The sequence below is a fragment of the Streptomyces sp. NPDC059668 genome (assembly GCF_042734135.1).
Lineage (GTDB): Bacteria > Actinomycetota > Actinomycetes > Streptomycetales > Streptomycetaceae > Streptomyces.
In genome coordinates this window covers 26,862-73,161 of record NZ_JBHWEL010000046.1, presented here as the reverse complement: position 1 = coordinate 73,161, position 46,300 = coordinate 26,862, and the positions used below count along the sequence as shown (strand labels likewise).

34 protein-coding genes and 1 pseudogene are annotated in these 46,300 nt (G+C 72.1%); 22 read left to right on the top strand and 13 right to left on the bottom strand.

Going from position 1 to position 46,300, the window contains the following annotated elements:
• Nucleotides 1–142 precede the first annotated feature (142 nt).
• Nucleotides 143–2,056, top strand: a complete 1,914-nt coding sequence (locus ACFV2J_RS27890) for a hypothetical protein (protein ID WP_385441210.1) — start codon at nucleotides 143–145, stop codon at nucleotides 2,054–2,056.
• 37 nt (nucleotides 2,057–2,093) lie between these two features.
• Nucleotides 2,094–2,795, top strand: coding sequence for a hypothetical protein (locus ACFV2J_RS27885; RefSeq protein WP_385097647.1), 702 nt, complete (start codon nucleotides 2,094–2,096; stop codon nucleotides 2,793–2,795).
• A 187-nt stretch (nucleotides 2,796–2,982) separates the two neighbouring features.
• Here the strand turns inward: ACFV2J_RS27885 and ACFV2J_RS27880 are convergent, their stop codons facing one another.
• The 4 genes from ACFV2J_RS27880 to ACFV2J_RS27865 all read right to left on the bottom strand — a co-directional run bounded on the left by ACFV2J_RS27880 (nucleotide 2,983) and on the right by ACFV2J_RS27865 (nucleotide 9,599).
• Nucleotides 2,983–3,711 (bottom strand): class I SAM-dependent methyltransferase, encoded by a 729-nt coding sequence (locus ACFV2J_RS27880; RefSeq protein WP_385084046.1) that lies wholly within the window; start codon nucleotides 3,709–3,711, stop codon nucleotides 2,983–2,985.
• 184 nt (nucleotides 3,712–3,895) lie between these two features.
• Nucleotides 3,896–6,412, bottom strand: a complete 2,517-nt coding sequence (locus tag ACFV2J_RS27875; protein ID WP_385441206.1) for a SpoIIE family protein phosphatase — start codon at nucleotides 6,410–6,412, stop codon at nucleotides 3,896–3,898.
• 154 nt (nucleotides 6,413–6,566) lie between these two features.
• Entirely contained in the window at nucleotides 6,567–8,972 is a 2,406-nt protein-coding gene (locus tag ACFV2J_RS27870) for an MFS transporter (RefSeq protein ID WP_385441204.1), read from the bottom strand.
• 183 nt (nucleotides 8,973–9,155) lie between these two features.
• Entirely contained in the window at nucleotides 9,156–9,599 is a 444-nt protein-coding gene (locus ACFV2J_RS27865) for an SRPBCC family protein (protein ID WP_385084041.1), read from the bottom strand.
• A gap of 253 nt (nucleotides 9,600–9,852) precedes the next feature.
• On the opposite strand from ACFV2J_RS27865, the gene ACFV2J_RS27860 reads away from it, so the two are divergent.
• The 4 genes and pseudogenes from ACFV2J_RS27860 to ACFV2J_RS27845 form a co-directional block, all read left to right on the top strand.
• Nucleotides 9,853–10,899, top strand: coding sequence for an Rv2578c family radical SAM protein (locus ACFV2J_RS27860; RefSeq protein WP_385084040.1), 1,047 nt, complete (start codon nucleotides 9,853–9,855; stop codon nucleotides 10,897–10,899).
• Nucleotides 10,900–11,122: 223 nt separating this feature from the next.
• On the top strand, nucleotides 11,123–12,706 hold the full coding sequence (locus ACFV2J_RS27855; RefSeq protein WP_385084039.1) for an alpha/beta hydrolase: 1,584 nt from the start codon (nucleotides 11,123–11,125) through the stop codon (nucleotides 12,704–12,706).
• Nucleotides 12,707–12,761: 55 nt separating this feature from the next.
• The gene (locus ACFV2J_RS27850) at nucleotides 12,762–13,160 is read left to right on the top strand and encodes a RidA family protein (RefSeq protein ID WP_385084038.1); all 399 of its coding nucleotides are present in this window, start codon (nucleotides 12,762–12,764) and stop codon (nucleotides 13,158–13,160) included.
• Nucleotides 13,157–13,672 (top strand): annotated as a pseudogene (locus tag ACFV2J_RS27845) (GNAT family N-acetyltransferase); the annotation flags it as partial. The gene ACFV2J_RS27850 and the pseudogene ACFV2J_RS27845, both read left to right, overlap by 4 nt.
• A gap of 110 nt (nucleotides 13,673–13,782) precedes the next feature.
• Here ACFV2J_RS27845 and ACFV2J_RS27840 read toward each other — a convergent pair.
• The 3 genes from ACFV2J_RS27840 to ACFV2J_RS27830 all read right to left on the bottom strand — a co-directional run bounded on the left by ACFV2J_RS27840 (nucleotide 13,783) and on the right by ACFV2J_RS27830 (nucleotide 17,513).
• Nucleotides 13,783–15,483 (bottom strand): methyltransferase, encoded by a 1,701-nt coding sequence (locus ACFV2J_RS27840; protein ID WP_385084037.1) that lies wholly within the window; start codon nucleotides 15,481–15,483, stop codon nucleotides 13,783–13,785.
• 76 nt (nucleotides 15,484–15,559) lie between these two features.
• Nucleotides 15,560–16,723 carry a 4-hydroxybenzoate 3-monooxygenase gene (locus ACFV2J_RS27835; protein ID WP_385084048.1) on the bottom strand — a complete coding sequence of 388 codons (1,164 nt, stop codon included), beginning with the start codon at nucleotides 16,721–16,723 and terminating at the stop codon, nucleotides 15,560–15,562.
• A gap of 220 nt (nucleotides 16,724–16,943) precedes the next feature.
• Nucleotides 16,944–17,513 (bottom strand): adenylosuccinate lyase, encoded by a 570-nt coding sequence (locus ACFV2J_RS27830; protein WP_385084036.1) that lies wholly within the window; start codon nucleotides 17,511–17,513, stop codon nucleotides 16,944–16,946.
• Nucleotides 17,514–17,889: 376 nt separating this feature from the next.
• On the opposite strand from ACFV2J_RS27830, the gene ACFV2J_RS27825 reads away from it, so the two are divergent.
• The 9 genes from ACFV2J_RS27825 (at nucleotide 17,890) to pssA (ending at nucleotide 29,269) form a co-directional block, all read left to right on the top strand.
• The gene (locus tag ACFV2J_RS27825) at nucleotides 17,890–19,695 is read left to right on the top strand and encodes a 3-hydroxyacyl-CoA dehydrogenase family protein (protein ID WP_385084035.1); all 1,806 of its coding nucleotides are present in this window, start codon (nucleotides 17,890–17,892) and stop codon (nucleotides 19,693–19,695) included.
• Nucleotides 19,696–19,831: 136 nt separating this feature from the next.
• A complete protein-coding gene (locus tag ACFV2J_RS27820; protein ID WP_385084034.1) occupies nucleotides 19,832–20,644 on the top strand; it encodes a TetR family transcriptional regulator in 813 nt (270 codons plus the stop codon).
• Between the two features lie 863 nt (nucleotides 20,645–21,507).
• On the top strand, nucleotides 21,508–22,845 hold the full coding sequence (ccrA, locus tag ACFV2J_RS27815; protein WP_385084033.1) for a crotonyl-CoA carboxylase/reductase: 1,338 nt from the start codon (nucleotides 21,508–21,510) through the stop codon (nucleotides 22,843–22,845).
• Nucleotides 22,846–22,854: 9 nt separating this feature from the next.
• A complete protein-coding gene (locus ACFV2J_RS27810; protein WP_385084032.1) occupies nucleotides 22,855–24,888 on the top strand; it encodes a protein meaA in 2,034 nt (677 codons plus the stop codon).
• Nucleotides 24,885–25,850 (top strand): CoA ester lyase, encoded by a 966-nt coding sequence (locus ACFV2J_RS27805; protein ID WP_148013027.1) that lies wholly within the window; start codon nucleotides 24,885–24,887, stop codon nucleotides 25,848–25,850. The genes ACFV2J_RS27810 and ACFV2J_RS27805 overlap by 4 nt, the downstream gene beginning before the upstream one ends.
• 5 nt (nucleotides 25,851–25,855) lie before the next feature.
• Nucleotides 25,856–26,383 carry a MaoC family dehydratase gene (locus ACFV2J_RS27800; protein WP_385084031.1) on the top strand — a complete coding sequence of 176 codons (528 nt, stop codon included), beginning with the start codon at nucleotides 25,856–25,858 and terminating at the stop codon, nucleotides 26,381–26,383.
• Nucleotides 26,384–26,385: 2 nt separating this feature from the next.
• Nucleotides 26,386–27,591, top strand: coding sequence for an acyl-CoA dehydrogenase family protein (locus tag ACFV2J_RS27795; protein ID WP_385084030.1), 1,206 nt, complete (start codon nucleotides 26,386–26,388; stop codon nucleotides 27,589–27,591).
• 180 nt (nucleotides 27,592–27,771) lie between these two features.
• Entirely contained in the window at nucleotides 27,772–28,428 is a 657-nt protein-coding gene (locus ACFV2J_RS27790) for a phosphatidylserine decarboxylase (protein ID WP_168530910.1), read from the top strand.
• Nucleotides 28,429–28,450: 22 nt separating this feature from the next.
• Nucleotides 28,451–29,269 (top strand): CDP-diacylglycerol--serine O-phosphatidyltransferase, encoded by an 819-nt coding sequence (pssA, locus tag ACFV2J_RS27785; protein ID WP_385084047.1) that lies wholly within the window; start codon nucleotides 28,451–28,453, stop codon nucleotides 29,267–29,269.
• Nucleotides 29,270–29,384: 115 nt separating this feature from the next.
• Here pssA and ACFV2J_RS27780 read toward each other — a convergent pair whose 3' ends face one another.
• The 5 genes from ACFV2J_RS27780 to ACFV2J_RS27760 all read right to left on the bottom strand — a co-directional run bounded on the left by ACFV2J_RS27780 (nucleotide 29,385) and on the right by ACFV2J_RS27760 (nucleotide 34,332).
• Nucleotides 29,385–30,665: an ABC transporter substrate-binding protein gene (locus ACFV2J_RS27780; protein WP_385088683.1), complete on the bottom strand. Its 1,281-nt coding sequence runs from the start codon at nucleotides 30,663–30,665 to the stop codon at nucleotides 29,385–29,387.
• 2 nt (nucleotides 30,666–30,667) lie between these two features.
• Nucleotides 30,668–31,789, bottom strand: a complete 1,122-nt coding sequence (locus ACFV2J_RS27775; protein WP_385088681.1) for a branched-chain amino acid ABC transporter permease — start codon at nucleotides 31,787–31,789, stop codon at nucleotides 30,668–30,670.
• A complete protein-coding gene (locus ACFV2J_RS27770; protein WP_385088679.1) occupies nucleotides 31,782–32,672 on the bottom strand; it encodes a branched-chain amino acid ABC transporter permease in 891 nt (296 codons plus the stop codon). Before ACFV2J_RS27770 ends, ACFV2J_RS27775 begins: the two co-directional genes overlap by 8 nt.
• Nucleotides 32,669–33,439, bottom strand: a complete 771-nt coding sequence (locus ACFV2J_RS27765) for an ABC transporter ATP-binding protein (protein ID WP_385088685.1) — start codon at nucleotides 33,437–33,439, stop codon at nucleotides 32,669–32,671. The genes ACFV2J_RS27770 and ACFV2J_RS27765 overlap by 4 nt, the downstream gene beginning before the upstream one ends.
• Nucleotides 33,440–33,525: 86 nt before the next feature.
• A complete protein-coding gene (locus tag ACFV2J_RS27760) occupies nucleotides 33,526–34,332 on the bottom strand; it encodes an ABC transporter ATP-binding protein (protein WP_385088677.1) in 807 nt (268 codons plus the stop codon).
• Nucleotides 34,333–34,547: 215 nt separating this feature from the next.
• Here ACFV2J_RS27760 and ACFV2J_RS27755 point away from each other — a divergent pair, with 215 nt between their 5' ends.
• Nucleotides 34,548–35,759 carry a PucR family transcriptional regulator gene (locus tag ACFV2J_RS27755; protein WP_385088675.1) on the top strand — a complete coding sequence of 404 codons (1,212 nt, stop codon included), beginning with the start codon at nucleotides 34,548–34,550 and terminating at the stop codon, nucleotides 35,757–35,759.
• A 149-nt stretch (nucleotides 35,760–35,908) separates the two neighbouring features.
• On the opposite strand, the gene ACFV2J_RS27750 is transcribed toward ACFV2J_RS27755, so the two are convergent.
• Entirely contained in the window at nucleotides 35,909–37,081 is a 1,173-nt protein-coding gene (locus ACFV2J_RS27750; protein ID WP_385088674.1) for a glycerate kinase, read from the bottom strand.
• Between the two features lie 144 nt (nucleotides 37,082–37,225).
• Between ACFV2J_RS27750 and ACFV2J_RS27745 the strand changes: the two genes are divergently transcribed.
• From ACFV2J_RS27745 to ACFV2J_RS27720, 6 genes are all read left to right on the top strand, one after another.
• Entirely contained in the window at nucleotides 37,226–38,311 is a 1,086-nt protein-coding gene (locus ACFV2J_RS27745) for an ADP-ribosylglycohydrolase family protein (RefSeq protein WP_385441191.1), read from the top strand.
• A 136-nt stretch (nucleotides 38,312–38,447) separates the two neighbouring features.
• The gene (locus ACFV2J_RS27740) at nucleotides 38,448–38,939 is read left to right on the top strand and encodes an NUDIX domain-containing protein (protein WP_385088672.1); all 492 of its coding nucleotides are present in this window, start codon (nucleotides 38,448–38,450) and stop codon (nucleotides 38,937–38,939) included.
• Nucleotides 38,940–39,068: 129 nt separating this feature from the next.
• Nucleotides 39,069–39,455 (top strand): CU044_2847 family protein, encoded by a 387-nt coding sequence (locus ACFV2J_RS27735; protein WP_385088298.1) that lies wholly within the window; start codon nucleotides 39,069–39,071, stop codon nucleotides 39,453–39,455.
• Nucleotides 39,452–41,674: a trypsin-like peptidase domain-containing protein gene (locus ACFV2J_RS27730; RefSeq protein ID WP_385441188.1), complete on the top strand. Its 2,223-nt coding sequence runs from the start codon at nucleotides 39,452–39,454 to the stop codon at nucleotides 41,672–41,674. The genes ACFV2J_RS27735 and ACFV2J_RS27730 overlap by 4 nt, the downstream gene beginning before the upstream one ends.
• Nucleotides 41,671–42,624: an AAA family ATPase gene (locus ACFV2J_RS27725; protein ID WP_385088302.1), complete on the top strand. Its 954-nt coding sequence runs from the start codon at nucleotides 41,671–41,673 to the stop codon at nucleotides 42,622–42,624. Before ACFV2J_RS27730 ends, ACFV2J_RS27725 begins: the two co-directional genes overlap by 4 nt.
• Before the next feature lie 136 nt (nucleotides 42,625–42,760).
• Nucleotides 42,761–46,093 carry an SAV_2336 N-terminal domain-related protein gene (locus ACFV2J_RS27720; RefSeq protein WP_385088303.1) on the top strand — a complete coding sequence of 1,111 codons (3,333 nt, stop codon included), beginning with the start codon at nucleotides 42,761–42,763 and terminating at the stop codon, nucleotides 46,091–46,093.
• The last annotated feature ends 207 nt before the right edge of the window (nucleotides 46,094–46,300 follow it).

Below are 46,300 nucleotides of genomic sequence, written 5' to 3'. Positions count from 1 at the left end.
TGTGGTGTTTTTTCTAACACCCCGCCCACCCCCCACCCCCCCGCGCGCCCCCCGCCCCCGCCCCCCCCCGCGCCGGGGGGGGGGGGGGGCCCGCGGGGGGGGGGGGGGGGCCCCCCCCCCCCTTGGGGGGGAAGGACCACACATGACGGCACTGGGGGACGGGCCCGCGTTGCTGTACGACACCGGGTCGCCGGTGCCGGGGCCGGGGGGGATCCCGGTCACCTACGAGCAGTTCGCCACGGGGACACTGCCGGTCGTCGGCGCCGGAGTCGAGGTACTGCCGGTACCCCGACTCAGCTCCGGGCTGAAACTGCACGGGGAGTACCAGGGATCGGGTTTCACCGACCCGAAGTACATCGCACGCCGCGGAGACGGCCAGGTGGTGCAGCTGTCCCGGCTGCTGTACCTGGTCGCCTCCGCGATCGACGGCGTGCACGACATCGAGACCATCTCGCACCGCGTGAGCGCCCGCTACGGGCGGGAGCTCAGCGCGGAGAACGTGCGCTACCTGATCGAGGAGAAGCTCGACCCGCTGGGCGTCACGGTGCCGGAGGGGCAGGACGAGGAGGAGATCACCGCGCCGCGGTCCGATCTGCTGCTCGCCCTGAAGGGGCACCGGATCATCTTCAACGAGCGCCGGGCGGCCCGCATCGCCCGCTCGCTGGCCTGGCTGCACCGGCCCACCGTGGTCGTGCTGATGCTGGCGGCGGCCGTGGCCATGGACGTCTGGCTGTTCGGCTTCTTCGGCGCGGTCGAACCCGTGCTTCAGGTCCTCGACCAGCCGGTCCTGATGCTCGTGGTGTTCGGACTCACCGTGGCCTCACTCGTCTTCCACGAGTTCGGTCACGCCTCGGCCTGCAGATACGGAGGCGCGCGGCCGGGATGCATCGGCTGCGGGCTCTTCCTCATCTGGCCGTCCATGTACACCGACGTCACGGACATCTACCGGATCGGACGGGCCGGACGGCTCCGCACCGACCTGGGCGGGGTGTACTTCAACCTCGTCTTCATGCTCGCCATGACGGGCGCGTACTTCGCCACCGGCCAGCAGTTCTTCCTGGCCACGGTGTATCTCGGGCACTTCGAGATCCTGGAGCAGCTGATGCCGGCCGTCCGGCTGGACGGCTACTACATCCTCGGCGACCTGGCCGGCGTCCCGGATCTCTACGGCAAGATCAAACCGATCCTGCTCAGCACGGTGCCCGGACGGCGCGGCAAGGCGGCCCGGGCCGAGGTCGTCGGGCTCAAGAAGTCGTCCCGCACCATCATCACCACGTGGGTCCTCACGATGGTGCCGCTGCTGATCGGTGAACTCGGGTACGCGCTGTGGAACCTGCCGCGGATCGTCGCCACGATGGTCCGCTCGCTCACCGCGCAGGTCGTGGGCACCGGTGACGCCTTCGTCAACGGCGAGATCGCCGCGGGCCTGATCGGCGTGATCGGCTGCTTCATGCTGCTGTGCCCGATGGCCGGCGTGGTCTATCTGTCGGTCAAGATGGGCGGCCGGGTCTTCCGCGCCGCCAAACGCTCGACCGACGACAAGCCCCGGCTACGGGTGGCGCTGTGCGCGCTGGCCCTGGTCGGTCTGGGCACGCTGAGCTACGCGTGGGTCTCCGGGGTGACGCCCGAGCCGCTGCCGAAGCGGCCGCCGATCGCCCCGATCCTCCAGCCCGGCGTCTCCACGGCGCAGCCGCCCGCCCGGCAGGCGACCGCGCCCGGACCGGAGGCGTCCCCGTCCGGCACCGCCGCGGCCCTGCCGTCCGGCACCGCGTCCCCCGGTGCCTCGGGCGCCGCCTCGGCGAGTGCCTCCGCCTCGCCCAGCGCGGACGCCGGGCCCTCCGCGTCGACCAGCGCGGGCCCGTCCAAGAAGCCGACCGAGCCCACCGGCGGCCAGAACACGACGGGTTCGGCCCCGGCGGGTTCGCCGGCCGGCCCCTCCGAGGGACCCGCCGAACCGTCGCCGTCCGACGCCCCGTCCTCGACGGCGCCGACCACGGAGCCACCCACCCCGACCGACAGCCAGAGCGCGACCGAACCGCCCCCGGCCACACCATGACCGGCCGCACACTGCACCGACACCACAGGAGAACCATGTGAGCACGCATGCCAACGCCCATCGAAAGCCGAATCCCATCGGCACGACGCTCGGCCGAAGGGCCATGCGCATAGGCCTGTTCGCGGCCGGCGCGGCCGGTATCGCCACCGCCGTACCGGCCCAGGCCGCCACGGCCGCGGCGGGCGGCATGGGCCGTAACGCCGCCGTCGCCGAGGACCACACCTTCAGCCACGCCGACCGGTCCCACCCGACCCAGGTCAAGGACTCGTTCACGGTGCGGCAGTTCGGCACGGTGAAGTCCGCGGGCATCCGCAACCAGGCCAACGCGGTCTCCGTCGGCTGCTCGGTCGACGCGCACTGCCGGTCGGTGGCCCTGTCCTTCCAGATCGTCACCCTCGCGGGCCAGCACACGCGCCTGAACGCGGTGAACCTCAGCGACGCCGCGAACCAGCACTGCGACGGATGCCAGACCCTCGCCGGCGCCTACCAGTTCGTGGTCTCCACCGCGCGTCCGATCACTCTGGACAGTGCGACGAAGAGCCGGCTCGCCGACATCCACCGCAGGCTCGACGAGCTGAGCCGCTCCGGTATCCCGGCCGTCGACCTCAAGACGAAGGTCGACGCGCTGGCCGCCGAGGTCACCGGAGTCCTGCACGACGCGGTGGCCAACGCGCCCAAGGCCGCCGACCAGCCGGCGGTGGCGGTGCACCGCCACATGGACGGCTGGCCCGGCCACTGAACCAGGCCACCGCACAGGGCCGTCGGCGGACGCCGATGACGGACGTCGTCGCGCGGCGCGACGGGCCGGCGCGGACGCCGGGTCGTTGAGCAGGGCCGCCGGCCGAGGCCGACGCGCCGTCGACCAGGGCCACTGAGAGGGGTACGGCGTCACCGACCGGCCGGTGACGCCGTACCCGTGCCGCGGATCACCCCGCGGTGCGGCCCGCCACCAGCCACCGCGAGGGCAGTTCGATCCGGGTGCCGAGCGCGGTGTACTCCGCGGTGACCAGCGGGAGTTCACCACTCGCGAGGACCGTGAGGCCGGCCGCTCCGAGGTGGTCGGGGACGGCCGCGTCGGAGACCTCGCCGGGGGCGATGCCGTGCCGGAAGACGGGTGCCAGCTTGGCGGGAGGGCCGTCTGCGCCCTGCGCCAGCCCCATCAGGACGGGGCGGGCGGCCTCGGAGAGTTCGACGAGGAAGACCCGGCCCCGCTCCCCCACCAGGGTGGCGATACCGTCCACCAGTGGCTGGCGGTCGTCCGGTTCGCACTGGTGGAGCACGCCCCTCATGTAGACGTTGGCGTCGCCGAGTTCCGCGTGCAGGTGCTGCACCTCGCTCTTCTCCGACGCGTCGAGCAGCCGGTACGTCGCCTGCCCCGCGGGGTCGGCCTGCCGGGCGTGGTCGAGGGCCGCGGCCGAGATGTCGGTGCCGACGACCTGCGGGAAACGGTCGGCGAGGAATCGGGTCTGGGTGCCGTTGCCGCAGCCCAGATCGACGAGAGGCAGCCCGTGGAACGTCACGTACGGTTCGAAGAGGGCGAGATGGACGCCCGCGGTCAGGGCGGGCTCCGCGTCCCAGAAGACGGCTCCCTGTTCGTCGGGGGCCTCGCGCCAGAAGCCCTCCCAGGCCTCCCTGTACCGACCCGTCACGCTCATGCCCGCTCCCCAGGTAGCACCGCCGCCCGCCGAGCATGACGGGCGAGATCGGTCTATCGCGCCTGGAGTGCGGCGACAAGCATGCGGCGCATTCCTTCACCGGTCATTTCGATCCGTGTACGCCGTCGCGCGCCCTCTGCGCCCCCATGAGCCCCGGGAGTGCGCACGCGAGCCCCGGGGTGGATCAGCGCCGGGGCAGCGTCAGTTCGAACCACACGGTCTTGCCGCCGCTGGTGCGGCTCGTGCCCCACTCCCGGGCCAGCGTGCTGACGACGCGCAGACCGCGTCCGTACTCGTCGCCGGGGCCGGCGCTGAGCAGCGTCGGCAGCGTGTGGTCGTCGTCGGCCACCTCGCACAGCAGGGTGTCGCCGCGCACGAGGCGCAGTTCGATCCGGCGGCCGCGCGCGTGCCGTACGGCGTTCGCCACCAGCTCGCCGACCATCAGTTCGGCGGGGTCGGCCAACTGGTGCAGACCCCACTCGTGCAACTGCTCCCGGACGGCGGCACGGGCCCGGCCCGCCTCGGCCGGATCGGACGCGAGCCGCCATTCGGCGATGTCCTCGGCTTCGATGCCGTTGAGCCGGGCCATCAGCAGGGCCACGTCGTCCTTGCGGCCGCCACGGGTGTTGAGGGCCCGGATGATCGTGTCGCAGGCGTCGTCCATGGACGCGGCCGGGTGGGCCGCGGACTCACAGAGCGTGGCGAGTCCGACGCCGATGTCCTCGCCGCGCACCTCGACCAGGCCGTCGGTGCACATCACGAGGCGGTCGCCGGGCGCCACCGGTACGCGTACGGTCTCGAAGGGGACCCCGCCGACCCCGATGGGCGCGCCGGTCGGCAGGTCGAGCAGATCGCTGTGGCCGTTCGCGGCGCGGACCAGGACGGGCGGGATGTGACCCGCGTTGGCGATGTGCAGCTCGCCGGCGATGGGGTCGTAGATCACGTACAGACAGGTCGCGAGGTAGTGCTCGCCGAGCCGCTGGGCCAGGTCGTCGAGATTGCGCAGGAGTTGGGCGGGCGGCAGGTCGAGCGCCGCCATCGTCTGCACGGCGGTGCGCAACTGACCCATCATCGCGGCCGAGTTGAGGCCGTGGCCCATCACGTCGCCGACGACGAGGGCGGTGCGGGAGCCGGGCAGTTTCACCGAGTCGAACCAGTCACCGCCGACGCGGCCGAGGAGCGTGCCGGGCAGATAGCGGGTCGCGATGTCGCAGCCGGCCATGCGGGGCGCTATCTGCGGCAGCATGCTGTCCTGGAGGGTCTCGGCGACGCTCTCCTGGTAGGTGTACATGCGGGCGTTGTCGAGTACGAGGCCCGCCCTGGAGGCGAGTTCGGCGCCGGTGACCCGGTCCATGTCGTTGAACTCGGCGCGCTCCGGGTGACGCAGCAGGACCATGAAGCCGAGCACCACGTTGCGGGCCTTCAAGGGCACGACCAGCATGGAGCGGTGCGTGATGAGCGGCCTGATGTCGCGCTTCTCGAACTGCGCGGCGATCATGTGGCCCATCCGCTCGCTGATGCGCGGCACGAGGACGGGCTCCCCGGTGGTCATGCACTGGAAGAACGGGGTGTGCGCGGGGAACGGCATGGCCTCGCCGACGGGCACGACGTCGTCCCAGCGGCCCGGCTCGTCCGTGTGCTCCAGCGCCACTCGGTGCCACATCGTGGTGGTGTCGGGCACCCCGTCGGGGAACCCCTCACCGGCGACGACCTGTTCGCGCAGATAGGTGCCCGCCACGTCCGTGAAGCGCGGCACGACGGCCCGGCTCACCTCCAGGACGGTCCGCGCCAGGTCGAGGGAGGTGCCGATGCGTCCGCTGACCTCGTTGAGGAACTCCAGGCGCTCGCGCACGGCGGCGTACTCGAGGTCCTCGCCCTCGTCGTCCGCGCCGTGGATGTCCGCTGCGTCCCACGAGTCACCCGGGAGCGGAGGCCCGCCGGCCGCGGCCCCGGCGGCCCGCTCGCGGCGGGCCTTGCGCCCGGCCCGCCGGGGCACCCCCCAGTCGGGAGTGACGGGCACCCGGTCGTTCTGGCTGAACTCCATGACGGGATAGCCGAGTTCGAGGATCTGCGCGACGATGCGGGCGCCTTCGTCCACACTCATGCTGGGCAGGATCTCGGGCAGTCTGCGGGCCAGTTCCTCGGCGCCGGGGAAGTCGGTGTGCAGCGCGAAGGCCGGTGCGATGCGCTCGACGGCCACCCTGTCGTCGGTGTGGCGCATCGCGCCCGCGTCGGCGGCCAGTACCAGCAGCCGCTCGCGCCCCGGGCCCACCAGCGGGTACGCCCACCACAACACGTCGACCCGGTCGTCGTCGCGGTCGGCCGCGCGCTCCCGTCCGGGCACCGTGAGCCGGGCGCGCCCGGCGGCCGGGTAGGAGAGCCGCCCGTCGAGCGAGGACTCCAGGTCGGGGCCGAGCCCGTCGTACGCCGCGTACGCCCCGTACAGCGCCGTCTCGTCCTCCTCCGGGAGCACACCGGAGACGGGGAGCAGGTCGACGGCGGGGTGGCCCACCGCGTCCTCCTTGGGAACGCCGAACAGACGTCGGGCGCCGGAGCTCCAGTGGGACACCAGGCCGTCACGGTCCACGGCGACCACCGCCAGCGGTACCCGCCCGGCGTCGGCGTACTCCGCGACGCCGTTCCCAGCGGTGCGACTGAGAGGTGTGCCCACTTCGGTGCCACGCGAAGTGCCGCTCTCCATGGCCCAGGCCCCTCTCCCCGCGGCTCGGCAAGATCTGTGCCGCACCCACCACCGTACGACTGCGGCGCGTCGCCGTGTGCGGCAATAGGGGAATTGACCTTTCCGGGGACCGCTCCGGCGCACCACCCGTCCCCGGTGCGGCGGATGGGCCGGGTCAGTCCTCGTGGCCGAGCTGCAGATCGCGCTCCGTACGTCCCCCACCGGCCACTTGGAGCACGGTGGCCACCGGTGGGTAACCGGCCGCGATGACGGTGTACTCGCCGGAGGACAGGTCGACGAAGCGGAAGGTGCCGTCGGCGCCGGTGGTGAGGGTGTCCACGACGTTGCCCGCGGCGTCCAGGAGCGTCACGCGCGCGTCCTCCACGGGCCGTCCGCCGCCCGCCCGTACGGTGCCGCGCAGCACGGCGCCGCCGGCGAGTTCGACGTCCTGGCGGGTCTCGCGGGAGGCCTGCACGCTGACCGGGAGCGCGGCCGGCCGGAACGCGGGCGCGCTGCCGGCGAGGGTGTACTCGCCCGCGACCAACTCCGAGATGACGTAGCCCCCTTCGCGTCCGCTGCGGGTGGTGGCCACCACCTCGCCGTGGACGTTGGTCAGCGTGACCGTGGCGTCGCGCACCGGGGTGCCGTCCGCGGTCAGCACGCTCCCGGCCAGCCGGCCGGCGCCACCGAGCACGACGTCCAGTTCCACGGGACGCTCACCGATCGTCACCGAGACCGCCTGCGGCTGGTGGCCGCCCGCCGCGGCGATCAGGACGTACGACCCCGATCCGGGCGTGGACAGCGCGTACCGCCCGTCCTCGCCGCTGGCGCCTCGCCCGATCTGCCGGCCGGCGATGTCGATGAGGGTGAGCGCGGCGCGCGGCACGACGGTTCCGTCGGGGTGCTGCACGGTGCCGCAGACGGGGATCCCGGCGACGTGCGTGGTGCGGGCCGGGGGGACCTGGGTGAGGGGGAGGGGATCGGTGTCGGCGGCGGGGGCGTTGTGGGACACCAGCGGTTTCTCCTTGAGGAAGCAGGCGATGAGGAGGCCGAGGACGAGCACCGGCACGAGGTAGAGGAAGATCCGCGGCATGGCGTCCGCGTACGCCGCGATGTAGGCGTCGCGCAGCGGGGCGGGCATCGCGTGGACGAGCTGCGGGGTCAGGGACTCGGGGTCCGGGAGGGTGGTCCCGGCGCGCGCCGGGACGCGTTCGGCGAGCGAGTCCGCGAGCCGGCGGGCGAACAGCGTGCCGAAGATCGCGGCGCCGACGCTGCCGCCGATCTGCCGGAAGTAGTTGTTGGCGCTGGTCGCGGTGCCGAGGTCGGCGGGGGGCACGGAGTTCTGGACGGCGAGGACCAGCACGGGCATCACCATGCCGATGCCGGTGCCGAGGACGGCCATCCAGACGCTGTACGTCAGCCGGGAGGTGTCGACCTCCAGACGGGAGAGCAGCCACATGCCGAGCGCCGACAGGGTGCCGCCCAGCACCGGATAGACCTTGTAGCGGCCGGTGCGGCTGATGAGCTGGCCGGAGACGACCGAGGCCCCGACGATGCCGCCCATCATCGGGAGCATGAGCAGACCGGACTCGGTGGCGCTGGCCCCGTCGACCATCTGGAGGAAGGTCGGCAGATAGCTCGCGGCCCCGAAGAGGGCGACGCCGATCACCAGGCCCACCAGCGCGGTGACGTTGAAGACGCCGTCCCTGAACAGCCGGGGCGGGATGAGGGGTTCGGGGGCGAAGCGCTCGACGACGAAGAACAGGACGGTCGCGGCGAGGGCGCCCGCGCCGAGCCCGAGGATCACCCGGGACCCCCAGGCGTACTCGGTACCGCCCCAACTGGTCAGCAGGACCAGGCAGGTCGAGGCGGCGGCGAGCAGCAGGATGCCGAGTACGTCGACGCGTCCCCGGCGGGCGGGCTTCGGCAGTTTCAGGACGACGGTGACGACGGCCAGGGTGAGCAGGCCGAAGGGCACGTTGACGTAGAAGCACCAGCGCCAGGAGAGGTGGTCGGTGAAGTAGCCGCCGAGGAGGGGGCCGGCGACCGAGGCGAGGCCGAACGCGGCGCCGATCAGGCCCATGAAGCGGCCGCGTTCACGGGGCGGCACGATGTCCGCGATGATCGCCTGCACGCCGATCATGAGGCCGCCCGCGCCGACGCCCTGGACCGCGCGGAAGGCGATCAGCTGGTCCATGGTCTGCGCGCGTCCGGCGAGCGCCGAGCCGATCACGAAGGTCGCGATCGCGAACTGGAAGACGCCCTTGCGGCCGAAGAGGTCGCCGACCTTGCCGTAGACCGGGAGTCCGATGGTGGAGGTGAGCAGGTAGGCGGTGATCGCCCAGGACATCCGGTCCAGGCCGTGCAGCTCGCCGACGATCTTCGGGAGGGCGGTGGCGACGATCATCTGGTCGAGCGCGGCGAGCAGCAGCGCGAGCATGAGCCCGAGGAAGACCAGCCGTACCTGGCGCGGACCCAGCCGGTCGGGGCCGGTGGGGCCCGTGGGGCCGGCCGCCTCCGGAACGACGGGCTGCGGGGGTGCGGCAGCCGGTTCGTCCTCTAGCAGAGTGATGCCGCCCACGTGCCGTTCCCCTCGTCGCACCTACCGCACAATTCCCGCTTATCGCGACAACTGCGAGCAAGCGCGACGAGTTACGGCGTACCGTCGCGTGGAGAGGAGATGCACTCGAACCGGTGAGGGCGGCAACGCGCCCTGGGCGGTTGCTTCTTGGGCCCGCGGGCCGTCGAAGGCCTCTCCCGGGGGCTACTTCTCCGTCTCGGCGGCGAGCTTCTCCAGGACCAGGTCGTAGATCCGGCCGAGACCCTTGGGCGCGAAGGTCTTCTCGAAGAAGCCCCCGACGCCGCCCGCGCCGTTCCAGACGGTGCTGACGACGACCCGCGACTTGCCCTCCCCGGCCGGGGTGACCCGCCAGGTGGTGACCATGGAGGAGTTGCGGTCCTTCTCGACGAGCTCGCCGTCGGTGGGCTCGGTGACCTCGAGCAGGCAGTCGCGGACGCGCTTGCTGGTGGCCTGGAGCTTCCAGTGGACGAGGGTGCCCTCGCCGTCGCCGCCCTCGCGCACCTCGTACTCGCTGAAGTGCTCGGGCAGCAGCTTCGAGCGGGTGCCCGCGTAGTCGGCCAGGGCGTCGAACACCGCCTCCGCGTCCGCCGCGATGACCCGCTCCGTCGTGGCCTCGACCTGCGCCATGGCACTTCCTCCAGCACTTGGTGACTCGGGGTGTGCGGCAAGCCAACCACCACGCGGCCCGCCCCCTCAAATCGGGGTGCCCGCGGGGCGCGGGAGGGGCCCACGACAGGGGCGCGGAAGGGGTGCGCGAAGAGGGCGCGGTGGGGGTCCGCGGCGAGGCCGGACGGGGTTTCCCACGGGGCCCGGGAAATCGGGTCGCACGATCAAGGGAACATGTGTTCTATTCTGTGGCCAGTGCTACCGAGGAGGCCTCATGCGCTGGGAGAACCTCACGGCGGACCCCGCCGGGGACCGCGCCCGCAACGCCGCGCTGTTCGGCGCGGACGCGGTGACCACCCGCACGTTCGACACCCCGGAGTTCCGCGGCGTCACGTTCCACGAGATCCGGGCCCGCTCGATCGTGAACCGGGTGCCGGGGGCCTCCCGCATGCCCTTCGAATGGACGGTCAACCCGTACCGGGGCTGCACGCACGCCTGCGTGTACTGCTTCGCGCGCAGGACGCACAGTTATCTGGACCTCGACACGGGGCTCGACTTCGACTCCCAGATCGTCGTCAAGGTCAACGCGCCGGACCTGCTCCGCCGCCACCTGGGCTCCCACCGCTGGCACGGCGAGCACATCGCGATGGGCACCAACGTCGACTGCTACCAGCGGGCCGAGGGCCGCTACCGGCTGATGCCGGGCATCATCGCCGCCCTGCGCGACCACGCGAACCCCTTCTCGATCCTGACGAAGGGCACGCTCATCCTGCGCGACCTCGACCTCCTGAAGCAGGCCTCCGAGGTCACCGACGTCGGCATCTCCGTGTCGGTGGGCTTCACCGACCCCGAACTGTGGCGCACCGTGGAACCGGGCACCCCGGCGCCCGAACGCCGCCTGGACGTCGTCCGCACCCTGACGGACCACGGCATCGGCTGCGGGGTCCTGATGGCCCCCGTGATCCCCTTCCTGGGCGACCACCCGGCCCAACTGCGCGCCACCGTGCGGGCGATCGCGGCCTCGGGGGCGACCTCCGTGACCCCGCTGGTGCTGCATCTGCGGCCCGGCGCCCGCGAGTGGTTCATGGCCTGGCTGGAGCACCACCACCCCTACCTCGTACGCCGTTACGAGCGGCTGTACGCGGAGGGCGCGTACGCCCCCAAGTGGTACCAGCGCCGGATCACCCGTCAGGTCCACGAACTCGCCCAGGAGTACGGCATCGGTCCCGCGCACGGAGGCGCGCCGCGGCGGATCGCCGCCCCCGAACCGGCCGTACCGGAACCGGCCGCGCCCGGACCGACACAGCTCACGCTGCTCTGACCGGTACCGCGACGGGCGGGCGTCGGCCGTCGCGGAACTGGCGTTCGAACTCCCGCCTTTCGCGACCGCGCCGTCCGAAACCTCTCTGACGTCATCCGAGCGCATCCCGCGACCCAATCGGGTCAACTCTTGCCAGAACGGGTTCTTTTGGTACCCCACCCCGGGACGATGCGGCGAAGGCCGTGGCGTGCACGGCTCAAAATCCTCCGTCCTGGGAGGCCTTGTGAAGAAACGCGCAGCTGCTCTGTGCGGGGCTGCCGCCGTGGTGGCCGGGATGATCACGTCGATCCCCGCCGACGCGAGCGCCGGTTCCGCGACCGCACCGCGCACCGTCCGGACCGCGAAGCCCACCTGGAAGAAGTGCGGCACCAGCACCTACCCGGCACTCCAGTGCGCATCCGTGAAGGTGCCGCTGGACCACTCGAAGCCGGACGGCCGGCTCATCACGCTGGCGCTCTCGCGCGTCCCGCACACCGCGAAGAAGTACCAGGGACCGCTCCTGGTGAACCCCGGCGGTCCCGGCGGCAGCGGGATCACGATGGCCGGGTTCGTCGCCTCCACGCTGCCCAAGGCGGTGGCGGCGCAGTACGACGTCATCGGCTTCGACCCGCGGGGCGTGGGCGCGAGCCGGCCCGCGCTGGACTGCCGGCCCGGCCACTTCGCCCCGGTCCGGCCGGACACCGTGCCCAGCACCCCCGCCATCGAGAGGGCCAACCTCGACCGCGCCCGGTCCTTCGCGCAGGGGTGCGGCGAGAAGTACGCGAGCCTGCTGCCGTACATCGACACGATCAGCGCGGTCCGCGACATGGACTCGATCCGTGACGCGCTCGGCGCCAAGAAGATCAACTACTTCGGGTACTCCTACGGCACCTACCTCGGCGCCGTCTACGCCAAGCTCTACCCGCAGCGCGTACGCCGGCTGGTGCTGGACTCCGTCGTCGACCCCACCGGTGTCTGGTACGAGGACAACATCGGGCAGGACTACGCCTTCAACGACCGCCACCTGGCCTTCCTGGCCTGGGTCGCCAAGCACGACGCGACGTACCGGCTCGGCACCGACCCCGCCAGGGTCGAGGCCAAGTGGTACGCGATGCGCAGGGCGCTCGCGAAGCAGCCCGCCGACAAGAAGGTGGGCGCCTCCGAGCTGGAGGACACCTTCATCCCGGGCGGCTACTACAACGGCTACTGGCCCCGTCTCGCCGAGGCGTTCGCGGCGTACACGAACAAGAAGGAGACGGCCCCGCTCCTCGCGGCCTACAAGAAGATCGGCGCCAAGGACGCCAAGGACGGCAACGGTTACAGCATCTACACCGCGGTGCAGTGCCGTGACGTGTCGTGGCCGCGCGACTGGAACCAGTGGCGCAAGGACAACTGGGCCGCCTACGGCAAGGCGCCCTTCATGGTCTGGAACAACGCCTGGTACAACGCGCCGTGCGCGTTCTGGCCGACGAGCACGCTGCGGCCGGTGGACATCTCCAACGCGGCGCTGCCGCCGACGCTGGTCTTCCAGGCGACCGACGACGCGGCCACCCCGTACCAGGGCGGTGTGACGGTCCATCACCAGCTGCTCGGCTCCAGCCTGGTGGTCGAGCAGGGCGGCGGCAACCACGGCATCACGCTGAGCGGCAACGCCTGCCTGGACAAGTACCTGGCGGCCTATCTCACCGACGGCAAGGTGCCGCACGGGAGCGGTGAGGCCGACGCGGTGTGCGAGAAGCTGCCCGACCCGGAGCCGCTGAGCACGAGGGCGGCGTCCGTCACCTCGCAGGGCGCGACGCTGCACGGGCTGCTCGGCCCCCGCGGCTGAGCACACCCGGACGTCCGTCGGGGGCGTTGTCACACCCATGGTCCACCATGGACGCATGAGTGAACCGACCCGCATCCCCGCCCCCGACGGAGTCGCCCCCGCCGCCGCGTACTCGCACGTCGTCATCGGCACGGGCCGCTTCGTGGCGGTCTCGGGACAGCTCGCCCTGGACGAGGACGGCGGGCTCGTCGGCGAGGAAGACCCGGCGGCGCAGGCCCGTCAGGTCTTCGAGAACCTGCGCCGCTGCCTGGCCGCCGCGGGCGCGACCTTCGACGACGTCGTCAAACTCACCTACTTCGTCACGGACATGGCCCATATGCCGGCCGTCCGCGCCGCCCGGGACGCCCACATACCCGCGGACCGCCTGCCGGCCGCCTCCGCGGTCCAGGTCGCCGCGCTGGTCGGCCCCGAGTTCCTGATGGAGATCGAGGCGTACGCGGTGCTGGGCGGATGAGCGGCATCCGGGTCCGGGAGATGACCCTCGCGGACTGCGACCGGGTGTCGGAGATCCGCGTCCGCGGCTGGCGGGCCGCGTACCAGGGCCTGATGCCCCAGTCGTACCTCGACGCGCTCAGCGTGGAGGAGGACGCGGCGCGTCGGCGCCGGCGCTTCGGCCAGGGCGGCGGCGCGGTGGTGAACCTGGTCGCGGAACAGGCGGGCGAGATCGTCGGCTGGGCCTGCCACGGCCCGTACCGGGACGGCGAAGTCCGCGCCACGGACGTCGAGTTGTACGCGATCTACGTAGACCCCGACCGGACGGGGGCCGGGGTCGGGCGCGCACTGCTGCGGGAGTCGGCCGAGCGCTGTGCCACCGCCGGGTACGAACGGATGCTGCTGTGGGTGCTCCAGGAGAACACGGGGGCGCGCGGGTTCTACGAACACGCCGGATTCGCCCCGGACGGCGCCGAGGAGCCGTTCGAGGCGGGCGGCGTCGAGGTGCCCGAGGTCCGCTACGCCCGCGCGCTCAGCGCCGCTCCCACCCCTGCTCGCCCCGACGCCGGCCGGGCCCGCCCGGCCGGTCCGGGCGGTCCGGGCGGTCCGGGCGGTCCGGGCGCCCCCACGGGGACGTCACACCCCTAGAGCACGGGTCCTGGGTTCGCCGGCCGGCTCCTGCGGACGTGCAGCACGCTGCCGTCCAGGGGCAGCGGCGCCCGGTCCACGAGGGTGAGACCCACGTCGGCGAACAGCCGCGCGTAGTGGTCGGCCCGCCGTTCGCGGCCTCCGACGTTGCACATCATGTGCAGGTCCCAGGCCGTGGCCAGTGAGGCCGAACCGTCGGCGGGCAGGACACGTTCGACGACGAGCAGATCGGCGGTGTCGGGCATGGCGCGGGCACAGTGACCCAGGATCTCGCGGCACCGGTCGTCGTCCCAGTCGTGCAGGACGCGGGACAGGACGTAGACGTCGCCGCCCGTGGGCACGTCCGCGAAGTCGCCCGCCCGGAAGGTGCACCGCGCCGTGTGTCCGGCCGCGCCCAGGAGGCGGCGGGCGGTCTCGACGGTGTGCGGGCGCTCCAGCAGGACGCCGTGCAGGCGAGGGTGTGCCGAAAGGATTCGGCCGAGCAGTTCGCCGTTTCCGCCCGCGATGTCGACCACGGTGGCCCCTTCGGCCGCCGCGGTGAGGACCGGGTGGGCGGGCAGCGGGTCGAACATCCGTGAGCCGGCGGCCATCGACCGGTCGAAGAGCTCGGCGAGTTCGGGGTCACGGGCGAAGTGGTCGAAGTGGTTCTCGCCGAAGCGTCGCTCGAAGGCGACCTGTCCGGTGCGCACGGTGTGCGCGAGCCCGGCGAAGGACTCGTAGAACGGGCCCCCGTACATCAGCGCCAGCGGCCGCATCGATCCTTCGGCGTCCGCGCGCAGCAGCCCGCCGGTTGCCGTGAGCCGGAAGCCCTCGCGGTCCTCGCTGACCACTCCGAGCATGGCGAGGTAGCGGAGCAGGGTGGCGAGGTTCGGTGCGAAGGCACCGACGTCCCGCGCCAGTTCCGCCACGCCGACGCTCCGCTCCTCGTCCATCGCGTCGGCCGCCTCCAGCCGCGCGAACGCGGCCAGCGCCTGCGTCGTCCACGCCCCGGTCAGCAGGCGCAGCAGGGCCTCGGCGGGCTGCCGCTCACGGTGCTCTTCGAGGTGGGCGGCGAGGACGTCGCGGTGGTCGCCGGGGACGTACAGCTCCACGCGCCGGTACTCGGCCTTGGCCTCGGCGGGTGCGGTGAAGTAGAACACCGTGCCGTTCTCGTGCGGGTTGTAGCCGCCGCCGTCGGGGGTGGCGCCGTACCGTCCGAAGGCCGCGCACAGACCGCGCAGCACCAACGGGTCCGGTGCCTCGACCTCGAAGGCGACATGCGCCTCGTGCTGCCGCTCCCGTTCGTGCGCGGCGAGCGTGTCGAGGTCCGAACCCGGCGGCACGGTCAGCGCGAACACCTCGACCATGCGCCGCGCCCCGTCCAGGCACTCCACCGCGGGGCGCAGGACGCCGACGTCGAGGTCCGCCACGGACCGCTTGTGCCGGACGGCCAGACGCTCGCGCACGACGACGCTCGGCCGCGGCGGCGCGTCCGCGGCGAGCCCGCAGTCGGCGAGGGTGGCGTCCAGTTCCGCCTCGTCGGAGGGGAAGACGAGCAGTGCCGCGTGCGAGAAGTCACAGCGCTCCACCAGGGTCCGCAGTTCCGGGCCGTCGAGCCCGGGAAGCAGGAGCGGGAGCAGGGTGGCGGTGTCCTGTTCCTTGACGAAGTCGACCGTCGCGCGCAGGCGGGACGTGTCGCCCGACAATGCCGTGATCATTGCGGGGGAATCCTCATTCCGGGGTTCGGATGTGCGCGTACGGATGTACGCGGGTGCGGAGCTCAGGAGTGGCGGGCTACACGCCGACGTAGTGCTCGGCGAACCAGTCCTGCTGGCTGCGCGAGGTGCGCAGCGAGGTGAGGCGGGAGCGGCGCAGGGAGTTGTGGAACAGCGACTCGCCGTCCGCGCCGGACGGGCCGTGCAGCAGCCCGATCATCCAGTGCGAGAACTCCTGCGCACGCCAGATGTGTGTCAGACACCGCGCCGAGTAGGAGTCGAGGCCCTCGGGGTCACCGGCGGTGAGGGCCTCGACGAGGGCACGGGCCAGGACCGCCGCTTCGAGGACCGCGAGATTGGCGCCCTTGGCGGCGGACGGGCTGATCAGACCGGCGGCGTCGCCGACGAGGAACAGCGCGCCGTGGCGCAGCGGTTCGAGCACGTCGGACTCCAGGTCGACGACGGCACGCTGCACGACGCGCCCGCGGCGCAGCGGGCCGTACTCCCGCGCCCGCATCCGCAGGTCCAGCTCGTCCCAGATCCGTTCCGCGGACCAGGCGTCGGCCGGGGTGCCGCGCTCGCACTGGAGGTAGTAGCGGGTGACCTCACTGGTGCGGGCCATGTGCCCGGCGAACCCGCGCTCGTGCGTCGCGTACCCGACGGCGTCCAGACTGGGCGGCGCCTCGGCGAGCAGGCCGAGCCAGGTCACGCCGTGGTCGCGATGGTGGCGGACCGTGCCGGCCGGCAGTGAGCGCCGGGCCGCGCCGTGGCGTCCGTCGCAGCCGGCCACGTACCGCGCCCGCCACAGGCCGGGCCGTCCGTCGGCCTCGCGCACGGTCACCTCGGGCCGCTCGCTGTCGGCGTCGCGCACGGCCACGGCCTCGGTGCCGAAGCGGATCTGTCCGCCGCGTTCCAGGAACCGCGTCAACAGGTCGGTGACCAGGTCCTGTTGGGGGTAGACGGTGTGCGGCTCACCCTGCCCGAGCCCGCTGTAGTCCAGCCGGAACCGGCCGTCCTCGGTACGGAACTCGCAGGTGCTGTGGATCCGCCCGTGCTGTCGCAGCCCCTCGGCGAGACCGTGCCGTTCCAGGATCCGCACGGTGTTGGCGGCCAGGAACCCGGCACGTGCGCGCGTCTGCACATGCGTGCGCTCGGCTCGTTCCAGGACGACGCAGTCGATCCCCCGGTCCACGAGGATGTTGCCGAGCACGAGCCCGGCCGGCCCGGCCCCGAGGACGACCACATCGGCCGCGTGGTCGCTCGGTCGCCGTCGGCTCGTCCCGTTAGCCACGGAACCATCTGTCACGGAACCATCTGTCACGGAACGAGATACTAAGGAGACCCAAATCCGCGCCCGTACCGAAATCACCTGAATGCGCGGCTCGAACGGCGAATCGATCATCACCCCTGCCGGGCCCCGGGCCCCCGTTCCCGGCGCCGGGGGCCGCGCGATGGGCCGGGCGTCACTCGGGCAGTCGCGCCAGCGCGCGCACCGCCTCCTCCGCGAGGACCGGATGCGCGAGCGCGTCGTTCAGCACGGGTCCCGCGCGGACGTCGCCCAGCTCGCCCAGTCCCTCCACACAGGCCAGGGCGACGGTGCGGTACGGGTCGTGCGGGCGCAGCCTGCGCCGCAGCGTGGTGATCAGCGCGGGTACGGCCTCGGGGGCGCGCAGCTCGACCAGCAGCCGTACCGGATGCAGCGCGTAGGCCACGCGCAGTTCGTTGGTGGCGAGCGCGGCGGCCGCACGGGCCGTCCGCGGATCGCCGAGTCGCGCGAGGGCGTACGCGGCGGACGCGCAGCGCCGTGGCTCGCGGTGGTTGAGCAGCAGGACGAGCGCCTCGAACGCCCGCCCGTCCCTGGCGACCCCGAGCCGGAAGGCCGCCAGCTCCCGCGCCCACAGCGGCTGCCCCGGTTCGGTCAGCGCCGCCGCCAGTACGTCGAGGTCCCCGGTCGCCGCGAGCCGGTCGTACGCCGGAGAGGCCGCCGCCTCGTCCCGTAAACGCTCCGTGAGTGATCGCAACTCCTCGTCCATGCCGCCGAGACTAGATGCGGGGCCGCCGCACGGGGACGTACATCACCAACTCGGGGGCTGGCGCGCTCGTTACCGGCGGGTTAAGCTCAGACGAGCGAGTTACCCACTCGTGCTCCACTCAGGGCGGCCTGGTGACGCAGCCGTCGTGAGAGCAGTCGGTTCGGTGCTTCAGGCACCGCAGTACGACACGGCTCCGGGACAGAGCCGGTCGGCTTCACCGTTCACCGGGCGCGCCTTCGCGGACTTCCCGGCCCGAACGGCAGCACCGGGCGTGTGCGCTCGTCAGCCCGGCACCACCCGCAACGCTCAGCACTCCGTGCGCCCCTCGGCGCACCCGTGTGCCCTCCTCAGTCGTCACCCTCATCTGGAGTCCGCGATGGCCGCTCCCCAGTCCGACCTTCCTCTGTCCCCTCTCCAGACCGTCGCCGTCGTCGGCCTCGGCACCATGGGCATCGGCATCGCCGAGGTGCTCGCCCGGGCCGGCCGCGACGTCGTCGGCATCGACATCAGCGAGGCCGCGGCCGTCCAGGCCGTCACCGCGCTCGAAGCCTCCACCGCCCGCGCCGTGCGACGCGAGCGCCTCACCGGGCAGGAGCGCGAGGACATCCTCGGCCGCTTCCGTACCTCCACCGACCTCACGGCCGCGGCCGGCGCCGACCTGGTCATCGAGGTGACCCCGGAGTCGTACGACATCAAGCAGCAGGTCTTCCGCGCGCTGGACGGCATCGTGCGCCCGGACACCATCCTGGCCACCGGCACCAACGCCCTCTCCGTGACGCGTCTGGCCGCCGACTCGGCGCGCCCCGAGCGCGTCCTGGGCCTGCACTTCTTCAATCCCGCGCCCGCGATGAAGCTGGTCGAGGTCGTCTCGTCGGTGCTGACCGCGCCCGCGGCGGTCAGCGCCGTCACCAACCTCGCCCTCGACCTCGGCAAGGAGCCCGTCGCGGTCGGCGACCGCCCCGGTTTCGTCGCCGACGGGCTGCTGTTCGGCTACCTGAACCAGGCGGCCGCGATGTACGAGGCGAAGTACGCCTCCCGTGAGGACATCGACGCCGCGATGAAGCTCGGCTGCGGCCTGCCCATGGGGCCGCTCGCCCTGCTCGACCTGATCGGCGTCGACACGGCCCGTACGGTCCTGGAGGCCATGTACGCCGAGTCCCGCGACCGGCTGCACGCCCCCGCGCCCATCCTCAAGCAGCTCAGCGAGGCGGGCCTGACCGGACGGAAGTCGGGTCGCGGCTTCTACTCCTACGAGGCGCCCGGCAGCGCGGATGTCGTGCGGGACGCGCTGACACCGCTCTCCGGCGGCACCGGCACCCCCGGCCGCCCGGTGCGCTCGGTCGGCGTCGCGGGCTCCGGGACGATGGCGTCCGGTATCGCCGAGGTCTTCGCGAAGGCCGGGTACGAGGTCGTCCTGGCCGCCCGCAGCGAGGAGAAGGCACAGGCGGCCAAGGCCCGGATCGGCAAGTCGCTGGCGCGGTCGGTGGACAGGGGCCGGATGACCGCCGAGGCCGCCGCGAGCACCCTGGACCTGATCACGCCGGCGGGTTCGTACGACTCCTTCGCCGAGGTCGATCTCGCCCTGGAGGCGGTGGCCGAGGACCTGGAGGTCAAGCAGCAGCTGTTCGCGGTGTTCGACAAGGTCTGCAAGCCCGGCGCGATCCTCGCGACCACCACCTCCTCGCTGCCCGTCGTGGCCTGCGCCCGTGCCACCTCGCGCCCGCAGGACGTGATCGGCATGCACTTCTTCAACCCGGCCCCGGCGATGAAGCTGGTCGAGGTGGTCCGCACCGTCCTGACCGCGGACGACGTGCACGGCACCGTCCGTGAGGTGTGCGAGAAGATCCGCAAGCACCCGGTGGACTGCGGCGACCGCGCCGGATTCATCGTGAACGCGCTGCTCTTCCCGTACCTGAACAACGCGATCAAGATGGTCCAGGAGCATTACGCGACGCTCGACGACATCGACGCCGCGATGAAGCTGGGCGGCGGGTACCCGATGGGGCCGTTCGAACTCCTCGACGTGGTGGGCCTGGACGTCTCCCTGGCCATCGAGAAGGTGCTGCACCGGGAGTTCCGCGACCCGGGCCTCGCGCCGGCTCCGCTCCTGGAGCACCTGGTGGCCGCGGGCTGCCTCGGCCGCAAGACGGGACGCGGCTTCCGCGAATATGCCCGCCGCTGAGCGTCCCGGCGACTGGTCCGCGGACAGCGCCGACTGGGGCGGACTGCTCGACCCGACCGGAAACCCCCCGCCCGCCGAGGGTGGGGGGATCCCCGGACTTGCACGTTCTCCTGCGCAGATGCAGTACGTTCGGGTCATGTCCCAGCCCGCCAGGTCCTCACGTACACCGGCCACGCCCGACGCACCGGAGAGTGCCGCGGGCGGTCGCGCGGCCGCGCAACGGCTCAAGATGCGACGGGAACTGGCGGCCTCGGCCATGGAGCTGTTCGCGACCAAGGGGTACGAGGCGACCACCGTCGACGAGATCGCGGCCCGGGCCGGGGTCGCCCGGCGCACCTTCTTCCGCCACTTCCGTTCGAAGGAAGAGGCGATCTTCCCCGATCACGACGACACCCTGATCCGCGCCGAGGCGGTCCTCGACGCGGCGCCCGCGCACGAGCACCCGCTCGACACCGTGTGCCGCGGCATCAAGGAAGTCATGAAGATGTACGCGGCCCAGCCCGAGATCTCCGTCTCGCGCTACAAACTGACCCGTGAGGTGCCCACGCTCCGGGAGGCCGAGATCGCCTCCGTGGCCCGCTACGAGCGGCTCTTCACCCGCTACCTGCTCGGCCACTTCGACGAGCACGCGCACGACGACGACGCCAACGACGATCCGCTGCTCGCGGAGGTCGCCGCGTCCGCCGTGGTCACGGCGCACAACCACGTCCTGCGGCGCTGGCTGCGGGCCGGCGGACAGGGGGACGTGGAGGCCCAGCTCGACCACGCCTTCTCCATCGTCCGCAGGACGTTCGGAACCGGGATCGGCGCCGGGCGGGACGCGGCGCCGCACACGGCGCCCGCCTCCTCCTTCACGGAAGGGGACGTCCTGGTGACCGTGGCCCGGGTCGACGCCCCGCTCGACCAGGTGATGCGCACGATCGAGCAGGCGCTGCGCGACCGCCCGTAGGACCCGAGGCGCATGGCCCGGCAGGGCTCGGCGGGGCCCGGCGGGGCCCGGCGGGGCCCGGCGGGGCCCGGCGGGGCCCGGCGGGCCTCCGCCCTCGCGATGAGACCCGCCCCCGCCCCCCGTGGCGCGCCGTCGAGCCGTGACCCGTGCCCCCTGACGCGTGACGCGTGACCATGGCTCCGTCACCCGATTGGCGGAGGCCGGAGACCGGGAGCCGGGCCGCGGTGAGCAGGGTCCGGCCTCGGCGACGAGGGCCCGGACCGACCGGCCCAGGGTCCTCCACACCCCCACCGCGCATGCCCCGTGGCCCCGGCCACACCACCCTCCTGCCGGGAACGCGCTCCCCCCGGACACTCCCCCGGCCCGTTCGTGGCACTCCGCCCCCTCCGAGGCGCTCCCCGTGCCCACCTGGGCGCTCTCCCGCCCCGCCGGACCGCTCCCCGGCCACCTCTCCGCCATTTCCCGGCGCTCCCCACCCCGCCCCGCGGCCGTCCGTCGCACCCCCTCCGAGCTGGGGTTTTTGATCGATCATCGACCAATCTGATCGATCATCGCTCACGTGTTACGTAAAGATTTCACCTGAGCGCAACTCATGGCACTCCGTGCCTTGCCAGGTGACACGGCGTGCCATACGTTGATGTTGTCCGGGCGGCCGGCGTGCAGAGATCCCTCGTACGCCGGCTGTCCCCGCACACCACTGGTGAGCGCGCCCGGACGCCTGCGTCACAGGCACCCTCCCGCGCCGACAAAGCGCTGCCACAGCACCACCTCCGCCGAACCGACGGCACACCCCTCACCACAGCAGCAGCACCGACGTAACCCTCAGCGTCTTCCCTCGGACGCGTATCGCCGGAGGCAACACCGTGAAGGAAATCCTGGACGCGATCCAGTCGCCGGACTCCACGTCCGCCGACTTCGCCGCTCTTCCGCTCCCCGAGTCCTACCGTGCCATCACCGTGCACAAGGACGAGACGGAGATGTTCGCCGGGCTCAGCAGCCGCGACAAGGACCCCCGCAAGTCGATCCACCTGGACGACGTGCCGGTGCCGGAGCTCGGGCCGGGCGAGGCCCTGGTGGCCGTCATGGCCTCCTCGGTCAACTACAACTCCGTGTGGACCTCGATCTTCGAGCCGATGTCGACCTTCGGTTTCCTGGAGCGCTACGGCAAGCTCTCGGACCTCACCCGGCGCCACGACCTGCCGTACCACATCATCGGCTCCGACCTCGCGGGCGTGGTCCTGCGCACCGGCCCCGGCGTCAACGCCTGGAAGCCCGGCGACGAGGTCGTCGCGCACTGCCTCTCGGTCGAGCTGGAGTCCTCGGACGGCCACAACGACACGATGCTCGACCCCGAGCAGCGCATCTGGGGCTTCGAGACCAACTTCGGCGGGCTCGCCGAGATCGCGCTCGTCAAGTCCAACCAGCTGATGCCGAAGCCCGACCACCTGAGCTGGGAGGAGGCCGCGGCTCCCGGTCTCGTCAACTCCACCGCGTACCGCCAGCTGGTGTCGAAGAACGGCGCCGGCATGAAGCAGGGCGACAACGTGCTCATCTGGGGCGCGAGCGGCGGGCTCGGCTCGTACGCCACCCAGTTCGCGCTGGCCGGCGGCGCCAACCCCATCTGCGTCGTCAGCAGCGAGCAGAAGGCGGACATCTGCCGCTCGATGGGCGCCGAGGCGATCATCGACCGCAACGCCGAGGGCTACCGGTTCTGGAAGGACGAGTCCACCCAGGACCCGAAGGAGTGGAAGCGCTTCGGCAAGCGCATCCGCGAGTTCACCGGCGGCGAGGACATCGACATCGTCTTCGAGCACCCCGGCCGCGAGACCTTCGGCGCGAGCGTCTACGTCACCCGCAAGGGCGGCACCATCACCACCTGCGCCTCGACCTCGGGCTACATGCACGAGTACGACAACCGCTACCTGTGGATGTCGCTGAAGCGGATCATCGGCTCGCACTTCGCGAACTACCGCGAGGCCTGGGAGGCCAACCGGCTCGTCGCCAAGGGCAAGATCCACCCCACGCTCTCCAAGGTCTACTCCCTGGAGGACACCGGGCAGGCCGCCTACGACGTGCACCGCAACCTCCACCAGGGCAAGGTCGGTGTGCTCACCCTGGCGCCCCGTGAGGGCCTGGGTGTCCGCGACGAGGAGAAGCGCGCGCAGCACATCGACGCCATCAACCGCTTCCGGAACGTCTGAGGTCCCCAGATGACAGAGCGTCAGCGTCAGAAGGACCGGCCGTGGCTCATGCGCACGTACGCCGGTCACTCCACGGCCGAGGCGTCCAACGAGTTGTACCGGCGCAACCTCGCCAAGGGCCAGACCGGCCTGTCGGTCGCGTTCGACCTGCCGACGCAGACCGGCTACGACCCCGACCACATCCTCGCCCGCGGCGAGGTCGGCCGGGTCGGGGTTCCGGTCTCGCACCTCGGTGACATGCGCCGGCTGTTCCAGGACATCCCCCTGGACCAGATGAACACCTCGATGACCATCAACGCCACCGCCATGTGGCTGCTGGCGCTCTATCAGGTCGTCGCCGAGGAGCAGGGTGTCGACATCACCACGCTCCAGGGGACGACGCAGAACGACATCGTGAAGGAGTACCTCTCGCGCGGGACGCACGTCTTCCCGCCGGGGCCCTCGCTCCGTCTGACGACGGACATGATCGCCTACACGGTCTCCCACATCCCCAAGTGGAACCCGATCAACATCTGCTCGTACCACCTCCAGGAGGCCGGTGCCACGCCGGTCCAGGAGATCGCGTACGCGATGTCGACGGCCATCGCGGTGCTGGACGCCGTCCGCGACTCGGGACAGGTGCCCGCGGAGAAGTTCGGTGACGTCGTCGCCCGTATCTCCTTCTTCGTGAACGCGGGCGTCCGGTTCATCGAGGAGATGTGCAAGATGCGCGCGTTCGGCCGCATCTGGGACGAGGTCACGCGCGAGCGGTACGGCATCCAGGACGCCAAGCAGCGCCGCTTCCGCTACGGCGTCCAGGTCAACTCCCTCGGGCTGACCGAGGCCCAGCCGGAGAACAACGTCCAGCGGATCGTGCTGGAGATGCTGGCCGTCACCCTCTCGAAGGACGCACGCGCGCGTGCCGTGCAGCTGCCCGCCTGGAACGAGGCGCTGGGCCTGCCCCGGCCCTGGGACCAGCAGTGGTCGCTGCGCATCCAGCAGGTACTGGCCCACGAGAGCGACCTGCTGGAGTACGAGGACATATTCGAGGGCTCGCACGTCATCGAGGCCAAGGTGGCCTCCCTGGTGGAGGAGTCGCTCACCGAGATGGACCGGATCGACGAGATGGGCGGAGCGATGGCCGCCGTCGAGTCCGGCTATCTCAAGTCGCAGCTCGTCTCCTCGCACGCCGAGCGCCGGGCCCGGATCGAGGGCGGCGCCGAGAAGATCGTCGGCGTCAACATCTACGAGTCGACGGAGCCCAACCCGCTGACCGCCGATCTGGACGCGGCGATCCAGACGGTCGACCCGGCCGTCGAGGCCCGTGTCGTCACCGCGCTCCAGCGGTGGCGCGACACCCGCTACCAGCCGCCGTTCAACCACCCGCGCCCCTGCAAGGCGCTGGAGCGGCTGAAGGAGGCGGCCAAGGGCACCGACAACCTCATGGAGGCCACCCTGGAGTGCGCCCGCGCCGGGGTCACGACCGGCGAGTGGTCCGAGGCCCTGCGCGAGGTCTTCGGCGAGTTCCGCGCACCGACCGGCGTCTCCTCGGCGCCCGTCGCGGTCACCGCCGAAGAGGGCACCGCGATGGCGCTGGTGCGCCACCGGGTCGAGGAGACCGCCCGCGACCTCGGTGTGGGCAAGCTCCGGTTCCTGGTGGGCAAGCCGGGTCTGGACGGGCACTCCAACGGCGCGGAACAGATCGCCGTACGGGCCCGCGACGCCGGGTTCGAGGTGGTCTACCAGGGCATCAGGCTGACGCCCGAGCAGATCGTGGACGCCTCGATCGCCGAGGACGTGCACGCCGTCGGCCTGTCCATCCTGTCCGGCTCGCACGCCCAACTGGTGCCGGACGTGCTGGAACGGCTGCGCGAGGCCGGCGCGGGCGACATCCCGGTGATCGCCGGCGGGATCATCCCGAACGCCGACGCCGAACAGCTGCGCGCCGCCGGAGTGGCCGCGGTGTTCACCCCGAAGGACTTCGACATCACGGGAATCATCGGCCGTATCGTCGACGAGATCCGGAAAGCGAACAAGCTCGACCCCCTGGAGGTCCCCGCATGACCACGCCCGTCAACCGCCTTCGTCCGCGGCGATCCTGCCTGGCGGTGCCCGGCTCGAACCCGCGCTTCCTGGAGAAGGCCCAGGGCCTCCCCGCGGACCAGGTCTTCCTGGACCTGGAGGACGCCTGCGCCCCGCTGGCCAAGCCCGACGCGCGGCACACCATCGTGAAGTTCCTCAACGAGGGCGACTGGACCGGCAAGACGCGGGTCGTACGGGTGAACGACTGGACGACGCACTGGACGTACCGCGATGTCGTCACGGTCGTCGAGGGCGCGGGCCAGAACCTCGACTGCATCATGCTGCCGAAGGTCCAGGACGCCCAGCAGGTGGTGGCCCTGGACCTGCTGCTGACCCAGATCGAGAAGACGATGGGCTTCGAGGTCGGCAAGATCGGCATCGAGGCGCAGATCGAGAACGCGAAGGGCCTGGTGAACGTCGACGAGATCGCCGCCGCCTCGCCGCGCGTGGAGACCATCATCTTCGGCCCGGCCGACTTCATGGCGTCGATCAACATGAAGTCGCTCGTCGTCGGCGAGCAGCCCCCGGGGTACCCGGCGGACGCGTACCACTACATCCTGATGCGCATCCTGATGGCCGCGCGGACGCACGACCTCCAGGCGATCGACGGCCCCTACCTGCAGATCCGCAACCAGGAGGGCTACCGCGAGGTGGCCGGGCGTGCCGCCGCCCTCGGCTTCGACGGCAAGTGGGTGCTGCACCCGGACCAGGTGGCCGCGGCCAACGAGATCTTCTCCCCCTCCCAGGAGGACTTCGACCACGCCGAGCTGATTCTCGACGCATACGAGTACTACACGTCCGAAGCGGGCGGCAAGAAGGGCTCCGCGATGCTCGGCGACGAGATGATCGACGAGGCCAGCCGCAAGATGGCACTGGTGATCTCCGGCAAGGGCCGGGCGGCCGGCATGCAGCGCACCAGCAAGTTCGAAGCTCCGGAGGCCTGAGCACCATGCAGTTCGGACGCACGTACGAAGAGTTCGAGGTCGGCGCGGTCTACAAGCACTGGCCCGGCAAGACGGTCACCGAGTACGACGACCACCTCTTCTGCCTTCTGACCATGAACCACCACCCTCTTCACATGGACACGAACTACGCGGAGAGGACGACGGACTTCGGCCGGAACGTCGTCGTGGGCAACTACATCTACTCGCTGCTGCTCGGCATGTCGGTCCCCGACGTGTCCGGGAAGGCGATCGCGAACCTGGAGATCGAGTCGCTCAGGCACGTGGCGCCGACCTTCCACGGCGACACCCTCTACGGCGAGACGACCGTCCTCGACAAGACGCCCTCGCGGTCCAAGAGCGACCGCGGGATCGTCCACGTCGAGACCAGGGGCTACAAGCAGGACGGCACGCTGGTCTGTGTGTTCCGCCGCAAGGTGATGGTCCCCACCGAGACGTACATCAAGGAGCGCGGCGGCGAGCAGCCCGGCCGCCCGGAACCGACCGCACCCGCGGAGAAGAAGACGGAGAAGTAGCCATGGCGCGACTCGCCCAGACCGCCGGTCTGACCGACGTCCAGCAGGAGATCCTCTCCACGGTCCGCGACTTCGTGGACAAGGAGATCATCCCGGTCGCCACCGAGCTGGAGCACCGCGACGAGTACCCGCAGCAGATCGTCGACGGTCTGAAGGAACTCGGCCTGTTCGGCCTGATGATCCCCGAGGAGTACGGGGGTCTGGGCGAGTCGCTCCTCACGTACGCGCTCTGCGTCGAGGAGATCGCCCGCGGCTGGATGTCGGTGTCCGGCATCATCAACACGCACTTCATCGTGGCGTACATGATCAAGCAGCACGGCACCCAGGAGCAGAAGGACCACTTCCTGCCGCGGATGGCGCTGGGCGAGGTGCGTGGCGCGTTCTCGATGTCGGAGCCGGCGCTCGGCTCGGACGTGTCGGCGATCTCGTCCAAGGCGGTCCGGGACGGTGACGAGTACGTTCTGAACGGTCAGAAGATGTGGCTGACGAACGGCGGCTCGTCGACCCTGGTGGCCGTGCTCGTGCGCAGCGACGAGGGCCACCCCGAGGGCACGGCGCCGCACAAGTCGATGACGACCTTCCTGGTCGAGAAGGAGCCCGGCTTCGGCGAGGTCCGTCCCGGTCTCACGATCCCCGGGAAGATCGACAAGATGGGTTACAAGGGTGTCGACACCACCGAGCTCATCATGGACGGATTGCGCGTTCCGGCCAATCGGGTGCTCGGCGGCTCCACCGGCCGAGGGTTTTACCAAATGATGGACGGCGTGGAGGTCGGCCGGGTGAACGTGGCGGCCCGTGGCTGCGGTGTCGCTCAGCGTGCCTTCGAGCTGGGTGTCTCGTATGCCCAGCAGCGTCACACTTTCGGCAAGCCGATCGCGCAGCATCAGGCCATCCAGTTCAAGCTGGCCGAGATGGCCACCAAGGTCGAGGCCGCCCATGCGATGATGGTGAACGCGGCGCGCAAAAAGGACTCCGGGGAACGAAACGACCTCGAAGCGGGGATGGCGAAGTACCTCGCGTCCGAATACTGCAAAGAAGTCGTCGAGGACGCCTTCCGCATCCACGGCGGCTACGGCTTCTCCAAGGAGTACGAGATCGAGCGTCTCTACCGCGAGGCGCCGATGCTGCTGATCGGTGAAGGTACCGCCGAAATCCAGAAAATGATCATCGGGCGCCGACTGCTCGAAGAGTATCGACTCCAGGGCTAGCCGGGGTCGGATGTCCTGGTTCGGGGTGTTTTCTTCGAGAAGAAGATCACACCCCGTCAACAGTCTTCGGCCGCCGACTCGGCTTCCTGGCTTGCCCAGTTGTGGCCCGCGACCGGTACGATCCCGGGAAAGCCGCCGTCCCCCGTTCCAGCGCGGCATCATCCGCTACGAAGGTCATCCATGCCCCACAGCCAAACCTCTGCACCTCGCGACAGCCTGGTCGGCGTACGCCTTGCGCGCGGAGCATCGCCGTGGCTTCTCCCGACCGTTGCCACCGCAGCACTCAGCCTGGCCCGCTCGCGCCGCTCCGGCGCCGCCAAGGCCGTGGCCGTACCCGCCACCGCGCTCGCGGCGGGCATGCTGTGGTTCTTCCGCGACCCGGAGCGTGAGATCGCCCAGGGCCGCGTCATCTCGCCCGCCGACGGTGTGGTGCAGAGCATCATGCCGTGGAAGGACGGGCGCACCCGCGTCGCGATCTTCATGAGTCCGCTCAACGTGCATGTCAACCGTGCGCCGCTCTCCGGCACGGTGACCTCGGTCGAGCACATCCCCGGTGGGTTCGTTCCGGCGTTCAACAAGGAGAGCGAGAACAACGAGCGCGTCGTCTGGCACTTCGACACCGAGCTCGGCGACATCGAGATGATCCAGATCGCCGGCGCCGTCGCCCGTCGTATCGTTCCTTATGTACCCCGGGGCACGAAGGTCGAGCAGGGCGACCGGATCGGCCTGATCCGATTCGGCTCGCGCGTCGACATCTACCTCCCCGAGGGTGTCGAGGTCGATGTGGAAGTCGGTCAGAAGACCGTGGCTGGGGTGACTCGAATTGACCGTGATTGATCCTGAGACACAGGCGGGCTGGGTGCCGGAGGCCGACGAGGAGGACGACGAGGAGGAGATGCCCCTCTCTCTCCGCCTCTCGATAGCGGACACCCTCACCCTCGGCAACGCCACGTGCGGCTTCATGGCGGTGTACTTCACCACCACCGGCATCCTGATCCCGCACCTCACCGGCAGCCAGGAGTCGGGCATGGCGCGGCACAGCGCCGCCACGGCCGTCATCCTGATGCTCTGCGCCGCGGTCTTCGACCTGTTCGACGGCCTGGTGGCGAGAAAACTGCGCTCCTCCCCCATGGGCGCGGAACTCGACAACCTGTCGGACCTGATCAGCTTCGGCCTCGCTCCGGCCTACTTCGTGCTGGTCTACGGCATGGTCGCGGACGACGCGCACCAGAGAGTGGCCGCGGTCGGCGCGATCGTGGTGCTGCTGGCGGTCGTGCTGCGGCTGGCGCGCTTCTCCTGCGTGACGGTCAAGGACGGCACGTTCCAGGGCATGCCCTCGCCGTTCGGCGCGCTGACGGTGGTCTCGATCGTGCTGCTGGAGCTTCCCTTCGTCGCCACGCTCATGGCGATCATCGGGACCGCGTGGCTCATGGTGAGCCGGGTCGAGTATCCGAAGCCGCGGGGCCGTCTCGCGGTGGCGATGCTCTCCTGGATCGTCCTCAGCATGGGCATGCTGGCGGCCTGGGCCTTCGACGCCCCGGGCGGACAGCTGCTCCTCCAGACCGGATGCGCGCTGCAACTGGTCCTCGGCGCGGTGATCCCCCTCTTCGCCACGGCCCGGAGGGTGAACAACTTCCGCGACAACCGGCGCGAGGCGCGGGCGGCACAGCTCCCGTAACACCGCGCTGCACCCCGTACGACCCCGAAGGGCCCCGAACCGACCGGTTCGGGGCCCTTCGTCGCGGGCGGGCGCCCTCCGTCAGGGGCGGGCGCCCTCCGTCGTGGGCGGGCCGTCAGCCGCCCGGTGTGTATCCCTCGGCCACGGCAGAGGCGGCGGCCTGCCGGACGACCTTCATCCCGCCCACCGCGTTCTTGTCCGGCTGAAGGATGACGCTCTCCTTCGAGGAGGGGGCCTTCGGGTCGGTGAAGTCCTGGGTGATCCCGAAGCCCGGGTCGAACGCGTTGATCGTCAGCAGCGCCTTGTCGACGCCCTCCCGGGTGAGGTCCTTCCCGGCGCAGGCCTTCTTGAGCGCCTCACCGAAGGCGAGGGCGGCGGTCCAGCCGGCCACCACACCGTTGTCCAGGGAGTCCTTCGGGTAGGCGGCCTTGTAGTCCGCGACCAGCTTCTTGGCCTGCGGGGTGTCCGCGCCGATGGGCAGCGAGGGCGAGGCGACCCAGTAGTTCTTCATCAGGGCGGGGCCCGCCTGGGTGGCGAGCAGCTGCGGCGCGAAGGCCGAGTTGTTCCCGATGATCGGCACGTCGAACCTGCCCGCCGCCGCGACCCCGACGAGCGAGGCGGCCTGGCGCGGGCCCGCGCTGATCACGATCGCCTTCACCCCGGCCTGCTTCAGCGCGGCGACCTGGCCGGTCATGTCGTTGTCGGTCGGTTTGATCTTCTGCTCGACGACGGTGAGCCCGGACTGCTCGGCCATGTACTTGGAACCGGCCAGGGCGTTCTCGCCGTAGTCGCCCTCGAAGTACACATGGCCGACCTTGTCGCCCTTCTTCAGTCCCTTCTCCTTCATCAGGAAGTCGAGGGCGTTGATCGTCTCGATGTCGTACGTGGAGCCGATGACCCGGATGTACGGGCTGCCGAGCAGGTTGCCCGACCAGGCCTGGGGCAGCACCAGGCCCTTGTCCCGGCCGTCCACGCGCTGCTTGACGGCGGCCACGAACGGCGAGCCGATGAACTGTGTGAACCCGAGGACCTTCGGCTCCAGCTCGGTGTATCCGGAGACCGCCTTCTGCGGGTCGTAACCGTGGTCGCGGACGGTGAGCGCCAACCGGTAGCCGCACACACCGCCGGCCGCGTTGGTCTGCTTCACATAGAGCTGCTGGGCCTGCGTGACACTCTTGCCGAGGGTCGCGTAGACGCCCGTCATGTCGGTGAGCACGCCGAGCGCGATGGTCTTCCCGGAGACGCCCACACCGGTCTTGACCCCACCCGCCGCCTCCTTGTCGCTCCCCTTGTCGTCCTTGGCCTTGGAACTGCACCCGGCCAGCACGAGCAGCACCGCGAGCGCGCCCGCGACCGCCTTCGCCGCGGGTGCCCCCGGCCTCCGTACCATGCTCATGGTCATCTTTCCTCCCCTGGGTTGGGCCTGCCGCGACGCCGGGCGGCCACACTGACCAGACCGCCGGGCAGGAAGAGCACCGCCGCCACGACGGCGGCGCCGTACAGGTACCGGGCCGCCTCGCCCGGTGCGATGCCGCCGGTGCCCGGGTCCGAGACCAGGGGCAGGGCGTCGCTGTAGTGCGTCAGCAGCTGGGGCAGCAGGGAGACGAAGGCCGCCCCGACCACCGCCCCGGCGACCGAGCCGAGCCCACCGATGACGATCATGGCGAGATAGTCGAGCGAGAGCGTGATCCCGAAGTAGTCGGGCACCGTGCGCTGGAAGACCAGCGCGAGCAGCACCCCGGCCAGACCCGCGTACATCGAGGACAGGACGAAGACCCCGGCGCGGAACCGGGCGACCGGGACCCCGATCACGCCGGCCGCGATCCGGTGGTCCCGGATGGCGTTCAGGGCCCGGCCCGGCCGGCCGCGCAGCACTCCGCGGGCGAAGAGCGCGCCCGCGAGGAGCAGTACGAGTCCCACGTACCAGAGCTTCTCGGCGGAGCCGAAGGGAACGGCGGCGATCACCGTCTCGCGGTCGTCGAAGGTGAGGCCGAACAGGCTCAGCGGCGGGACGTCACGCCCGTTGAAGCCTCCCGTGAGGTCACGCGCGTTGAACAGCACGTGCTGGCCGATGAAGATCAGGGCGAGGGTGGCGATGCCGAGGTAGGCGCCGCGCAGCCGGCCGGCGATGGGGCTGAAGATGCCCCCGGCGACCCCGGCGACCGCGACCGCGAGCACGGCGGCGAGCCAGGTCGGCAGCCCCAGACCGGTCAGTCCGTCGCTCCCGTCGGCGGCGAACACGCAGTATCCGTACGCGCCGACCGCGAGGAAGAAGGCGTGGCCCATGGAGAGCTGTCCGGTCGCGCCGGTCAGCAGGTTGATGCCGATCGCGCCGATCGCCGCGGCCATCGCGAACAGGCCCGCCTGGAGCCAGAACCGTTCGAGGTAGAAGGGCAGGCCGAGGAGCAGGACGGCGCAGCCGGCCCGTACGTACACGCGGCCGTGCGGCAGCCGCAGGGCGCGGCGGCGCGCGGGGCGCGGTTCACCGGCCGTCTCTTCGCGGGCGAGGACCTCAGACACGGGCGAGCTCCTTCGTACCGAACAGCCCGGCGGGCCTGATGAGCAGGATCGCGACCATCACCAGGTAGGGCGCGAGGTCGCCGAGGCCGCGCCCGAGGAAGCTGAGGTCGCTCTGGTAGCCGGTGGCGAAGGACTCGGTGACACCGACGAGCAGGCCGCCCACGAGCGCGCCCGTCGTCGAGTCGAGGCCGCCGAGGATCGCCGCGGGGAACGCCTTGAGCGCGGCGAGGGAGGTGGCGCGTTCCAGGCCGGGCGTCGGGAAGACGGTGAGGAACAGGGCCGCGACGGCGGCCAGTCCCCCGGCGACCGCCCAGGCCCCGAGCGACACCCGGCCCAGCCGCACGCCCATCAGGGCCGCGGTCTCGGGGCTCTCGGCCGCCGCGCGCATCGCGACGCCCCAGGAGGTGTAGCGGAAGGCCAGCAGGAAGACCGTGATGAGCAGGGCCGCGGCGGCGAACGCCGCGATCCGGGTGTGCGCGAGGGAGACCGGCCCGACGGTGAGGACGGCGTCTCCCCACGGGTCGCCGGGGCTCAGGACGTTCGTGCCGATACGGCGGGTCAGTTCGGTGGTGAGCAGGATGTCGACGCCGATGGTGACGATGGCGAGGACACTGTGGTCGGAGCCTCGGTAGCGGCGCATCACCAGGAACTCCACGGCGGCACCGACCAGGGCGGCGCCGGCGATGCCGACGAGCAGCGCGGGCCAGAAGCCGATGTCGTCGTGGAGGGACGCGGTGATGTAGCCGCCCGCCAGGAGCAGCGAGGCGTGGGCGAAGTTGACGACCTCGGTGGCCCGGAAGATCACGACGAAGCCGAGGGCGATCAGGGCGTAGACGGAGCCCAGCGAGACTCCGTTGAGGAGGAGCTCGGCGAACGTGCTCATCGGTCGGTCTCCTCTGTGTCGAGGTGTTCGCCCAGGTAGGCGCGGACGACCGCGGGGTCGTTCTGTACGTCGGCGGGGGCGCCGTCGGCGATCCGGCGTCCGAAGTCGAGTACGGTCACCGCGTCCGCGAGCCGCATCACCACCCCCATGTCGTGTTCCACCAGCACGATCGAGATGCCGAGACTGTCGCGGACGCCCGCGACCACCTCGGCGGTACGGCGCCGCTCGTCGGCGGTCATGCCCGCGACGGGTTCGTCCAGCAGCAGGAGCCGGGGCTCCATGCACAGGGCGCGGGCGAGTTCGGCGAGCTTCTGCTGCCCGTACGGGAGCGAGCCGGCCGGCCGGTCGAGCTGCCGCTCCAGGCCGACGAACGCGGCGATCTCACGGACGCGTTCACGGTGTCTGCGCTCCTCGCGGGCGGCGGAGGGCAGCCGCAGCCCCGCGGCGAGGAAGCCGGTGCGGGTCAGCCGGTGCCGGCCGAGCAGCAGGCTGTCCTCGACCGTGACGCGCGGCGGCAAGGCGAGGTTCTGGAAGATCCGGGCGACACCGAGGGCCGCGATGCGGTGCGGTGGCAGGCCGGTCAGCTCGTGCTCGCCGAAGCGGACGCTTCCCGACGCCGGCCGGTAGACACCGGACAGGACGTTGAAACAGGTGGACTTCCCGGCGCCGTTGGGTCCGATGAGGGCGTGCACGGTGCCGGGGCGCACGGTGAGACTCACCGCGTCCAGGGCGGTCAGTCCGGCGAACCGGACCGTCAACTCCGTTATGTGGAGCGGGGGGACGGTGGCGTCTTCGGCAAGTCCGGTCCCCTCGGGGGCGGTCGGCACGGTTTCGGGTCTCTCCACGCGGGCGCTCACCCCTTCCAGCGCGGCAGGGCCGGCAGCGCGCCGCGCGCTCGTGACGCGTCGGCCGCGGCGTCCTCGTCCACCACACCGAGGTAGCGGCGGCGCACCTCGTCGGAGGCGGCCAGCTCGGCGGCGGGACCGGAGAGGGTCACCTCGCCCACCTCCAGGACGTAGGCGTGGGTGGCGAGTCGCAGGGCGAGGGCGGCGTTCTGCTCGACGAGGAGGACGGAGGTCCCCTGCTCGTTGATCTCCCGTACGGTGTCGGCGATCCGGGCGGCCATCAGCGGGGCGAGTCCCAGCGAGGGCTCGTCGAGGAGGAGCACCCGCGGGGCGCCCATGAGCGCCCGTCCCACCGCGAGCATCTGCTGCTCGCCGCCGGACAGCAGTCCGGCACGCTGCTGGGCACGCTCGGCCAGCACGGGGAACAGGTCGTGCACGCGGCGCAGTGCCCGGGCCCGGTCGGCCCGGCCGCCGGTGGCGCCGAGCGCTCCGGCCCGCAGGTTGTCGGCGACCGTCATCCGGGCGAACACCCGTCTGCCCTCCGGCACTTGGGACACCCCCGCGGCGACCACCCGGTCCGGCGGCAGCCGGTCGAGGGAGCGCCCGCCCAGGCTGACGGACCCCCCGGTCACCGCTCCTCCGTGGAAGGAGAGGGTCCGGCACACGGCGCGCAGCAGCGTCGACTTGCCCGCGCCGTTTCCGCCCAGGACCGTGACCACGGCACCTTCCGGAACGTCCAGCGACACCTGGCGCAGCGCGCGCACCGGTCCGTATCCGACCGACAGGTTCCGTACGAGCAGAGCGGAACCGTCCATGGCACCTCCCTTGTCCTCGATCCGTGCTTGGCCTTGCTCCGTGCTTGTCCTTGCTCGGTGTGGCGCTCACCTCAGCACCGCCGGGGAGCGTCCGTCCACGGGGGGCGGGCGAATCGCGGCGGGTGCCCAGAGGTCGTGGCCGCCCGTTGTGCGCGCGCACAACGCTGCGTGTCAGGGGCCTGTGCGGGGCGGTGCGGGGGTGGCATCCTCCGGCCATGGGAGGGCGCAGACCGCGGACCGGTCATGACTGGAAGCTGCTTGCGGAGTCCTGCAAGGCTCTGCTGGAACGACTGCCCGAGCTCGTCGACCAGCACCTGCGACAGCTCGCCGAGTACTCGCCCGTCTACGCGCAGGTGCTGCCGCAGGACCAGCAGTGGCGGGAGGCGGAGACGGCCATGCGCATCGGCATCGAGACGATCTCGGCGCCACGGGCCTCGCCACGCCGCGATCTGGAACACGCCGAGCAGGCGGGGCGCCGGCGTGCCTTGCAGGGGCTGCCGCTGGAACTGCTCGTGCACGCCTACCGCGCCGCGGGCTATCTCGTGTGGGACGCGCTCATGGAGGGCTCCGCGGGCCGGGAGCCCGAACGGCTGGCGGTGCTGATGCGTTCGTCGACGATGGTGTGGTCCGCCGTGGACGCCCAGACGGTCGCCGCGTCGGAGGCGTACCGGACCACCGAACGGGAACTGCGGCGGCGCACGGACGAACAGTTGCAGGCACTGCTCGACGCCCTGCTGGAGGGACAGGAGGCCCCCGGACTCGCGGCGCGGGCCGCGGCGGGGCTCGACCTGCCCGAACTGGGACCGTACGCCGTGGTGGTCCTGCGCCCGGAGCGCCGGGACTTACGGGAGGCGGTCCCCCGGCCCGTACAGAGCGGGGGGTTGCGCTTCATCTGGCGGATGCGGGCGGACTGCGAGGTCGGCGTGGTGGCGCTGGGTGCCGACCGGGATCTGGACCGTGTGGTGCGGCTGCTCCACGGCCGGTGCTCGGGTCCGGGCGGTATCAGTCCGGTGGTGGCGGGCCTCGGGGAGCTGGGGCGGGCGCGGCGGCTGGCGGAGCTGGCGTTGCGCACCTGTACGCCGGACACGACGGAGGTCGTACGTCTCGACCAGCGGATGCCGACCGCGCTGGTGGTGAGCCAGCCGGAGCTGGCGGGGCGGCTGGTGGCGGACGTGTTCGGGGTGCTGCTGGAGCTGGAGCCGGCCGACCGGGCGGTGCTGCTGGAGACCCTCGACGTGTGGCTGCTGTGCGAGGGCTCCGCCGGGCGGGCCGCGGGACGTCTGTACTGCCACCGCAACACGGTCTTCAACCGGCTGCGACGGCTGGAACAACTGACGTCGCGCTCCCTGGCCCGGCCCCGGGACCTGATCGAGATGACGCTGGCCCTGGATGCGTACCGGTTGTCGGGGGGCGGTCCGGCGGGGTGAGGGGTGGGCGGCCCGGCTCCCCGGCCGGGGAGGAGCGGGGCCCGCCCTGCTTCCACGGCGGAGCCCCCGCACGTCCGCGAAGGACCCTCGGCCGAGGCGAGTCACGCCGACCGGGCCACGACGCCACCCCGGCGGGCCGGGGCCTCCGCTCAGACGAGGAAGTCGCGTCCGATGTTCTCCGCGACGCGCTCCAGGATCGGACCCGCGTCCGCGATGCACTTCGCGAGGTCGGGCTCGACGTCGGTCAGCGGGTACGCCCGCCGGATGCCGGCCCGCCCGAGCGCCTCCGGAGGCAGGGCGAGCCGTCCGCAGACCGCGACGACCTCCCTGTCCGCCGCGCGCGCGGCCGCCGCGACGCCCGCCGGGGCCTTGCCGTGCAGGGTCTGCTCGTCGAGCGAGCCCTCACCGGTGATGACGAGGTCGGCCCGGTCGAGGGCCGCGGCGAAGCCGAGGACGTCGAGCATGACCTCGATGCCGGGACGGAACCGCGCGCCGACGACGAGCGCCCCGTATCCGATGCCGCCCGCGGCTCCGGCACCCGGCGCGGCCGCGTACTCGGCGGCCCGCGAACCGATCGCCTTCTCCAGGACGGCGGTGAAGTGGGTGAGCGCGGTGTCCAGGACCGTCACGTCGTCGGGGCTCGCGCCCTTCTGGGGGCCGTACACGGCCGCGGCGCCCTTGGGGCCCGTCAGCGGGTTGTCCACGTCGCTGGCGAGGACGAGGTCGACCGCGGAGAGCCGGGCGTCCAGACCGGTCAGGTCCGCGGTCACCACGTCGCCGAGCGCCGCGCCACCGGGTGCCACCCGCTCGCCGTGCGCGTCGAGGAAGCGTGCCCCCAGCGCGGCCAGCATCCCCGCGCCGCCGTCGGTGGTGGCGCTGCCGCCGACACCGAACACGATCGTGCGCGCTCCGGCGTCCAGTGCGGCGCGCAGCAGCTCCCCGGAGCCGTACGTCGACGCGGTGAGCGGCGCGAAGGTCCCGTCGGGCAGCCGCTGCAACCCGCTGGCCTCGGCCATCTCGACGACCGCGGTGTCGCCGCGCAGCGCGAACGCGGCGGTGACCTCGTCCCCCAGGGGCCCGGCGACCCGTACCTCCCGGCGCTCGAAACCGGCCGCGACCGCCGCGTCGACGGTGCCGTCGCCGCCGTCGGCCACGGGCAGCGACTCGACCGCGGCGCCCGGGGCCACCCGGCGCAGCCCGGCCGTCACCCGCTCCGCGACCTCGACGGCGGTCAGCGAGCCCTTGAACTTGTCCGCGGCGATCAGCACCCGCGGATCACGCCGGTCGCCCGCGCGTGTCGTCTTCTCGGCGGAGTCCGCCACCTTGGTTCCCCTTGCTTTCCGGCCTTGCACACGTCAAGGCAGTCGCGCCGCTGCGACCTTAACCGGCGGACGACCCCGCCGTCATGCTCCGACCGGCCCTCGGAACACCGCACGACGACGGCCGGAATCGGGTAGACCGGAACCATGACCCCTGTGGGCACTGAGCTCGCGGACCGCGTCCTCGGGGGCTGGCTGGGCCGGATCGCGGGCAACATGCTCGGAAAGCCGGTCGAGCAGGGCGACCACTGGACGCGGGACCGCATCGACCGCTATCTGCGACGGGCCGCCGCCCTGCCGCTCACGGACTACCTCCCCGGGCCCGCCGACAGCGGCGACGGCGAGGGCGACGAGTTCGCGCTGCGCCCCGAGTGGCGGCAGTGCGTGCGCGGCCGTATCCACGGCAGCTGCCGGGACGACGACGTCGACTACGCGATCCTCGGCCTCGACCTGCTGGAGACGCACGGCTTCGGCTTCAGCACCGAGCAGGTCGGCGACCTGTGGCTGCTGCGGCTGCCCTACCTGCAGACCTTCACCGCGGAACGGGCGGCGTACCGCAACCTCGCGGGCGGCATCAAGCCGCCCCTCACCGCCACCTACGACAACCCGTACCAGGAGTGGATCGGCGCCCTGATCCGCGCCGACATCTACGGGTGGACCTGTCCGGGGGTGCCGTTCCGGGCGGCCTCACTGGCCCGCAGGGACGCCGTGCTGTCCCACACCGGAAACGGCGTGTACGGCGCCATGTGGGCGGCGGCACTCGTCTCCGCCGCCTTCACCGCGCCCACCGTGCGGCAGGCGCTCGACACGGCGCTGACCGTGATCCCCGCGAGCAGTCGCCTGGCCCGCACGGTGCGCCGGGTGCTCACGCTCCACGAGACCCGGATGACCTGGGAGGACACGCTGAGCACGGTGTCCGAGGAGACCGCCGGGCTCGGCTGGATCCATACGATCCCGAACGCCGCCGTCCTCACGGCCGGGCTCCTGTACGGCGACGGCGACTTCACCCGCACCATCACGCTGACCGTCCGCGGCGGTCTGGACACCGACTCGAACGGGGCGACGGCGGGCTCGGTCGCCGGGGTCCTGTGCGGGGCCGAGGCCATTCCCGCGCAGTGGAAGGACCCGCTGGAGGACACCGTGCGCAGCGCGGTCTTCGGCTTCGACGGCGTACGGATCAGTGAACTGGCCACGCGTACGGTCGCGCTCGCGGAGGCGGGAGCCGGGTCCTGAGCCGTAGCCCCAGCCGACCCTGTGCCTGAGGCTGAGATGGAGCCGGGGGAAACTGTCGGCGCGCCGAAGGGGCGACGCGTCCGGAGCGGTCGGCAGCGTCCGGGGGACGTCCGCACGGGCTGGTTACGCTTCGTGGATGACCACTCCGGACTTCGCCACGTACATCGCGGGTCTGCCCCGCGTCCTCGCCGGTGCCGCCGTGCTCTTCCGCGACGCCGGCGGACGGATCCTGCTCGTCGAGCCCAACTACCGCGAGGGCTGGGCCCTTCCGGGGGGCACCGTCGAGTCGGACGACGGGGAGACGCCGCGCCAGGGAGCCCGCCGCGAGACCGCGGAGGAGATCGGCCTCGACGTCGAACCCGGCCGGCTGCTCGCGGTCGACTGGGTGCACGGGGCCGGGCGGCCCCCGCTGGTCGCCTATCTGTACGACGGTGGCGTCCTCGACGAGCGGCAGCTCAAGGCGATCCGGTTGCAGGAGGAGGAGCTGCTGTCGTGGCGGCTGGTCCCGCGCGAGGAACTGGCGGAACATCTGCCGGGCTCGCTCGGCCTGCGGGTACTGGTGGCGCTCGACGTCCTGTCCGAGGGCTCGGGAACGGCGGAGCTGGAGAACGGCCGTCGGGTGGGTTAGCGAGTGTCGTCCGACCGGCCCGCCCGCGGTCACCGGGGGCGGGCCGAGGTCGTGCACATCGGTCGTCCGGTGCGATCAGATTCGTCAACTTCCCTACCTTCAGGGGACATCGATCGGCACAATGCCTCTGTGCCGCACTACGACTACATGGAGTTCGCCCTGGACGACGGGGCTCAGGTCCGGATCGAACTGGCGGCCGCGGGGGAGGAACCGGCGGGCCCGACAGGGGACGCCGATCTGCCGGGCGGCATCTCCGGCGTGGTCCCGGTCGGGCGTGGAGCCCGCGTCGCGTCGCTGGCGACGGACGGGCTGCGCAGCGTACTGAGTCCCCTCGGGCCGGTGCTGCAACAGGTGCACGACTCGATACGCGGGATACCCGACCCGCCGGACGAGATCTCCGTGGACTTCGGCATCCAGATCGGCCAGGACCTGAAGATCGGCATCGTCGGTGTCAACGGGCAGGCCAGCATGACCATTTCGGCGACCTGGACACTGCCCCGCCGGACCGGAACGTGACCTGGTTCGCGCCTCCGCGGCATCCGTCGTCGCCGGACGCACGCGGCGCGCTGGTCCGCGTTCTGTCCGCGGACCGTGGCCGCACCGCGGGCGCCGGCGTCTACCTGTCCGGCCGAAGACTGCTGACCTGCGCGCATGTCATCAACGCGGCGCTGGGGCTGCGCAGCCTCAGCCCGCACAACCCGGGGAAGATCACGCTCGACGTGTCCTTCCCCGTACGGTCCGCCTCGGAGCTGCATCCGGCCCGGCTGGTCGCCTGGATTCCGCCCCGGTCCCCGCAGTTCGGCCCGGTGGCCGACGGCTCCCTGGAGTGGGACGGCGACCTGGCCGTGCTCGAACTCGACGCGGAGCCGCCCCCGCCCGTGGGCCCGGTGCGCTGGCTGGAGATGGAGCACGGCCAGCGGGTGCGGGCCTGGTACGGGGGCGGCCAGCCGTTCTCCTACGCCGACGCGCGGGTGGGGGCCTACGACGGCCGGATCTGTTACCTCGACGGGCAGTTGTCGGGCGCGGCGGTGGACGAGGGGTACAGCGGCGGCCCCCTGTGGTCGGTGACCGACGAGGCGGTGGTCGGGCTGGTCATGGGCCGGATCACCGCTCCCGACGGGGCGCTCTCCGCGCAGCACACCGTGCGGCGCAGCTGGGGTCTGGGCTGGCAGTCGGTGCTGTGGGAACTGGCACGGGTCGGGGCGGCACCGGACGGGCGGCGGAACGGCGCGCGCGAGCGGCCCACCGCGACGCTCGCCGAGGCCGAGTCGGTGCGCGACATGATGGTCGGCCCGCTGCACGGTCTGCTCGGTGATCCCCGGGCGCGCGCCGACCACGCCACCGTGCTGGCGGCCCAGTTGGCACTGCGGGCCCCGGCCGACGGGAGCGCGCCGACGGTGGAGGAACTGGCCGGTCTGCTCAGCACCACCGAGCGGGCGCTGCCCACGCTCACCGAGTCACTCGCCGCGAAGGTGGCGGACGACCCGCGTGGCCGGGCGGAACTGGACCGGCTGCTCGCTCTGGGCCGGCTGACGGAGGCCGCCCGTCTGCTGTCGGTGGCCGAACACCGCGCCCTGACAGGAAAGTTGGAGCATCTGACGCAGGACGATCCGGGCCTGTTGCCGCGGGCCGCCACCGCCGCGCTGCCCTATGTCGACCTGCCGCGCTCCCTGCAGGCGGCCCGGCTCGCACCGTCCGCCGTCCCCGCGGTCGTGCACGAGCTGGAGGGCTGGTCCGGGGACGGGTCACCGGTGCCCGAGGAGACGCCCCGGCTGCCGGCCCTGCTGCGTGTCGTCGAGTACGTGGCCGCCGGGACGAGCGGCGAGCTGGCGCGCCAGGCACTGCGGGAGTGGAGCGGCCGGGTCGCGGCCCGGCTCGGCATCCACGCGTCGGCGCTCCAGGAGCGGCGCGGGGACGCGGACCGCTGGTCGCGGCGGGCCGCTCCGACGGGGGTGCGGCTCCTGGTCGAGCTGGACCGGTACGCCAAGGACCCCGCCGATCACTACCGGTGCTCGGTGTGGCGGCTGCGTCCCGACGGCTCCCCCGCACGAGTCGCCTCGGAGTCCGACCGGCCGCGCGACGGGCGGGAGATCGCCCGGCTGATCCGGGAGGTCGCGGGCGGCGCGGAGGGGGCCGAGGACGGGGTCGCGCTGGTCGCCGTGTCGGTGCCGCCGGACGCCCTGGAGCTCGCCCTCGACGAGTGGGACGGCGCGGGCACCGACGAGTACATCCCCGCGCCGCTCGGCGAGGACTTCCACCTCGTGCTGCGCTGCCCGAGGATCCGGCGGCGGTCGCGCACCGGACCCGCCGACCTGAGACGGCGCTGGAACGCCCGTCACCACAGCGACATCCTCCTCGCCGACCACAGGATCGGGGGCAGGGCAGGACTCATCGGACTGCTCAAGACAACCCATCGGGACACCGCGCGCGTCCTTGTGCAGGGAAGCTCCGAGCACCGCGGCGAGCTGCTGCCGGTCTGTCTGGTGATGGGGGTGCCGGTCGTGCTGTGGGACCGGGCGTCCCCGGGTCCGGCCGGCGGCGGCCGGCTCGACGCGCTGGCACCGCACGGACCCGTGGACGAACTCCCCGAGCGTGTAAGGCACTTCAGGGTACGGGCCTATGCGGACCAGGCGGTGTCCGCGCGTCCCGCCCTGGTGTGGGAGGACGCCGGGATGCCGTTGCCGGACGAACTCCAGCTCGCCGACCCCTCGGAAGGAACGGAGCGGACAGGATGACGCGACAGACGGACGGGTGGCGCCTGTTCCGCGGCGACCGGGTGGCCCGCGAGGTGGAGTTCCCCGAGGCGCCGCCCTGGCGGCAGTTCGGCGGCGGCCCGAGCGGCCGGACACGGCACCGCCCGTATCTGATCGGACGCACGGAGGCGGACGTGGTCAGCGCCGCCCTGCATCTGCGCCGTCCGCTGCTGGTCACCGGCCATCCCGGCACCGGCAAGTCCTCACTGGCGCACGCCATCGCGCACGAACTGTCCCTCGGCCCGGTCCTCCAGTGGCCCGTCAACAGCCGGTCCGTCCTCAAGGACGCCCTGTACGGATACGACGCGATCGGCAGACTGCGCGAGACGCATCTGCGCCAGGAACGCGGGGAGCCCGAACCGGACATCGGCACCTACGTCCGGCTGGGCCCGCTGGGCACCGCCCTGGTCCCGAGGGACCGGCCGCGGATGCTGCTGGTGGACGAGCTGGACAAGGGGGACGTCGACCTGCCGAACGATCTGCTGACGGTGTTCGAGGAGGGCGAGTTCGAGATCCCCGAGCTGTCCCGGCTGCCGGAGACCCAGTCGGAGGTGCCGGTGCTGACCCACGGCTCCGGCGGCGAGCGGGTCACCGTGCCCCACGGTGTGGTGCGGTGCCGGGAGTTCCCCGTCGTCGTCATCACCAGCAACGGGGAACGGGACTTCCCGCCCGCCTTCATGCGCCGCTGCGTACGGCTCGATCTGCCCGACCCCGACGAGGCCCGGCTGCGGGACATCGTCGCCGCGCACCTCGGCGAGGACGCCCTGTCCGACGTGGACGACCTGCTGCACGCCTTCCTCAACCGCCGGGCCCCGGGCGAACTCGCCACGGACCAGCTGCTCAACGCCGTGTTCCTGCGCAGGGGCGGGGTCGATCTGGACGCCGAAGGGCTGCTGGACGCCGTACTGCACCGCCTGGGCGGGATGGTCTAGCGTGCCGGGGGACGACCGGGGACCGGCACACGGCACGGCCCCGGAGGGCGGCCGGGGCCCGGAAGACCCCGCGGGCGGCGGCGTGCCACGGGCGGGCACGGAGCCGAACGCCGGCGCGACGGCGGTCCGTCCCGCGTTGAGCGAGCTGGGACGGCTGGCCGGGCACGACCTGTCGATCCACGAGCTGCTCGACACCCTGTGGCTGGCGACGCGGCTTCCCCCGGGTGCCGGGGCGCCGCTGGCCAGCGCGCTGAGCGTGGAGTCGGTGCCGACGCCGAGCGCCGACGCCGCGGCCGGCGTGCCCCCGCCGGCCGGCCCCGCCCCGGCCGAGCGCGGCTCCCCCGCACCCGTGCCCGCTCCCCCGCCCCCCGCGCAGCTGTTGGGCGCCCTGCACGCGGCGGCGGCCGCGCGGAGCGCGCCCGAGTTCGCCGACCTGACGGCGTCGGGGCCGCACGAGAACGGCGAAGGCGCCCTGCCGGTCCGCGTTCCCGAGGAGAAGGCGCTCGGTTCCGACGAACTACGCCTCAGCCGTGCCCTTCGGCTGTTGAAGCAGCCCCAACCCGGCCCCTCGAAGCGGGAGTTCGACGAAGAGGCCACCGCCGCGGCGATGGCCGAGACGGGGCTGCCCGATGTGATGACCCGTCCTGCCAGACAACGCTGGCTCGACCTCACGCTCCTGATCGACGACGGCATCTCCATGCTGCTGTGGCGGCGGCTGGCGATGGAGCTGCGTGCCCTGCTGGAGCGCCTCGGAGCCTTCCGGGGCATCCGGGTGCACGGCCTGGACACCCGGTCGGCGGGGGCCCCGCTGCTGCGTTCGCGCCCCTTCGACCCGCACTCCCCGCTGCTCTCCCCCGCCTCGGTCGCCGACCCCTCGGGAGGCACGCTCGTCCTGGTGATCAGCGACGGGGTCGGTGCCTGCTGGCGGGACGGACGGCTGCACGCGGCCCTCGAACGCTGGGCTCGCCAGGGGCCGACGGCGATCATGCACGCGCTGCCCGCCCACATGTGGGACGGCTCGGGCATCCGCTCGGAACCGTGGCTGGTGACGACCCGGCGGCGCGGCGCGGCGAACGACACCTGGGAGGTGGCCGATCCGCTGCTGCCACCCGGGCTCGGCGACGCGTTCCCCGGGATCCCCGTCCCGGTGCTCGAACCGTATCCGCCCGCGGTCGCCGCGTGGGCACGCCTGGTGGCCTCACCGGGCGGCAGCGCCGAACTCCCCCTGCTGGCACCGCTCCAGGCCAGGACCGCCCGGCAGGGCGCCGACACCAGGGGCGGCGGCGCGGCGGACACGGTACTCAGGTTCCGGGACGCCGCGTCACCGCAGGCGTACCGGCTGGCCGCCCATCTCGCCGCCGTCTCGCCGCTCACGGTGCCCGTGATGCGTCTGGTCCAGGCGGCGGTGCCCTGGCGGGCCGACACCGCCCATCTGGCGGAGGTCTTCCTCGGCGGACTGATGCGCCAGGTCGAGCCGGCCGACGAGCGGATGCCCGCCCAGCACCGCCGGTTCGGCTTCTCCGGCGACGCCCAGGAGATCCTCCTCGACACCGCGTCCCCGATCGACCTGCTGCGCACCACCCGGGCCGTCACCGAACGGCTGCGCACCCTCGTGGGCCGCTCCCCCGACTTCCCCGCCTGGCTCGCCCACCCGTCGGGAACCGGCGAACTACTGCCAGGGACACGCCCGTTCGCCTGGCTGGAGGACCGGCTCCTCACTCACCTCGGCGCCAAGCCGATGGCTCTCGCACCGGCACGCGACACCGGGTACGAGGAGGTACGGCTGCCGTCGGGCCTGGAGGCGGCCCCGTCCTGGCTGCCGCTGCGGCTCCAGGACCTGCACACCCTCGGCCCGTACACGCTGCTGCAGCGCGACGGCCGGGGCGGGAAGCCCACCGCGTACATCGGGGAGGACGACGAGGGGCAGCGGGTGCTGCTGCGGGTGTCGTACTCCTTCGACTCCCCTGTCGCGCAGGAACTCCTCGACATCGAGCGGCGCGCGCTGCGCCGGATGGACGGGGTGTACGCGCCCGCCGTCGTCCGCAGCGACCTGGAGGGACCCACGCCGTGGCTGGCCCTGCGGCTGGACACGCTGAGCAGCGGTCTGCCGGCGCCCACGCTGCGGGCCGTGCTGGACGCGGCCGGGGCGCTCCCCGGCACCCCGCTGTTCACCTGGCTGGGCTGGAACCTGGCGCGGGCCCTGAGCCGCTGCCATCAGAAGGGGATCGTGCACGGCGCGCTGACGCCGGGCACCGTGCTGGTCACCGAGTCCACCCTGCGCCTCATCGGCTGGACGTCGGCGCGCATCGACGGCGCCTGGAGTGCGTCGCGCTGGTCCATGCCGACCAAGACGGCCTGCCGCGCGCCCGAGGTGACGTCCTGGAGCGAGTCCCGGATCGCCGCCGGCGACGTGTACTCCCTCGGAGTCATCCTGCTCCGGGCCCTGACCGGCCGGGAATGGCACTGGTTCCAGCGCGAGGCGCTGCTGGCCTGCCCGGAACTGGCCCAGCTGGACGAGAGGCTGGCCTCGCTGCTGCTGCGCTGTGTGGAACCCGAACCCGTGGGGCGGCCGACGGCGCGCGAAGTGGCCGACGCCTTCGGGGAGTTGCTGCCCGGCGGTGTGGAGTGGGAGGACATCGACGACGACGAAGCGGTCGCGCCCGACTCCGAGACGGCGGACGCCGGGCCGGAGGAGCACGAGGAGTGGATGCGCACCATCAGGGCTCCCCTGCCGCAGCCCTTGCGGATCGCGCTCATCGGGGTCAAGGACGGGGTCGGCTGCACCACGACCACGATGGTGCTGGGCGCCGTTCTGGCCGATCAGCGGCAGGAGCGGGTGCTCGCCATCGATGCCGACCGGCGCCCCGGCGGACAGGTCCGCATCGGCCGCCGGGTGTTCCGCAACACCCTGGCCAGCCTCACCGAACTGGCCGATTCGCTGCACGAGGTGCGGCACTTCGAGGACCTCCAGCTGTTCCTGTCCCCCCACCGCTCGGGTCTCCAGGTGCTCGCGAACGACTCCGTGTCCCGTGTGTCGGCCGTCGGCCAGTTCACCGACCAGGACTTCCGCCGGCTGACCCGTACCACCCAGGAGTACTTCGACCTCACCCTGGTCGACTCGGACAAGTTCACGTCGGCGGTGCTGAGGGCGGCCGACCGTGTGGTCATCGTCTCGCGGGCGGACCCCGCCGGACTGACCCAGGCGCAGCAGGCCATGGACCGGCTGATGACCTTCGATCGGCCGGACCTGGCGCGTGAGGCCGTCGTCGTCCTCAACCACAGTCGCCCGGCGGCCGGTTGGACCCTGGACTCCGGCACCATCCGGGGGCTCAGCTCACGGGGGCGGGGAGTCGTCAGCGTGCCGCGCGACGGTCACCTCGCCATGGGCAGCACCGTCGAACTGTCCTGGCTGACGCCGGAGGCCTACAAGGCCTATCTGCGCCTGGCCGCACTGCTGTTGGAACCCTGACGGCCCGGGTCCGGAACACCTGCACCCGCGACGGCACGACGCCGGTACCCGCGGAGTCGCGGGTACCGGCGTCGTCCGGTCGAGGGGGCGCGGCCGGGGCGATGCCGGAGGCGCCCCCCCCCGCCCCCGGGCCCCCCCCCCCCCCCCCCCCGCCACCCCCCCCCCCCCCCCCCCCCCCGCCGGCGGGCCGCGGGCGGCCCGAGCCGG

Bases quoted from the DNA above. Each gene is read 5' to 3' on its own strand.
- ACFV2J_RS27860 (WP_385084040.1), top strand. From the start codon at position 9,853: ATGCGCTGGGAGAACCTCACGGCGGACCCCGCCGGGGACCGCGCCCGC.
- ACFV2J_RS27850 (WP_385084038.1), top strand. From the start codon at position 12,762: ATGAGTGAACCGACCCGCATCCCCGCCCCCGACGGAGTCGCCCCCGCC.
- ACFV2J_RS27805 (WP_148013027.1), top strand. From the start codon at position 24,885: ATGACCACGCCCGTCAACCGCCTTCGTCCGCGGCGATCCTGCCTGGCG.
- ACFV2J_RS27800 (WP_385084031.1), top strand. From the start codon at position 25,856: ATGCAGTTCGGACGCACGTACGAAGAGTTCGAGGTCGGCGCGGTCTAC.
- ACFV2J_RS27830 (WP_385084036.1), bottom strand. From the start codon at position 17,513: ATGGACGAGGAGTTGCGATCACTCACGGAGCGTTTACGGGACGAGGCG.
- ACFV2J_RS27820 (WP_385084034.1), top strand. From the start codon at position 19,832: ATGTCCCAGCCCGCCAGGTCCTCACGTACACCGGCCACGCCCGACGCA.
- ACFV2J_RS27725 (WP_385088302.1), top strand. From the start codon at position 41,671: ATGACGCGACAGACGGACGGGTGGCGCCTGTTCCGCGGCGACCGGGTG.
- ACFV2J_RS27740 (WP_385088672.1), top strand. From the start codon at position 38,448: ATGACCACTCCGGACTTCGCCACGTACATCGCGGGTCTGCCCCGCGTC.
- ACFV2J_RS27755 (WP_385088675.1), top strand. From the start codon at position 34,548: ATGGGAGGGCGCAGACCGCGGACCGGTCATGACTGGAAGCTGCTTGCG.
- ACFV2J_RS27865 (WP_385084041.1), bottom strand. From the start codon at position 9,599: ATGGCGCAGGTCGAGGCCACGACGGAGCGGGTCATCGCGGCGGACGCG.
- ACFV2J_RS27760 (WP_385088677.1), bottom strand. From the start codon at position 34,332: ATGGACGGTTCCGCTCTGCTCGTACGGAACCTGTCGGTCGGATACGGA.
- ACFV2J_RS27880 (WP_385084046.1), bottom strand. From the start codon at position 3,711: ATGAGCGTGACGGGTCGGTACAGGGAGGCCTGGGAGGGCTTCTGGCGC.
- ACFV2J_RS27790 (WP_168530910.1), top strand. From the start codon at position 27,772: ATGCCCCACAGCCAAACCTCTGCACCTCGCGACAGCCTGGTCGGCGTA.
- ACFV2J_RS27890 (WP_385441210.1), top strand. From the start codon at position 143: ATGACGGCACTGGGGGACGGGCCCGCGTTGCTGTACGACACCGGGTCG.
- ACFV2J_RS27840 (WP_385084037.1), bottom strand. From the start codon at position 15,483: ATGATCACGGCATTGTCGGGCGACACGTCCCGCCTGCGCGCGACGGTC.
- ACFV2J_RS27875 (WP_385441206.1), bottom strand. From the start codon at position 6,412: ATGGAGAGCGGCACTTCGCGTGGCACCGAAGTGGGCACACCTCTCAGT.
- ACFV2J_RS27810 (WP_385084032.1), top strand. From the start codon at position 22,855: ATGACAGAGCGTCAGCGTCAGAAGGACCGGCCGTGGCTCATGCGCACG.
- ACFV2J_RS27795 (WP_385084030.1), top strand. From the start codon at position 26,386: ATGGCGCGACTCGCCCAGACCGCCGGTCTGACCGACGTCCAGCAGGAG.
- ACFV2J_RS27825 (WP_385084035.1), top strand. From the start codon at position 17,890: ATGGCCGCTCCCCAGTCCGACCTTCCTCTGTCCCCTCTCCAGACCGTC.
- ACFV2J_RS27745 (WP_385441191.1), top strand. From the start codon at position 37,226: ATGACCCCTGTGGGCACTGAGCTCGCGGACCGCGTCCTCGGGGGCTGG.
- ACFV2J_RS27780 (WP_385088683.1), bottom strand. From the start codon at position 30,665: ATGAGCATGGTACGGAGGCCGGGGGCACCCGCGGCGAAGGCGGTCGCG.
- ACFV2J_RS27770 (WP_385088679.1), bottom strand. From the start codon at position 32,672: ATGAGCACGTTCGCCGAGCTCCTCCTCAACGGAGTCTCGCTGGGCTCC.